Origin of the sequence: Neobacillus drentensis (assembly GCF_036965245.1) — a bacterium.
Classification (GTDB): domain Bacteria; phylum Bacillota; class Bacilli; order Bacillales; family Cytobacillaceae; genus Neobacillus; species Neobacillus drentensis_G.
The window spans coordinates 1,411-59,081 of sequence record NZ_JBALPG010000096.1 but is presented as its reverse complement, the minus strand read 5'-3'; the positions used below and the strand labels follow the sequence as shown (position 1 = coordinate 59,081).

53 protein-coding genes, 1 riboswitch and 1 other annotated feature (1 of these 55 running past the window's edge) are annotated in these 57,671 nt (G+C 39.1%); of the genes, 16 read left to right on the top strand and 37 right to left on the bottom strand.

From position 1 onward, the window contains the following. A protein-coding gene (locus V7150_RS18610; RefSeq protein WP_335521310.1) for a Dps family protein crosses the window boundary here: on the top strand, positions 1-208 show its 3' portion. Its footprint begins 227 nt before the window's first position; only the last 208 of its 435 coding nucleotides appear in the window; the start codon falls outside the window, past its left edge; it ends in the stop codon at positions 206-208. Positions 209-339: 131 nt separating this feature from the next. Further along, positions 340-1,617: a polysaccharide deacetylase family protein gene (locus V7150_RS18605; protein ID WP_335521320.1), complete on the top strand. Its 1,278-nt coding sequence runs from the start codon at positions 340-342 to the stop codon at positions 1,615-1,617. A gap of 456 nt (positions 1,618-2,073) precedes the next feature. Here the strand turns inward: V7150_RS18605 and V7150_RS18600 are convergent, their stop codons facing one another. Together V7150_RS18600 and V7150_RS18595 are read right to left on the bottom strand one after the other, a co-directional pair. Next, complete coding sequence (locus V7150_RS18600; protein WP_335521308.1) at positions 2,074-2,793, bottom strand: pseudouridine synthase; 720 nt, start codon at positions 2,791-2,793, stop codon at positions 2,074-2,076. Continuing rightward, on the bottom strand, positions 2,783-4,417 hold the full coding sequence (locus V7150_RS18595; protein WP_335521307.1) for a putative polysaccharide biosynthesis protein: 1,635 nt from the start codon (positions 4,415-4,417) through the stop codon (positions 2,783-2,785). The genes V7150_RS18600 and V7150_RS18595 overlap by 11 nt, the downstream gene beginning before the upstream one ends. A gap of 202 nt (positions 4,418-4,619) precedes the next feature. On the opposite strand from V7150_RS18595, the gene V7150_RS18590 reads away from it, so the two are divergent. Then, positions 4,620-5,894, top strand: a complete 1,275-nt coding sequence (locus tag V7150_RS18590; protein WP_335521305.1) for an NAD(P)/FAD-dependent oxidoreductase — start codon at positions 4,620-4,622, stop codon at positions 5,892-5,894. Positions 5,895-5,896: 2 nt separating this feature from the next. Here V7150_RS18590 and V7150_RS18585 read toward each other — a convergent pair whose 3' ends face one another. The 12 genes from V7150_RS18585 to V7150_RS18530 form a co-directional block, all read right to left on the bottom strand. Next, positions 5,897-6,082: a sporulation protein Cse60 gene (locus V7150_RS18585; protein ID WP_335521303.1), complete on the bottom strand. Its 186-nt coding sequence runs from the start codon at positions 6,080-6,082 to the stop codon at positions 5,897-5,899. A 140-nt stretch (positions 6,083-6,222) separates the two neighbouring features. Next, positions 6,223-6,528 (bottom strand): rhodanese-like domain-containing protein, encoded by a 306-nt coding sequence (locus tag V7150_RS18580; RefSeq protein ID WP_335521301.1) that lies wholly within the window; start codon positions 6,526-6,528, stop codon positions 6,223-6,225. A 54-nt stretch (positions 6,529-6,582) separates the two neighbouring features. Then, positions 6,583-9,000, bottom strand: coding sequence for a leucine--tRNA ligase (gene leuS / locus V7150_RS18575; protein WP_335521299.1), 2,418 nt, complete (start codon positions 8,998-9,000; stop codon positions 6,583-6,585). Between the two features lie 169 nt (positions 9,001-9,169). Next, positions 9,170-9,393 (bottom strand) — a binding site (T-box leader). 216 nt (positions 9,394-9,609) lie between these two features. Then, entirely contained in the window at positions 9,610-11,403 is a 1,794-nt protein-coding gene (gene cstA / locus V7150_RS18570) for a carbon starvation protein CstA (RefSeq protein ID WP_335521297.1), read from the bottom strand. Between the two features lie 136 nt (positions 11,404-11,539). After that, a complete protein-coding gene (locus V7150_RS18565) occupies positions 11,540-12,286 on the bottom strand; it encodes a LytR/AlgR family response regulator transcription factor (RefSeq protein WP_335521295.1) in 747 nt (248 codons plus the stop codon). 5 nt (positions 12,287-12,291) lie between these two features. Beyond that, positions 12,292-14,037: a sensor histidine kinase gene (locus V7150_RS18560; RefSeq protein ID WP_335521293.1), complete on the bottom strand. Its 1,746-nt coding sequence runs from the start codon at positions 14,035-14,037 to the stop codon at positions 12,292-12,294. Between the two features lie 182 nt (positions 14,038-14,219). Beyond that, positions 14,220-15,407, bottom strand: coding sequence for an MDR family MFS transporter (locus tag V7150_RS18555; protein WP_335521291.1), 1,188 nt, complete (start codon positions 15,405-15,407; stop codon positions 14,220-14,222). Between the two features lie 412 nt (positions 15,408-15,819). Then, positions 15,820-17,271 (bottom strand): ammonia-forming cytochrome c nitrite reductase subunit c552, encoded by a 1,452-nt coding sequence (locus V7150_RS18550; RefSeq protein ID WP_335521289.1) that lies wholly within the window; start codon positions 17,269-17,271, stop codon positions 15,820-15,822. Positions 17,272-17,274: 3 nt separating this feature from the next. Then, positions 17,275-17,787: a NapC/NirT family cytochrome c gene (locus V7150_RS18545; protein ID WP_335521287.1), complete on the bottom strand. Its 513-nt coding sequence runs from the start codon at positions 17,785-17,787 to the stop codon at positions 17,275-17,277. A 103-nt stretch (positions 17,788-17,890) separates the two neighbouring features. Beyond that, entirely contained in the window at positions 17,891-18,700 is an 810-nt protein-coding gene (locus tag V7150_RS18540) for a hypothetical protein (RefSeq protein ID WP_335521286.1), read from the bottom strand. A 550-nt stretch (positions 18,701-19,250) separates the two neighbouring features. Further along, positions 19,251-19,418, bottom strand: a complete 168-nt coding sequence (locus tag V7150_RS18535) for a glycogen biosynthesis protein GlgD (RefSeq protein ID WP_335521284.1) — start codon at positions 19,416-19,418, stop codon at positions 19,251-19,253. A 16-nt stretch (positions 19,419-19,434) separates the two neighbouring features. Continuing rightward, a complete protein-coding gene (locus V7150_RS18530) occupies positions 19,435-19,698 on the bottom strand; it encodes a YtzC family protein (protein WP_335521283.1) in 264 nt (87 codons plus the stop codon). Between the two features lie 369 nt (positions 19,699-20,067). Here V7150_RS18530 and V7150_RS18525 point away from each other — a divergent pair, with 369 nt between their 5' ends. Then, entirely contained in the window at positions 20,068-21,027 is a 960-nt protein-coding gene (locus tag V7150_RS18525; RefSeq protein ID WP_335521282.1) for a TIGR01212 family radical SAM protein, read from the top strand. Beyond that, a complete protein-coding gene (locus tag V7150_RS18520; protein ID WP_335521280.1) occupies positions 21,024-21,596 on the top strand; it encodes a class I SAM-dependent methyltransferase in 573 nt (190 codons plus the stop codon). Before V7150_RS18525 ends, V7150_RS18520 begins: the two co-directional genes overlap by 4 nt. A 21-nt stretch (positions 21,597-21,617) precedes the next feature. Here the strand turns inward: V7150_RS18520 and V7150_RS18515 are convergent, their stop codons facing one another. Together V7150_RS18515 and V7150_RS18510 are read right to left on the bottom strand one after the other, a co-directional pair. Beyond that, a complete protein-coding gene (locus V7150_RS18515) occupies positions 21,618-22,700 on the bottom strand; it encodes a tetraprenyl-beta-curcumene synthase family protein (RefSeq protein WP_335521278.1) in 1,083 nt (360 codons plus the stop codon). Positions 22,701-22,820: 120 nt separating this feature from the next. Next, positions 22,821-23,624: an alpha/beta hydrolase gene (locus V7150_RS18510; RefSeq protein ID WP_335521276.1), complete on the bottom strand. Its 804-nt coding sequence runs from the start codon at positions 23,622-23,624 to the stop codon at positions 22,821-22,823. Positions 23,625-23,741: 117 nt separating this feature from the next. On the opposite strand from V7150_RS18510, the gene V7150_RS18505 reads away from it, so the two are divergent. Then, positions 23,742-24,254: a gamma carbonic anhydrase gene (locus tag V7150_RS18505; protein WP_283919866.1), complete on the top strand. Its 513-nt coding sequence runs from the start codon at positions 23,742-23,744 to the stop codon at positions 24,252-24,254. 178 nt (positions 24,255-24,432) lie between these two features. On the opposite strand, the gene asnB is transcribed toward V7150_RS18505, so the two are convergent. After that, positions 24,433-26,337, bottom strand: a complete 1,905-nt coding sequence (gene asnB, locus V7150_RS18500) for an asparagine synthase (glutamine-hydrolyzing) (RefSeq protein WP_335521273.1) — start codon at positions 26,335-26,337, stop codon at positions 24,433-24,435. Positions 26,338-26,639: 302 nt separating this feature from the next. Further along, complete coding sequence (metK, locus tag V7150_RS18495; RefSeq protein ID WP_335521271.1) at positions 26,640-27,839, bottom strand: methionine adenosyltransferase; 1,200 nt, start codon at positions 27,837-27,839, stop codon at positions 26,640-26,642. A gap of 201 nt (positions 27,840-28,040) precedes the next feature. Continuing rightward, positions 28,041-28,177, bottom strand: a riboswitch (SAM riboswitch). A gap of 251 nt (positions 28,178-28,428) precedes the next feature. Between metK and pckA the strand changes: the two genes are divergently transcribed. Then, the gene (pckA, locus tag V7150_RS18490) at positions 28,429-30,015 is read left to right on the top strand and encodes a phosphoenolpyruvate carboxykinase (ATP) (RefSeq protein WP_335521269.1); all 1,587 of its coding nucleotides are present in this window, start codon (positions 28,429-28,431) and stop codon (positions 30,013-30,015) included. A gap of 57 nt (positions 30,016-30,072) precedes the next feature. On the opposite strand, the gene V7150_RS18485 is transcribed toward pckA, so the two are convergent. From V7150_RS18485 to V7150_RS18470, 4 genes are all read right to left on the bottom strand, one after another. Further along, a complete protein-coding gene (locus tag V7150_RS18485) occupies positions 30,073-31,035 on the bottom strand; it encodes a hypothetical protein (RefSeq protein ID WP_335521267.1) in 963 nt (320 codons plus the stop codon). Further along, positions 31,016-31,540, bottom strand: a complete 525-nt coding sequence (locus V7150_RS18480) for an RNA polymerase sigma factor (protein ID WP_335521265.1) — start codon at positions 31,538-31,540, stop codon at positions 31,016-31,018. The genes V7150_RS18485 and V7150_RS18480 overlap by 20 nt, the downstream gene beginning before the upstream one ends. Positions 31,541-31,657: 117 nt before the next feature. After that, a complete protein-coding gene (locus V7150_RS18475) occupies positions 31,658-31,900 on the bottom strand; it encodes a DUF2584 domain-containing protein (protein ID WP_335521263.1) in 243 nt (80 codons plus the stop codon). 42 nt (positions 31,901-31,942) lie between these two features. Further along, on the bottom strand, positions 31,943-32,731 hold the full coding sequence (locus V7150_RS18470) for an alpha/beta hydrolase family protein (RefSeq protein ID WP_335521262.1): 789 nt from the start codon (positions 32,729-32,731) through the stop codon (positions 31,943-31,945). 119 nt (positions 32,732-32,850) lie between these two features. Between V7150_RS18470 and V7150_RS18465 the strand changes: the two genes are divergently transcribed. The 3 genes from V7150_RS18465 to V7150_RS18455 are packed head-to-tail and all read left to right on the top strand — an operon-like array spanning position 32,851 to position 35,452. Beyond that, on the top strand, positions 32,851-33,867 hold the full coding sequence (locus tag V7150_RS18465) for an ABC transporter substrate-binding protein (protein WP_335521259.1): 1,017 nt from the start codon (positions 32,851-32,853) through the stop codon (positions 33,865-33,867). 21 nt (positions 33,868-33,888) lie between these two features. Further along, entirely contained in the window at positions 33,889-34,686 is a 798-nt protein-coding gene (locus tag V7150_RS18460) for an ABC transporter ATP-binding protein (protein ID WP_335521257.1), read from the top strand. Then, entirely contained in the window at positions 34,646-35,452 is an 807-nt protein-coding gene (locus tag V7150_RS18455) for an ABC transporter permease (RefSeq protein ID WP_335521255.1), read from the top strand. Before V7150_RS18460 ends, V7150_RS18455 begins: the two co-directional genes overlap by 41 nt. Before the next feature lie 9 nt (positions 35,453-35,461). Here V7150_RS18455 and ytkD read toward each other — a convergent pair whose 3' ends face one another. After that, the gene (gene ytkD / locus V7150_RS18450) at positions 35,462-35,941 is read right to left on the bottom strand and encodes an RNA deprotection pyrophosphohydrolase (RefSeq protein WP_335521253.1); all 480 of its coding nucleotides are present in this window, start codon (positions 35,939-35,941) and stop codon (positions 35,462-35,464) included. Between the two features lie 87 nt (positions 35,942-36,028). Next, positions 36,029-36,346, bottom strand: coding sequence for a hydrolase (locus V7150_RS18445; protein WP_283919878.1), 318 nt, complete (start codon positions 36,344-36,346; stop codon positions 36,029-36,031). Between the two features lie 217 nt (positions 36,347-36,563). On the opposite strand from V7150_RS18445, the gene V7150_RS18440 reads away from it, so the two are divergent. Together V7150_RS18440 and ytzI are read left to right on the top strand one after the other, a co-directional pair. Then, positions 36,564-36,821 (top strand): DUF6154 family protein, encoded by a 258-nt coding sequence (locus V7150_RS18440; RefSeq protein WP_335521251.1) that lies wholly within the window; start codon positions 36,564-36,566, stop codon positions 36,819-36,821. Positions 36,822-37,041: 220 nt separating this feature from the next. After that, positions 37,042-37,218 (top strand): YtzI protein, encoded by a 177-nt coding sequence (gene ytzI / locus V7150_RS18435; protein ID WP_335521249.1) that lies wholly within the window; start codon positions 37,042-37,044, stop codon positions 37,216-37,218. A gap of 53 nt (positions 37,219-37,271) precedes the next feature. Here the strand turns inward: ytzI and V7150_RS18430 are convergent, their stop codons facing one another. Continuing rightward, entirely contained in the window at positions 37,272-37,745 is a 474-nt protein-coding gene (locus V7150_RS18430) for an S-ribosylhomocysteine lyase (RefSeq protein ID WP_335521247.1), read from the bottom strand. Positions 37,746-37,877: 132 nt separating this feature from the next. On the opposite strand from V7150_RS18430, the gene yidD reads away from it, so the two are divergent. Next, positions 37,878-38,105, top strand: coding sequence for a membrane protein insertion efficiency factor YidD (yidD, locus tag V7150_RS18425; RefSeq protein ID WP_283919882.1), 228 nt, complete (start codon positions 37,878-37,880; stop codon positions 38,103-38,105). Here yidD and V7150_RS18420 read toward each other — a convergent pair. After that, positions 38,102-38,674: a beta-class carbonic anhydrase gene (locus V7150_RS18420; RefSeq protein ID WP_335521245.1), complete on the bottom strand. Its 573-nt coding sequence runs from the start codon at positions 38,672-38,674 to the stop codon at positions 38,102-38,104. The two genes, yidD and V7150_RS18420, sit on opposite strands and share 4 nt — an antisense overlap. Before the next feature lie 200 nt (positions 38,675-38,874). Here V7150_RS18420 and V7150_RS18415 point away from each other — a divergent pair, with 200 nt between their 5' ends. Beyond that, the gene (locus tag V7150_RS18415) at positions 38,875-39,813 is read left to right on the top strand and encodes a metal ABC transporter solute-binding protein, Zn/Mn family (protein ID WP_335521243.1); all 939 of its coding nucleotides are present in this window, start codon (positions 38,875-38,877) and stop codon (positions 39,811-39,813) included. Positions 39,814-39,935: 122 nt separating this feature from the next. Beyond that, the gene (locus V7150_RS18410) at positions 39,936-40,094 is read left to right on the top strand and encodes a DUF1540 domain-containing protein (protein WP_335521241.1); all 159 of its coding nucleotides are present in this window, start codon (positions 39,936-39,938) and stop codon (positions 40,092-40,094) included. A gap of 40 nt (positions 40,095-40,134) precedes the next feature. Here the strand turns inward: V7150_RS18410 and menC are convergent, their stop codons facing one another. From menC to V7150_RS18380, 6 genes are all read right to left on the bottom strand, one after another. After that, entirely contained in the window at positions 40,135-41,244 is a 1,110-nt protein-coding gene (gene menC, locus V7150_RS18405; RefSeq protein WP_335521240.1) for an o-succinylbenzoate synthase, read from the bottom strand. Further along, a complete protein-coding gene (locus tag V7150_RS18400) occupies positions 41,225-42,727 on the bottom strand; it encodes an o-succinylbenzoate--CoA ligase (RefSeq protein WP_335521238.1) in 1,503 nt (500 codons plus the stop codon). The genes menC and V7150_RS18400 overlap by 20 nt, the downstream gene beginning before the upstream one ends. Before the next feature lie 232 nt (positions 42,728-42,959). Beyond that, positions 42,960-43,778 (bottom strand): 1,4-dihydroxy-2-naphthoyl-CoA synthase, encoded by an 819-nt coding sequence (menB, locus tag V7150_RS18395; protein ID WP_335521235.1) that lies wholly within the window; start codon positions 43,776-43,778, stop codon positions 42,960-42,962. Between the two features lie 14 nt (positions 43,779-43,792). Next, on the bottom strand, positions 43,793-44,608 hold the full coding sequence (gene menH, locus V7150_RS18390; RefSeq protein ID WP_335521233.1) for a 2-succinyl-6-hydroxy-2,4-cyclohexadiene-1-carboxylate synthase: 816 nt from the start codon (positions 44,606-44,608) through the stop codon (positions 43,793-43,795). Further along, positions 44,608-46,356, bottom strand: a complete 1,749-nt coding sequence (menD, locus tag V7150_RS18385; RefSeq protein ID WP_335521231.1) for a 2-succinyl-5-enolpyruvyl-6-hydroxy-3-cyclohexene-1-carboxylic-acid synthase — start codon at positions 46,354-46,356, stop codon at positions 44,608-44,610. The genes menH and menD overlap by 1 nt, the downstream gene beginning before the upstream one ends. 1 nt (position 46,357) lies before the next feature. Next, on the bottom strand, positions 46,358-47,758 hold the full coding sequence (locus tag V7150_RS18380) for an isochorismate synthase (protein WP_335521229.1): 1,401 nt from the start codon (positions 47,756-47,758) through the stop codon (positions 46,358-46,360). Between the two features lie 424 nt (positions 47,759-48,182). Between V7150_RS18380 and V7150_RS18375 the strand changes: the two genes are divergently transcribed. Then, entirely contained in the window at positions 48,183-49,121 is a 939-nt protein-coding gene (locus V7150_RS18375) for a 1,4-dihydroxy-2-naphthoate polyprenyltransferase (RefSeq protein WP_335521227.1), read from the top strand. 95 nt (positions 49,122-49,216) lie between these two features. Here the strand turns inward: V7150_RS18375 and V7150_RS18370 are convergent, their stop codons facing one another. The 5 genes from V7150_RS18370 to glgB are packed head-to-tail and all read right to left on the bottom strand — an operon-like array spanning position 49,217 to position 57,164. Next, on the bottom strand, positions 49,217-51,613 hold the full coding sequence (locus V7150_RS18370; RefSeq protein WP_335521225.1) for a glycogen/starch/alpha-glucan phosphorylase: 2,397 nt from the start codon (positions 51,611-51,613) through the stop codon (positions 49,217-49,219). After that, positions 51,603-53,054, bottom strand: coding sequence for a glycogen synthase GlgA (gene glgA, locus V7150_RS18365; protein ID WP_335521222.1), 1,452 nt, complete (start codon positions 53,052-53,054; stop codon positions 51,603-51,605). Before glgA ends, V7150_RS18370 begins: the two co-directional genes overlap by 11 nt. Next, positions 53,051-54,082: a sugar phosphate nucleotidyltransferase gene (locus tag V7150_RS18360; RefSeq protein ID WP_335521221.1), complete on the bottom strand. Its 1,032-nt coding sequence runs from the start codon at positions 54,080-54,082 to the stop codon at positions 53,051-53,053. The genes glgA and V7150_RS18360 overlap by 4 nt, the downstream gene beginning before the upstream one ends. 42 nt (positions 54,083-54,124) lie before the next feature. Beyond that, a complete protein-coding gene (locus V7150_RS18355) occupies positions 54,125-55,273 on the bottom strand; it encodes a glucose-1-phosphate adenylyltransferase (RefSeq protein ID WP_335521219.1) in 1,149 nt (382 codons plus the stop codon). Then, positions 55,215-57,164 carry a 1,4-alpha-glucan branching protein GlgB gene (glgB, locus tag V7150_RS18350; protein ID WP_335521218.1) on the bottom strand — a complete coding sequence of 650 codons (1,950 nt, stop codon included), beginning with the start codon at positions 57,162-57,164 and terminating at the stop codon, positions 55,215-55,217. Before glgB ends, V7150_RS18355 begins: the two co-directional genes overlap by 59 nt. Positions 57,165-57,671 lie beyond the last annotated feature (507 nt).

Sequence of the window (57,671 nt, the reverse complement as noted above, 5' to 3'; positions counted from 1 at the left end):
TTCGATTGAAGAAACGAATGAAAAATTAACGGCAGAAGAAATGGTTCAGACAGTTGTTAATGACTTTTCTTTAATCATTGATGAATTAAAAGCTGGGATGGAAATAGCGGAACAAAATAATGACGAAGTGACCAGCGATATGTTCCTTGGCTTAATTGGCAAACTTACTAAACATAATTGGATGTTGAAATCCTTCTTACAGGCATAATAATTACAATTGCTCTTTAAGGGACAAGGCTACATGCTTTGTCCTTTTTTATTTTTATTTAAAAAATATTAAGATGTTAATGGTGAGTTTGCTATTATTAAGGCAAGGAAATTTGGGAGGGATGCATAGTGATGAAGCTAAATAAAACCCTGTGGGTAATTCTTTTCTCTTTTTCCACCATTTTAACAGCATGTGTTTCACAAACACCACATGAAAGCAATAATCTACCTCCAACAGAAAATGCCCTGCAGCCCAAGGAAGTAAACCACACTTCTTCAAAGCTAATAAATGAAATATTGGGTTGGGCAGGGAAAGGAATGGTTAAGGATTGTCCATTTAATGCTCTCGATAGCACCATGGAACAGGTGAAATCAGAATGGGGAGAACCGGACACGGTCGATACTGCTGGCTTTGGCTTTTATGCTGCCTATAATAAAAAAAATATTGTTTTAGGTTATAACAAGGGAGGAGAAATTTTCGATGTACGCTCTTACGCTAATGATCTAAAGGATATTTCTGACCAAATGGTTGTAAAAACATTAGGACAGCCAGCAGAGGTAAAGGATAACAACAATGAAAATATTTATGTTTATGAAGTGAAACAAGACATTCAATTAAAGATAATCATTCTGAAAAGCAGCAAGACAATCGACCACATCTCCGTTTTTCATCCAAACAGAGCAGAATCGACGAACGATTATATTCTTGATATAAAAGGAATATCTAATAAACTATCTGACTCAGCATGGACATCAATGCAAGAATGGCGGAAATCTATAGTTCTTTTTTCCAAAAATCATGAAAATGTGTTCATTAATGGTCCTAATTTTAAGAAGGTTGCCCTTACATTTGATGATGGACCAGATCAAGTCATCACCCCAGCAATTATTGATATTTTAGCTAACCATCATGTTAAGGGTAATTTCTTCTTTTTAGGCAGTAGGATAAAGGAACACCCCGATGTGGTTAAGGATGCATTTAATCAAGGAAACTTAATCCTAAGCCATAGCTATAATCATGTTGAATTAACGAAATTAGGTAAAGAAGCTGTTCGGAAAGAAATTCATGATACCGAGGAGGCCATAAAGTCAATAATCGGAAAAGAACCGGCCATTCTTCGGACACCCTTTGGAGATACAAATGCACAAGTAGCGGCGATTTCTAAGCAAGAAGGATATTCCATTGTTTTATGGTCGATTGATACATTAGATTGGTCGCAAAAGGAAGCCAAAAATATCGTTAACAATGGGATAGCAAATGTTCGAAACGGCGATATTATTTTAATGCATTCTGATTCTGATAAGGTTGAGACAAAAAAAGCATTACCTCTACTAATCGAAGAATTGCAAAAAAGGAATTTTGAAATTGTCGACTTAGAGGATTTGTTGAACATTAAAGCTTATCAATAACCATCGCGTTCTAGATCACCAACCATCCTAAAAATTAAAGTTTCCTTCTTTTGCTTGTGCGGTAACACGTCATGTTTGTCTACAATAAAAATGCAATTCATTCAAAAAAACAACCAAACTTAATATAGGGTGTGTGAGCAGTGTTGAGCTTCACTTTATTTGTAATGAAAAAAATCTTTATTGTGACTATGTGGCCCCCTTTTCCCTTACTTGAGCAAAATCTTTTGTGACCGAGCGGAAATCTTTTTTCTTATCTCGAGTACAATTATTCTTTATTCTTACCGAGGATATCCTTTTTTCTAATCTCGGGTACAAATATTCTTTTTTTCTTACCGATGAGACCCTTTTTTTCCTTTCTCGGGCACAATTATTCTTTTTTTTACGAGGAGCAAACACAAAAATGGTTCAAAAAACATAAAAAGCAGCTAAAAATAGCCGCTTTTTCAAAAAAATCCTTTATTTTACTTGATAATCTCTCAATAAATCAACTTCTTCTTCCGTTAATTCCCGGTATTCGCCAAGCTCGAGTGTTTCATCTAATGCAAGAGGTCCCATCGAAATCCGCTGAAGGTAAACTACCCTTTTCCCAACGGCTTGGAACATTCTTTTTACTTGATGAAATTTGCCTTCAGTGATGGTTAGCTCAATATCGGAACGGATACCTGATTTTAAGATTTTCAATTCGCCTGGCTTTGTTTCATAACCGTCGTCCAAGGTTACCCCTCGACTAAAGGCAACAATATCTGCTTCTGTTACTTCCCCATCAATGACAGCAAAATAGGTCTTCGGCACATGCTTTTTAGGAGAAAGCAAACGATGAGCTAATTGACCGTCATTGGTGATGAGCAGTAACCCCTCTGTATCCTTATCTAGCCTGCCAACAGGGAAAGGCTCATACACTTGGTCCTCAAGCTCCAATAAATCAATCACCGTTTCGCAAGCACTATCTTCAGTCGCAGACAGCACTCCTTGCGGCTTGTTCATCATTAGATAAATAAATTCCCTGTATTCAATCACTTCGCCATTTAAGGTAACGGATTGTTTAGCTGTATCGACGTGCTGCTTAGCATCCTTGACCACAACATCGTCAATTTTAACAGCTCCACTTTTTAGGAGCTGCTTAACTTCCTTGCGGCTGCCGTAGCCGAGATTGGCTAACATCTTATCAATTCTCAACACTTCCACCCCTTTTTGGCAGCTTTAGTTTTGTCATAAAACGCTCTAATTTATCTCCAAATAAGCGAGTGGTAAGTCCTGATTTAGAGCTAAGATAAAAATATATTCCAGCACCAACTAGAGCACATATTGAGATAATCAAAACAGATTGAATCTTTGATGCAGGTGAAAGGAATAACAATAATATTTTGTACATAATTTCTGTGCCTGCCCACATTAATCCCGCGAAAATGATAATCAGCAGGCTCCTCCTCCAAACTAGTCGGAATGGATAGCGTGAGTATGCTTTAATTACGATTAAATTGATGAGAATTGCCGCAGTATATCCAAGTGCTGTCGCTAAAACAGCCCCTCTTGTTTCCATCAGTTTAATCAACGGAATATTAAGGGACAATTTTATTAACAAGCCAACAAGTAAACTTAACACCGTAAATCGCTGTTCATTGATTCCTTGTAATATTGCTGCGGTGACAGAATATAAGGAAAAGAGAATGGCAACAGGTGCGTATGCTCTTAACACTTCAGTACCTATTAAATCATGTTGATAAAACACCGTATAAACAGGTTCTGCCAATAATGAAAGACCGATGGCAGCAGGTAAAGTTAAAAATAGCAGCACCTGAAATGTCTGATTTAACTGCCGGTTTAGGCTTGCCCCTTCTCCATCAACAAAAGCCTTGGTTATGCTTGGTACTAGTGTTAACGAAAAAGCTGTCGCAAGCGATACTGGGATAATTACAATCTTATGTGACTCAAAGTTCAAAATTGAGAAAAAAGATTGTGCAATCTTCTCACTAATACCAATCTCACCCATTGCCTGTGTAAAGGTAAATTGGTCAATCGCCTGAAATAAAGGGTTGGCAATCCCAACTAATACAAACGGAAAGGCATAAATGATGATTTCCTTATAAATTTCCTTAAGCGAAATATCAATTGTCCCTTTATCATGTATAAGCAGTTCGTCTAAATAAGGTTTTCTTTTGTACCAATACCAAAATAAAACAATTAGGCCGCCAATAGCGCCAATAAAGGCAGCAAACGTAGCCACACTAACAGCTGTTACCATCGTTCCATGAAAAATATGTAAGACGGCAAAAGCACCTAAAAGGGTAAAGGCAATCCTTACGATTTGTTCCACTACCTGTGAGAGTGCGGACGGCCCCATCGATTGGTGCCCTTGAAAGAATCCTCTAATGAGACTCATAAACGGAACAACAATCAACGCAAAGCTGACAGCCCGCATAACAGTTGTGACATTATCTAAATTTGCCTTTTTATTGCCGACACTCATTTCAGCTAATGTAGGTGCAGCGATATACATCACTAAAAAGGCCATAATCCCTGTTAGCAGCATGATCACTAAACCCGATTTAAACAGCTTCCTGCCAACTGCATATTCCTCAAGTGCATTATATTTTGAAATAAATTTTGAAACAGCAAGCGGTACACCGGCTGTTGCGATACTTATAAAAATGGTATAGGGAACATAGGAATATTGATAAAGCGTTGTCCCTTCCCTGCCGACAATTTGAAAGAATGGAATAACGTAAATTAAACCAATCACCTTTGAGAAGATGGTTCCGAATGTTAATATAAATGTTCCTCTTAAAAGCTTAGATTGCATAAAATCCCTTCCTACCCGAAGAAATACGTGCGCAGCTTAAAATAATTCGACTTTTTTTGCACACTATTAGTAGTTTACAACTTCTTTCTCTCGGACGCTACTCACAACCAATTTATTTTTATCAAGAATCCTGCAGTTTTCGTTTTATTTTCACAAGAATTGTTTATAATGAAGTGACGATTAATATAAAGTTGGTGGAAATATGGAATATGATATTATCGTAATCGGCGGCGGCCCATCAGGATTAATGGCGGCTATTGCTGCAGGTGAAAAAGGTGCAAAGGTACTGTTAATTGATAAAGGAGACAAGCTTGGGCGAAAGCTGGCGATTTCCGGCGGCGGACGCTGTAATGTCACCAATCGCCTGCCTGTTGAAGAAATAATTAAGCACTTGCCCGGGAATGGGAAGTTTTTATATAGTGCTTTTTCTATTTTTAGTAATGAAGATATTATTACGTTTTTTGAAAAACTGGGAGTCGCATTAAAGGAAGAGGATCACGGAAGGATGTTCCCGGTTTCAAATAAAGCTCAATTAGTTGTTGATGCACTTTTAGAACAATTGGAAAAGCTAAAAGTAAAGATCTTCAAAAATAGTCCTGTTGCTGATGTCATCTATGAAAATGGACATGTTTCAGCTGTTTTGTTAAAGGACGGACAAAAAATTGGCGCAAAGTCGATTGTGATTGCCGTTGGCGGAAAGTCTGTTCCCCATACAGGTTCGACGGGGGATGGCTATGCCTGGGCAGAAAATGCTGGACACACGATCACGGAGCTGTTCCCAACCGAAGTGCCCGTTACATCCAGTGAACCGTTTATTAAAAATAAAACGCTGCAAGGACTCTCATTAAGAGACATTAGTCTAACTGTATTAAATCCAAAAGGTAAGGCAATTATCTCTCATCGAATGGATATGCTGTTTACTCATTTTGGCATCAGCGGACCTGCGGTTCTTCGCTGCAGCCAGTTTGTTGTGAAAGCGATGAAGAAGTGGAATCTTAAAGAAGTAACAATGAGCCTCGATGTCCTTCCAGATCAAAAGGAAGAAGAGATTTTTCAAAGAATCGGCAAACTTGTAAAAAGTGAGCCTAAGAAAAGTATTAAAAACACCTTAAAAGGACTGGTTCCTGAACGGTATCTACTTTTTCTATTAGACCAAAATGGTATCGATCCGTCTGAACAGTGCGGCACCATTTCTAATGAAAAAATTCGCAGTTTTGCAAAAAGCTGCAAGCAATTCCCAATCAAAGTAAATGGCACTCTTCCTCTCGAAAAAGCGTTTGTGACTGGCGGAGGCGTGTCGGTAAAAGAAATCGAGCCGCAAACGATGGGTTCAAAATTAATGAATGGCTTATATTTTTGTGGCGAAATACTAGATGTTCATGGTTACACTGGCGGATATAATATCACCTCTGCCCTTGTGACGGGCAGACTTGCAGGGTCTAATGCCGCCTTGTCTGCAAAAAAAGGCCTGATGTAATATCAGGCCTTGTAAATAATCATCGCCGAAAAACAATAAATCTGTTCTTCCTCTTCCTCCTCGTTCATCGCTGCTACATTATATTTAATATCTAGCAGACTCTTTTCATCTATTCCTCTTAAAAACCGATTCATTTCCTTTTCCAAATCTTTCTCATGTTCTCTGTCAAATAGCTTAACCTGTATCATAGGAATCTCTCCCTCTCTTTTTACTACCATTATTCACAACTTTTCTGAATTTTAAAAACAGAAAAGTTAAGATTATTTTTAGATTGAACTTGTAAGCTAAACAAAGAGCAGAGAAAAACCGATTCCAAATTTGGAATCGGTTATTTCGTTTCGCCAGTCCAGTTCATCATGCCGCCAACCATGTTACGGACTTTATAACCTTGATCTTGAAGGTAGTAACAGACATTTGCACTGCGGCCTCCTGAACGGCAGATAAAAATGTATTCTTTTTCCTTGTCAAAGTAGTCAATATTAGCAGGAATGTCGCCCATTCGAATATGCTTTGCCTCTGGAATCATCCCTGATGCTACCTCTTCATCTTCCCTTACATCAACAAGCTCAAGTTTTTCCCCTTTCTCAAGCTTCTTTTGTACCTCTTCTGGTGTAATAATTTGAATCTCTTCCATCCCAATCATCCCTTCAGAAAAACATCCCCCCAAACAGGAGGATGTTCTTATATATTAATTAGCTACGATATTAACCAATTTACCCGGTACTGTGATCACTTTGCGAATCGTTTTTCCTTCGATTTGTTCCTTCACGCGGTCATCATCCATCGCGATTCCTTCCAATACCTCTTTGCTGACATCAGTCGGTACCATAAGCTTCGTTTTTACCTTGCCGTTCACTTGAATCACAATTTCAACTTCCTCATCTACTAACTTCGCTTCATCATAAGCAGGCCATGCTTCATAGGAAATCGTGCCGCTATACCCAAGCTTTTCCCAAAGCTCTTCAGCGATATGCGGACTAACAGGTGCAAGCATTTTGACGAATCCTTCAACGTAATCCTTAGGTAAGACTGTTGCTTTATAGGCTTCATTAATGAATACCATCATTTGAGATATTGCGGTATTAAATCTCAATCCTTCATAATCCTCGGTAACCTTTTTCACAGTTTGATGGTAGACCTTTTCCAAATTCGACGCTTCTTCATTTGGCTGGATTTTCGGATTTAATTCACCATTTTCCTCAACAAATAATCGCCAAATTCGATCAAGGAACCTATGGGAACCGTCCAAACCGTTTGTCGACCAAGCAATCGAGGCATCAAGAGGGCCCATAAACATTTCATATAAACGAAGCGTATCGGCACCGTGACTCTCGATGATATCATCAGGATTTACAACATTTCCTTTTGACTTACTCATTTTTTCATTGCCTTCGCCTAAAATCATCCCTTGGTTAAATAACTTTTGGAATGGCTCTTTTGTTGGAACCACACCGATATCATACAAGAACTTATGCCAGAAACGGGCATATAGCAAGTGAAGAACAGCATGCTCAGCACCGCCAATGTAAATATCAACTGGTAGCCAGTGATTTAATTTTTCAGCAGAAGCAAGTGCTTCGCTGTTTTTTGGATCAATATAACGTAAATAGTACCAGCAGCTGCCTGCCCATTGCGGCATTGTATTCGTTTCGCGGCGGCCTTTTTTTCCTGTTTCCGGGTCAACGACGTTTACCCAATCAGCAATATTAGCTAGAGGTGATTCGCCTGTTCCAGATGGTTTGATATCCTTCGTTTTTGGTAATGTCAATGGAAGCTGATCTTCGGGAACAGCAGTCATCGTACCATCTTCCCAATGGATGATTGGAATCGGCTCGCCCCAATAACGCTGACGGCTGAACAACCAATCGCGTAAACGGAACGTTACCTTCTTGGTACCAATGCCTTTTTCCTCTAACCAGGAAATCATTTTTGAAATCGCATCTTCTTTATTTAATCCATTTAAGAAATCGGAATTGATGTGTTCGCCATCACCGGTAAAGGCTTCTTTTTCCACATTGCCTCCGGCAACAACTGGCTTAATAGTCAGTCCGAATTCTTTCGCAAATTCATAATCGCGTTCATCGTGAGCAGGAACGGCCATAATCGCACCAGTTCCGTAGCTTACCAATACATAATCAGCAATCCAAATTGGCATTTTTTCGCCGTTTGCCGGATTTATGGCATACGCCCCAGTAAATACGCCTGTTTTTTCTTTTGCAAGATCTGTACGCTCAAGATCGCTTTTCGTTTTAACTTTATCTAAATAGGCATCAACGGCCGCGCGCTGTTCAGCTGTTGTAATTCTATCAACAAATGCATGTTCAGGAGCCAATACTGCATAGGTTGCTCCGAATAATGTATCAGGACGGGTTGTGAAGACGGTAAAGGTTTCATAGTGGCCATCAATTTTGAAGGTTACTTCTGCCCCTTCAGAGCGACCAATCCAGTTTCGCTGCATTTCTTTCAAGCTTTCCGGCCAGTCAAGCTCCTCTAAATCTTCAAGCAAACGGTCACCATAGGCAGTGATTTTTAACATCCATTGCTTCATCGGACGGCGCTCAACCGGATGGCCGCCGCGTTCACTTTTACCGTCAATAACTTCTTCGTTTGCCAAAACGGTTCCAAGAGCCGGGCACCAGTTTACTGCTACCTCATCAATATAGGCAAGTCCTTTTTCCCACAGCTTTAAGAAAATCCACTGCGTCCATTTATAGTATTCAGGATCTGTCGTGTTGACTTCACGATCCCAATCATACGAGAAACCTAGTGATTTAATTTGTCTGCGGAAGGTGTTAATATTTTGCTCGGTAAATTCTGCCGGGTCGTTACCCGTATCTAATGCGTACTGTTCCGCAGGCAGTCCGAATGCATCCCAGCCCATGGGGTGAAGCACGTTATATCCCTGCATCCGCTTTAAACGTGAAAGGATATCGGTTGCCGTATATCCCTCAGGGTGTCCAACGTGAAGTCCTGCACCTGATGGATATGGGAACATATCTAATGCATAGAATTTTCGTTTATCATATTCTTCACTTGTTTTGAATGTTTTTTCTGTTTCCCATTTCTTTTGCCATTTTTTTTCGATTTGTTGATGGTCAAAACTCATATCGTTTTCCTCCTATAAAAATATAAAAGCGGAAGCACCTTGTTCAGCCCCGACCAGCAAATGTTCTAACCCATTTTGAAGTCGGCACTTTGACTTCATATGGTTCAGGTTATCTGACCTCGAGGGGCTAGGCGCTGCAGCTAGATAAAATAAAAAACCTCTCATCCCAAAAAGGGACGAGAGGATTGTATGTATCTTCCCGCGGTACCACCCACATTAGTGCTGCCTGCACTCGCTTCATTCATCCTTAACGCGGAAAACGGCAAACATTACTGTATCTTTCACGCTTGCAACTCAAAGGCGAGTTCATGATGTACCCGGTTGACTTCCACCAGCCGTCAACTCTCTATGTTACGGGTATTAATCACTACTATTCCTGATCACTGTTTTTTCATTATAAAGTATTACGGTAATTGTATAAAATTTTCTACCACTATGCAAGCAAACATTTGCCTAAATCCAGGATGGACGGTTTATCCCGCTTTTAAACGCATTATCATTAACATTTTCATTCATTTATATTTTACTAGGAAAGCAATTTCGATGTCTGAATGAAAAAGCAGATGGCTCAAAAGTTTTTTTCTTCTGAAGTCACCTGCTTACATTAATTTATGCAGCTTTTGTTCCCAATTGGAAACGTGGAGAATTCCACATCGTTGTCCATTTCTTAATTGCTGCCACCAATATGATGATACCGAGTACTAACATAATAATTGATAAGACACCATTCAATACACTGTAACCGGCAGCTGCTTGATTGAGGTAAACATTCTTCACCATCCAATAGCCTGCATAGTTAACGGTAACAAATAAATAGGAAAGTGGCACTAAACAGGTTAGCATGTACCAGCGTTTGTCGGCAATTTTAAGAATAACAGTTGCACCGACGATGAGACCGATAGATGCCATCAATTGATTGGATACCCCAAAAAGTGCCCAAACAGATCCGATATCGCCTGAGAAGAGTAAATAGCCCCACATAAAACAAGCTAAAGCACTTGCAAAAATCGATCCTGGAAGCCAATCTGTCTTTTTCAATGGTTTATAGAACTCACCAAAGAAATCTTGAATCAAATAGCGGGCTACACGTGTTCCAGAATCAATCGCTGTTAAAATAAAAACCGCTTCAAACATTATTACAAACTGAAAGAAGTAAGACGATAATTTCGCAAACCAGGGAATTTCGGTGAAAACATAGGTCATCCCTACAGCTAAAGTCACAGCACCGCCTGTTCGTCCTTCAAGGTCAATCCCAATTTCCTTCGCTAGCTTTGGTAATTGATCCACATGCATTCCCAATGTTTTGAATACTTCTGGTGTTGAGTTAATCGCAAAATAGTCCGCAGGATGTAGGGCTGTTGCAGCAATTAACGCCATAATTCCTACGACACACTCTACTAACATCGCGCCAAATCCAACAACCTTGATATCTGACCAGTGATCCAACATTTTAGGTGTTGTCCCTGAACCGACAAATGCATGGAAACCAGATATGGCACCGCAAGCAATGGTAATTGAGATAAATGGCCAAACAGGTCCTCCAATAACTGGACCGCCACCTTGCGTAAATTTAGTAAAAGCCGGCATCTGAATCGTTGGATTAATAATGAAAACCCCAATGATCAGTGCAATAAATACACCAATCTTCATAAAACTGCTTAAGTAATCTCGTGGGGCAAGCAAGAGCCAGATAGGCAATGCCGCAGCAAAGAAAGCATAAATTGGTAGAATTATAGCCAATGTCTTTGTATCTAATGTAAGCCAATCACCCAAGATTGTATTCTGAATCGATGGACCAACAAACACTCCAACCATGACTAGAATAAACCCAATGGTTGATGTTAATTTTAGATTGCCTGTTTTTTTATAAAAAATTCCTACCCCCATTGCAATGGGGATCGTAATTCCTACAGAGAACGTACCCCATGGGTTGTTTTCGAGTGCATGGAGAACAACCATGGAAAGCCCGGCCATTGTAATAGTTATAATGAATAGCATGGCAAGTCCAGTACAAAAACCTGCGACGGGACCTAATTCGTCTTTTGCTACTTCAGATAAAGATTTTCCCTTTTTTCTCATAGATGCATAAAGAACAACAGCATCATGAACTGCTCCACCAATAACAGCACCAATCAATAGCCAGAGTAAACCTGGCAAATATCCGAATTGTGCTGCCAGAATTGGACCAACAAGCGGACCTGCAGCAGCGATAGCCGCAAAGTGATGTCCGAAAGTAACCCATTTATTGGTTGGAACATAGTCCTTTCCATCATTTAATTCGTGTGCAGGTGTCGGCTTTGAATCGTCTAATTTTAAGACTTTTACCGCCATAAATGTCCCATATAAACGATAGGCAATCATTAAAATACAAATGGAACCGATGACAATTGAAACCGCATTCATTTTGTTACCTCCCTTTTCATTTCTTACTTATCTCTATCATAATAGATGAAAGCGGAACCATTGAATTTTCAGACTAAAATGCAAAAATCAGGAGTTGAAAAACATGAATAATCGCTTGAAATACAAAAACAACTGCTTAAAAATTAAGCAGTTGTTTTAAATCTTTTGTATAGGTTCTACTTACTGGAACCTTTTCACCATCCTTCATAATCAAATTATAGGTTGAATTAAACCATGGCTCAATCTCAACGATAGCATCAATACTAACTAAATAAGCACGATGAACGCGAATGATTGGAGTATGGTGGAGCTTCCGTTCAAACGTTACCAATGAATCGCTTACCCAATACTTTTGTTTCTCCGTGGCAATCATCGTTTTTCCCTCCTGAGTGGCAACATAGAGGATTTCGTTTATATTCACGAGAACTATTTTTTCATCAACAGAAACAGCTAGTTTTTCAGCACGCTCGTTTGGGTAAGAATGCTGCCTTGATGGAAGCGATATTTTTTGTTTTTTATTACTAGCTAGCTTGTAAAGCTTTTCAATTGTTTGCTGCACCCGTTTTTCATCAAAAGGTTTTAAAATATAATCAGCAGCATTTAGCTCAAAAGCCTTAAGAGCATATTCATCATATGCAGTGGCAAATACGATCAATGGGGGGTATTCCAGTTGATTCATTCTATTTGCAATTTCGATCCCACTTTCATCGGCAAGCTGAATATCTAAAAAAATAACATCAATATCGAGTTCTACCATTTTTTCTAAGGCAGCTTCGACACTATCAGCCTCTCCTGCTATTTCCACCTGTTTGCTGCGTTTGAGAAGATAAGATAGCTCATCCCTCGCTAGCGGCTCGTCATCCACAGTAAATACCTTTAACACTATCTTCACCCCATTTGCCCGTTTAACGGCAGTTTAATCGTTACTCTCGTTCCGTTATCTAGTTTGCTTTCAATTTGAAACGACGCATTCTGTCCATAAATTTCTTCAATTCGCTTCTTAATATTCCATAGGGCTGTCCCTGTTCCCTCAGTTGAATCGACTGTTTGATTTCCAAGTGTTTCAAGCAGTTCCGGCGCAATTCCTTTTCCATCATCTTCAGTGTGTAACACCATTTTCTTATCTTCTTTGAAGGCACGAACCTTAACCATTCCCGTTTTTGCTTTAGGAAAAGCATAACGAATTGCATTTTCCACCAGTGGCTGCAGGGTAAACGGTGGAATCAACACTTTTTCTAAGGATGGATCAATCTCTAAATCTACTTTATAACGGTCAGGGAATCTTGCCTGCTCGATCGTCAAATAGGCTTCGACATGCTCAAGCTCTTTCTCAAGCGGAATTAACATTTGGCGTGCTCCTTGGAGATTGCTGCGAAAGAAGATACTTAACTGAATTAATAGCTTTCTCGCTTGATCGGCATCAATTCGCACTAAACTGGAAATCGTATTAATCGCATTAAACAAAAAATGAGGATGCACTTGGGCTTGCAGAGCTTTTATCTCCGCATCCTTTAATAATCTTCTTTGCATTTCCAGCTCTGCCATTTCGAGCTGGCCAGAGATTAGTTTCCTTAAGCCTTCCGCAAGTTCCTGCTCCACAGGATTTAGTTTACTAGAGTCGGTAAAATAGAGTTTTAATGTACCGACCGTTTTATCATGAACTTTGAGAGGTAAAACTATGGCAGCTTCTAACGGGCATTTTGGATTAACACATTGTATTTCGTTTGCTGTTTTTGCAATAATATTACGTCCTTGCTCCAATACTTTTTTCGTTAATTCTGTTGCCATGATTCCGGATGGAAGATGATGATCCGCTCCTGCGCCAACATGCGCTAATACTTGATGTTGATTCGTGATAGAAATGGCATCAGCATTTGTCCATGTTAGAATTATTTCTGCTGCCTTTGCACACGAATCAATATTCAAGCCTTGCCGAAAAAATGGCAGCGTCTGATTGGCGATGGACAACGCTTTATGCGTTTGCAACGCCAGGGTTCGTTCTTGCTGCTGAAAAATATCCTGAATGATTAACAAAAATAGCAATGTTCCAAATCCATTAATCGCAATCATTGGGAAGGCGATAATTTTAACGAGATGGAGTGCTTCATCAAAAGGTTTCGCCAGTAATAGGATAATTCCCATCTGAAAGCATTCCATCAAGATTCCTATTACGACAGCCTTCAACGGCGCGCTGCTTTCTTGAATCTTAAAGCGCTTACCTAAAAAGCCCGTAACGATTCCAGCAGAAATAGTTGATACGGAACAGGCTACTGCAGTAAAACCGCCTAGAGACAGCCTGTGTAATCCAGCAATGAGCCCAACTCCAATTCCTACAAATGGTCCGCCAAGCAAGCCGCCAATCACTACACCCATAATTCTTGTATTAGCAATGGCACCCGTATTATCAACATTTGTCAGCCAATCCTTAGACGTTATCATTCCATGACCAATTTCCACACCTGTATAATTACTAATAACGCCAAAGGCTCCAAAAATAACAATAATTGTAGCTTTGACAGCGATACCATGTTCATGATGAATAACCTGACGAAATGATTTCATCCTCGAAAGAATAAATGCAACGATAAGTAGGATACCGACACGCTCAAGCATAAGAGATAATAAAGCAAGCATGGTTTTCCTTCTTTCCTTTTCTACGATACAAATTACCATTTGTGAAAATATTTTTTTTTATATTGTTACTATATCAAAAAAAAGAGACAACCGGTCGAATGAAAGGATAAATAACAAAAATAAACAAAAGACAGTTCACGTGTGAACTGTCTCTTTAGAACTAGCTTTCTAGATATCCTAAGTTACGATGTTTTTGCTTCAAACTGTTTTTCAGTTTTTAAGTGACGGTCATATACTAGAGTCGTTACAATCGCAATAAGGAACAGTGAAATTAAAACAAGAAATAACGCCGACATGCTATAGAGATCAACAAGTATCCCGCCAAGTAGAGGGCCAACCATTCTACCGCCCGTTGCAGTGCTATTGACAATTCCTTGATAAAAGCCTTCTCTCCCCTTTGGAGCTAAATCGAAAGCTATTGTAGGAACCGCAGGCCAGATGAACATTTCACCGATTGTTAGGATAATCATGGCTACGAGGAATCCTGAAAAAGCAGTTGCTTTTCCCGCCACTAAAAATGAAACGATAAAGATCCCAATTCCAATTAGGATTTGCAGCTTTAATGAAGCCGATAAATACTTCAGCACACCAATTAATAGCGGCTGCCCAAGGACGATGATGGCACCGTTTATGGTCCACAATAAGCTGTATTGCGTCAATGAAATATTGATTTCCTGTGTGTAAGAAGCAATTGTTGTTGTCCATTGACTATAGGCAACCCAACAAAGCAAATAGCCCGAACATATTATGAATAAAGCCTGTAAATTTACTTTACTTTCTACTGGAGTCAATGCTTTTTCATTATGGTCGTGTTTTACAGGCTCTACCGTGATCCTCTTATATCCAAATACAGCTATTAGTAAAAAGAAAACATACATGATGGTATTTGCTAAGAAGATTAATTGGAATGAGTAATCTGCAACGATCCCGCCAAGAGAAGCACCTACGGCAACCCCGAGGTTTTGTGCGACATAAAGGGCATTAAACGATTTACGTCCGCCTTCTTTCCAAACTGAACCTGCCATCGCATACATCGATGGAAAAATAATACCTGTACCAAAGCCGGCAATGGTAAGAAAAACGACGTATTGTGGCCAATCATGCCAAAGTGATAAACCGACCAGTGCTAAAAGGGAAATACCAATTCCCAGTATTATAGATTTATAGCCGCCAATTTTATCAAATAAATGGCCGCCATAAAGATTTCCAATTACGTTTGCTCCCGAGTTGAACATTAGGACAATCCCGGCAACGGAAAGGGACTTTCCTAAATGATCGTGAATATAGATTGTATTTAAAGGCCATAAAAAAGAAGAGCCTATTACATTCACTGCCATCCCGATGATTAAAAGCCATAAGGCACGTGGCATGAAAAACCCTCCTTTATTGTAAATTATTTCGATTCCCTAGGTAATTTTAGCTTTTTTTCTATCTGGGTGCAATCGTTTTGTTTTTCTAGCTATTGTTGGGATTTAAATCCGCGCGTTATGACTGGAATTCCGCGGATTTCGGGATTGATTCCGCCATACTTTGAATTGATTCCGCCAAGTTTCTATTTTATTCCGCCAAACCTAAATTGGATTCCGCCAAGTTCACCATTTTTTCCGCTAAACCCATAATTGAAGCCTACAAAATTGACACATCACCTCATTTCCAGCAAAATAATTACAAGAAAACACTGTCTCCTTATAGGAAACAGTGTTTTTCAAAACATATTTTAGGGCTCTTTCCCAATATCTTATTCCTTCTTGGCGGGACGAATAAGAATTTAGTGGAAAGGGTCTATTTTTTTGGAGGTGCCGGTACAACTGGTGCTTGGGCTGGGAAATAGCTGTTAACAGCATGATCTTTTTTCTTCTCATTCACTTTCTCATCCGCAACAGCCTTCTTCACTTTTTCAATTTCCTGATCAAGCTCTTCCATATTAACGCCTTTTTTCACAAGCTCTTCTGTTGCAAGACGAATTGCTTTATTAGACTGCTCAATGGAAATCCTTAAAGAATCCATTGATCCTTGTGGGTTATGGAAGCCTGAAGAATTTTCAGCGGCAATGATATCCCAGTACCATTGGCCTTTACGAACAAGCTCCTGTGCTTCTTTGATCTTCTCTTCACTTACACCAGAAGTTATCATTTTGTTCACATAATAATGGGCTGAAGTAGAAATATCTTGTGCATCATGTAATCCGCTTACGTTAGCTTCTTGAATTTCAAGCACGCGGTCTTTCAATTTGTCTAAATCACGGTCACCATGGCACTGTCCGCAAGAAGTTTGCATGGTCTTAAGCGGAGAAGTCCACCAGTGTGACGAGATCTTCCTTTTTCCATCGACACGTTCATATGGCATATGGCAATCCGCACAAGATACATTTGCTTTACCATGTGTGCCTGATGAATGAGTTTCAAATTCAGGATGTTGTGCCTTTAACATTGGCGTTCCGGAAATATTGCTGATCCAGTCTTTTTCAAAACCGTTTTCTTTTGCAATCGTGCTATAGTATTCATACATTTCTTCAGGTTTGAAGCCCTTTGTCCAAGGGTAGGTAACTTCACTATTTTTTGCAGCAAAGTAATATTCATCGTGACACTGACCGCAAACATAGCTGCGCATATCATTTTTGGTTGGTTTTGACGTATCTACACCCTTAGCCTCTAATGCTTTATAAAAACTTGGGCGGGTTACGCGTAAATCCATTGTTTTTGGATCATGGCAGTCAGAACAGCCGATTGGAGAATGACCCATTGCTTCCCCTTTTGGCCAAATATCTTTGTTAAAATTAGCGCCCCAGTAGCTGTCGCCCATTTCTTCAATCATTTTTGGAACAGCGGTTGATTTACATGTATAACAAGAACCAACTGATTTATCTGTAATACGTTTGACATTACGAATATCTTCAAACGCATAAGTATGTCCGCGATCTTCGTTATATTCGAGCGCAAATCCATAGCCATTGAATAGAATCGGCAGTAATGGCTCTTTATCAGCATCAAATTTGCTTCGTTTTACTGAACCATTATATTTAGTATCTTCCATCTTATCATTTTTCTTATAACTGTTATATTGAAGCGGAAATAAGTCCTTGAATGCTTCATTGCTTATTTCATCTGCTGAAAGGCCTGTCGTCTTCTTGTCTGTTGCTGAAGCTGTTTTGTCACCGGAATCATTGCCGCAGCCAGTGATTATCAAAACAAGTGCTAGCAGCAGAAGATATGCCCCATATCGGAACCTTCCCATTTTTTAAAACCCTCCCTTATTTTCTAATAACTCTCCTGACACTGGTGGCTTATTATAGTGATCATCTTTAAAGCCTTTACCGTGTGGTACCGTTTTGTGGCAAGTGACACAGCTGTCCTTGGCATCATGCGACACATTGTTCAGAGTACTCTTGTGGCAGGAAATACAGTTATCGTCCATAATACTTTTCGTGCGGTCCGTCGCTTGTATCACATCTGGGATATCTTCAGTTCCAAATGTGTTAAAATAAATATGCGTCATTCCGGCGCGCCCTTTGAAAAATAATTTGCCTACCTCACTCTTATGTGGCAGATGGCAGTCATTACACTGCAAATCTGAATGTGTAGAATCCACGAATGATGTATAAACAGATTTCATCGTATGACAGTTTTGACAAAAACCAGGTGAATCCAGGTAGGCCATTGTTTTGACTGCGGAAAACGATAAAAATACTCCAACAAGAAGTGCCAATACAAGTAAAAACTTTTTGTCCATCTTCATAAGCTTTTTGAACATTTCATCACCTCCCATAAAAAACTGTAAATCTCTCTATATATTTATTAAAGTACCGTTGAGGTACCTTAATCCCCAGTGAATCACGCTATTAAAAGCGTTTTTGCTATTTCTTTCGATTTCTAATTAAAATGGTCAATGCACCTAAAGAAAGAACACTGACCCCACAAAATGCTCCAAGCGCGAGACTTGTGGATATCTTATTCTCCTTTTTTTCCTGTTTCTCTGAGTTTTTATTATTCGTGAGTTCTGTAGTTGGTTTTGTTTCACTGCGTTCATATGTTAAAGTGAAGTTTTTTTCTTCACCTGCTTTTACATTTTGAAATAAATAGGAGAAGGTGTTATCTCCGTCAGCATGATTTTGTTTTTCCTCCGGTGCCGGTGTGAGCTTCATTTTTTTTGCCTTAGACGGCTGTGTAAAAGTAACATTGACGAGTCCAATGTCTGTAAAGCTTTTAAACTGATATGATAATGTTTTCTTTTCCTTATTAACCTTTAAGCTGTCTGTATAAAACTCAATAACAAATTTATATCGTTCTTTAGGTGCAATCTCTTCACTTGTTGTCCAAGAAATCGTTCCTTTATCACGGTCAATGATATATTCGATTTCATAAGCCTTCTGTAAATCAGCTGAGTAATCGGCCACATAGCCAATCCGAAAATTCTTTTCCCCCATTGGAAGCGGGATTTCAATTTGTCCCTTCTGCGGCTGATCGGAATTGTTTACCATTGACCCCTGATAACCAATTAACAGTGGTGCATGGTCTTTTTTTTGATCACTTGGATGATAAGCAAACTCCGGCATAACTTGAATCGTCAACTCTTCCATGCTTAAAATGGTGTTATTTTCAGCAAAGCTAATCGAAGGACACATTAAGGCCAAGACAATGCTAAAAATGAATAAGTGCTTTTTCATATTTTTACTTCCTTTGCAAGGCAAATTTGTGGATAAAATGTGAACATGTTCACATAAAATTCTAAAAAAAATGCTCAGTAAACTTGATTAGTTATCCAAAACGAAATGGTGTTAACGCTGTCATCTTTTTTAGAATTAGAATTCCTTCAAAGAACCAACCTAAAATAATAATAAAGACGGTGTAAGCAAAGCTCATAAATACCTATTTCGTTGTGAAAAATAAATATCTTTCACATGTTTAGATTGCCTGATTCACTTAAGCTACACTCCACCCTTTTTCCACCCAAAAAGTGGTGTATTTGGAATGAAAATTGCTAATCTATATCTTATTTAAACCATGTATAAAAAACCCATTCTGTGACCTACATCACAAAATAAATCTAAGTTGTTGCCAAAGTGTGAACGCGATTTTTTCTATTTTGATGTTGTTTTTATTAAGAATTTGATATTTAGGGTTTGGAGCGATCGTATTTTGATGAAACATTGCCGTTTTTTTGGTAAAAAATTTAATAAAAAAATCCCGCAACAATAATGTTGAGGGATTTTTTTTTTATTTTTCTTGATGCATTTTAGATTTAACCGGCTGACCACCTGATTTTTCATATTTCTTTTTCGCTTGTTTTACAAGATCGACATCCTGCCCAAGTTCGAGATCTTGATTATTGATGCCATTTCGTGTTGTTTGTTCAGGATTTTGATGCTTTGACCGTTTTTTCAATAAGGTTCTCCTCCTCTTAATGCTCTTCTAAAATCATGGAGTTTTGTAACTGCTGAAGCTGAAGTCTCATTCTATGGAGTTGTTCCTTCTGCTGCGAATTCGCACTATGGGCCATTTTTGCAATATCTTGATAGGTCTCCTCTAGCTGTTGCAGCGCATCTGTATAATTATCGTCATTATAATGCTCCTGAAGGCTGCTTTGTTTATATTGTTCCTCTGCATAGCGAATTGTATCCTCAACTTGCTGCATTAAATTGTCCATTGATTCGCGAGTAGCCATCTAAGAACCTCCTTAATGTTATGGCACAATCCAATTATGAAGCACACACTGCTTCATTTCTTATTGTGTTCTCCATGCTTTTTCCTATTACACAAACAGTTAGATAAAGTGAAACTTCCATCTTTGGAGGTTTTTTCCATCCCCCAACAATGATTAATTGAACCAATCGGGCTTTTACGGGCTGTTAATCCCCAACTTATCCTTTTTTACATCAAAGTCTTAGATTGTGGGGCTTACTGCATGCTGCACGTTAATGCGGGATAAATAATGCTAATTCCACTTGAAACAATTACAATTGGATAAGGCTTTCGCTTCATGTTAAAATTGTCCTTATGTAAACTTTACTTTTAAAAAAGGAGGTTTTCTGACATGCTTCAGACAAAACCTTTTCCATATGCATCAGATGATAAACGGTACCATACATGGAATTATCACCTTCGTCAGCATTTTGGCCATAAAGTGTTTAAAGTAGCACTAGATGGCGGCTTTGATTGTCCGAACCGTGACGGTACTGTGGCACATGGGGGCTGTACTTTTTGCAGTGCTGCCGGCTCAGGTGATTTTGCCGGAAATCGTGTTGAGACCCTGGAGACGCAATTCAACGAAATTAAAGAAAAAATGCATACGAAATGGAAAGACGGCAAATACATGGCCTATTTTCAAGCATTCACAAATACCCATGCACCCATTGATGTCCTTCGTGAAAAATATGAAACCGTCCTTAAGCAAGAAGGTGTCGTAGGTTTATCAATTGCAACCCGCCCGGATTGTCTACCGGATGATGTCGTTGAGTATTTAGCGGAATTAAATGAACGAACCTACTTATGGGTTGAGCTTGGGCTGCAGACGGTGCATGAACGTACTGCATCACTCATCAACCGTGCCCATGATTTTCAATGTTATGTTGAAGGAGTTAACAAGTTAAGAAAGCATGGAATTCGCATTTGCTCTCATATTATAAATGGGTTGCCGCTTGAATCATATGACATGATGATGGAAACGGCCCATGAAGTTGCAAAATTAGATGTGCAAGGAATAAAAATACACCTGCTTCACCTTCTAAAAGGCACGCCAATGGTCAAGCAATATGAAAAAGGAATGCTTGAATTCCTCTCACAAGAAGACTATGTAAACTTAGTATGCGATCAATTGGAAATTTTACCGCCAGAAATGATTGTTCATCGCATTACGGGTGACGGCCCAATTGACTTGATGGTCGGCCCAATGTGGAGTGTAAATAAATGGGAAGTGTTGAATGCCATTGATGCAGAACTAAAGCGAAGAGACAGCTGGCAGGGCAAATACTATCAAGGGGCTTTAAACCGATGAAAATGGAGCGTATTCTTCCCTTTGCAAAAAATTTACTCGAAAAAGCAGTAAAACCTGGTGATTTTGTGGTTGATGCAACAGTAGGAAATGGACATGACACCGTTTTTTTAGCTGGACTTGTAGGAGCAAACGGGATGGTCTATGGCTTTGATATCCAGGCAGAAGCGATTGCAGCAACTAGAGAGCGATTATCGCAGCTGGGTCTGTTAAAGCATGTTACCATTTTTCATGGAGGCCATGAGCAGCTTTCTGCTAAGATCCCAACTGATGTTCATGGAAAACTTACCGGCGCTATTTTTAACCTTGGCTATCTGCCTGGCAGCGATAAAACGATAGTAACCCGGCCAGAGACAACAATTGCCGCAATTGAGCAGTTGTTGGATATAATGGCACCAGAAGGAACAATTGTACTTGTTATTTATCACGGGCACGAACAAGGTGCTGTGGAAAGGGATATTCTTCTTCAATATTGTCAACAGTTAGATCAAAGAACAGCCCATGTACTGCAATATCAATTTATTAATCAACAAAATAACCCGCCGTTTATAGTTGCGATTGAAAAAAGGTAAAACCAGGCCTCGCCTGGTTTTTTATTTTGCCATTAATCTCGTCACAAACGCAGGTACTGATTTTTGTATTGACCTGTAGGCCAGTCCATTGAAATAAAAGAAATAACTAATCCAGCCACCTGATTTTATGATTCCTTTTGCCAGTTTACGGACATTTTTTTGTTTACGGACCTTTGCATCTGATAGATAGATCCCTAACAAGCCACGATTAATGAGCTGATGAAATTTTTTGTGTGGAAGGTACTCGGTATGCCTGTCAGCCTCCATCACAAAATGCTTTAAGCGATTGAAAAGTGTTTCCTCACTTTTATAGTAGGAGCAAAAATTCAAGTCGCCTCCCGCAATGTCCTCCTCCTGGTCAATAAAATAATCCAAAAGAATATGTAACCCCTGTATATAAGGAAAATATCCCTTACGAATATTTTCAGCATCTTTCGCCTGAAAGTCCTCACGCATCGCATACGAGATTAAGCAAAAAATCCCAAGTGTGGAACCGGAGCAGGCCGAGAATTCATACCATTCCATATCAGGCAGATCATCCTGATAATAACGAAACCATTTTTCCAGCCTTGGTACACGCTCCTCCTTCACCACATGCTTGTTTATTTGCAAGTCACAATAGTACTGACATAACTCGAGGAGATAATCTTTAATGACATCATAATGCTCCAACTCCCTTAAAACAGAACGACATGTTGCCGACAAATCATACAAATACTGATTGTCATCCTGATCCAAGCGAAGGCGGTAATAATTTTTCTCTTCAGTATGTAGAACAAGTGCATCTGACATCGATTCGTGCAAGGCAGCAAAATCATCAGGATCAAGGGACGTACTCCGGTCGCACAGATTATCTAAATAGTCACTGATTGTTTGATAAGCGACGATAAACTTGACTGCTTTTTTATAATGCTTACCGGCTGTGAGTGCAAGAATAGCTCCCCCCTCACAGTGGAAGGTTTTGTGCTCAATACTGGCAAGAGCTTGATTTCTAAGCTCAGGGTTCGGAATTTTTTCAGCACGCCTTTTCCAATAAGCCAATTCTTGATGGACTGCTGGAAGGATTTTTCGATAGACCCTTGACATGAGGGTGATTGGCATCATGGATTACAACAACCTTTCTTAATGATAAGAATTGATTTATTTAACTTTGATAACTGGCCAGCCTCAACTCCCAGCAAACGATAAGTGGCCAAACGTCGCTATACGGTCGCATCCGCTTTTCTATACGATATAACCAATTGCTTTTAATTGACTGTTAACAAAATCCTTTGCATATTCAAAAACCTCTTCCCGCTCTGGTTCATTAAATATTTCATGATAGCAGTTAGGCCATTCCTTATACCTTTTTTCCGATAAAGGCACATGATTGAACCATTCTTTAACAGTTTTTTTATTTACAATCTTATCATCGCCGCCCTGCATCACGAGCATGGGAATATCCTGTATTTTTTCGAGGTTTAAGAATGCCTGTTTTATGGCATCCGCAAGTTCACGATACCATCTGACAGAAACCTTTGTCACGTAAAGCGTATCATTGGTATCAGCTTCCCTTACATCTTCGTTCCTTGTCGCCATTGAGACAGTTAATCCTGAATTCATCCTTAAGGAAGGATAAACAACATTAAAAAGATGTGACATTGTATCTAATAATTTTGATGGAGTATGAATGAGTCCTAAACATGGGGATGAAAGAATCACTCCTGCAATATTTAATCGTTCTTCCTGTAATAAGCGGATGGAAATCAAGCCCCCCATACTATGTCCTATTAAAAACACTGGCAGTTCATAGCGGTAAGCTGCTTGAACCCAATCCTTTACCTCAATGATATATTCATCAAAGGAATCAATATGGCCTCGGCTGGCTCTAGTTGTCATGCCTTGCCCTGGAAGGTCGCCCATAATGACATGAAATCCCGATAACCGCCACATTTCGATCAGCCAGCCGTATCTCCTATGGTGTTCCATTGCACCATGAACGATTACGATTACCGCTTTTGCTTCTCCTTCAGCTTCCCACTTCCACATATTTTTTCCCCCTTGAAAAAAGTAATAAGCAATTGTTTAAGTAAATAAGGTGAATTTTTTGAAAATCACTTTAAGCATCGATAAAATAGAATCATCATTTAAAAAGGAGCGAAACAAATGATTTACCCTTATAAAGATAAATACCCGTTAATTGCTGACACCGCATTTATTGCTGATTATGTAACAATAACTGGTGATGTCGAAATAGGCGAACAGTCCAGTGTCTGGTTTAATTCGAGTATTAGAGGTGATGTCGCACCAACGAGGATTGGCAATAAAGTGAATATCCAAGATAACTCTATCTTACACCAAAGTCCTAATAACCCGCTAATTTTAGAAGATGAAGTAACAATTGGGCATCAGGTGATCCTTCACAGCTGCATCGTAAGAAAAGGAGCATTAATCGGTATGGGATCCATTATTCTTGATAACGCTGAAATCGGTGAAGGTGCATTTATTGGCGCCGGCAGTCTTGTTCCACAAGGGAAGAAAATTCCCCCTAATACTTTAGCATTCGGCAGACCTGCTAAAGTTATTAGAGAATTAACCCCGGAGGATAAAAATGAAATGAAACGCATTTATACAGAATATGCGGAAAAGGGCCAATATTATAAGTCACTTCAATCATAATTTAATGGAAATAAAAGCTTCAGAAATCAATTGGCTCATTTCCTTGAAAGATTGGCACATATTTTTGGTTTTTCAGCTGATTATTTGAACAAAAGACTTCATTAATGGCTTTTTATACAAATAATGAAAAAAATCAAGACAAAAAAGCACCCAACTAAAACAATTGGGTGCTTTCCTATTAATGTTTCATTAATTGTAATTCTTTTTGTAAGGCATAATCACGTTGAAAAGAATAAACATTCTCAACATATACTTGATGCCAAACCATAAACATGAGAACCGTCCAGATTTTTCGGCTGTTGTCGGCTTTCCCTTGGCAATGGTCTTCAAGTAAACTCAAAACGTACGTTTTATTGATTAAATGATCCGTGTTACTTTCACGGATGATTTTTTTCGCCCAATCGTTCATTTCATTTTTTAACCAGTGGCGAATTGGCACTGGGAAACCAAGTTTCTTCCGGTCAAGTACATGTGCTGGCACAATTCCTTCTGCTGCTTTTCGCAAAATATACTTGGTTGTTCCATTAGCTGTTTTCAAGCTTGTAGGAATTTTCGATGCTACCTCAAACACAGCTTTATCAAGGAATGGCACACGCAACTCCAATGAATGAGCCATTGTCATTTTATCTGCCTTCAGTAAAATGTCACCGCGCATCCAGGTATGAATATCAATATATTGCATTCGGTCAACCGGGTCGTAACCTCTGGACTCTTCGTAAAGAGGTCTCGTTATGTCTGTATAGTTCAACCCATCACGATACACATTTAAAAGATCACGCTTTTCTTCTTCCGTGAACATTTTCGCATTCCCAATATAACGATCTTCCATTGGGGTTACGCCTCGCTCAATAAAGCTTTTACCTTTCATCCCTTCAGGCATAATGCCTGCTATCCCTTTTAACAACACTTTTCCGACTCTTGGGATTTTATTAAATACCTCTAGCGATTGCGGTTCACGATAAATATTGTAGCCACCGAATAATTCATCCGCACCTTCACCTGAAAGAACGACCGTTACGTGCTTACGTGCTTCACGAGCAACGAAATATAGCGGCACGCAGGCTGGATCAGCAAGCGGGTCATCCATATGCCACATGATTTTTGGAACTTCATTCATATATTCTTCAGGTGAAATGACATAGCTGATGTTTTCAACACCAAGCTTTTCTGCCGTTTCTTTAGCGACATCAATTTCACTGAAGCCGTTGTGATCGAATCCTACAGAGAATGTCTTGATGGCAGGATGAAATTCCTTCGCAATCGATGCAATAATCGAAGAATCGATTCCGCCGGAAAGGAAAGAACCAACCGGAACATCACTACGCATATGCTTTTCTACTGAATCAAATAGAACATCTTTTATCTCTTTAATAAAATCATCTTCTGATTTATGGACTGGCTTAAATTTTGCCTTCCAATACTTTTTGATTTCCATGGCAGAGCCGATTTTTTTCGTAAAATAATGGCCTGGCTCTAATTTTTTTATTCCCTCTGATAATGTATTTGGTTCAGGAACAAATTGATAGGTTAAATAGTGCTGTAAGGAATCATAATTTAAAACATCATTTTCTATTGCAAGCAGCATGCTCTTTTTTTCAGAAGCAAAGAATGTTCTTTCCCCATCTTCTAAATAGAAGAACGGTTTGATCCCAAATGGATCCCGTGCCCCGTAAAGCGTCTGCTCTTGTTTATCCCAAATAACAAAAGCAAACATCCCACGCAGCTTTTCAACCGCCTTTTCCTTTAAATGGCTATAAAGAGCGATGATGACTTCCGTATCAGAATTCGTTGCAAACGCTAAGCCTTCCTTTAGCAACTCTTCACGAAGCTCAACATAGTTATAAATCTCACCGTTAAAAATAATCCAGTACCGCTCATTTTCATACGTAAGCGGCTGGTGACCACTCTCAATATCAATAATACTCAAGCGGCGAAAGCCAAATTGAATATGGTCATCATAATAAAAACCATCATCATCTGGCCCTCGGTGAGTAATTATATCATTCATATTTTTGAATTGTTGTTTCTGTTCGTCACTATAGTTTTGTGTTTTGTCGTGTACACAACCAATAAAACCACACATTATGTACCTCACCTACTCCATTCTAAATATCCTTCCAAAGGACGTTTTTGCAAATAAACATACTCTCTAATACTACCACTTTTTTTGAAAAATGGAACTGTGAACAATAGGAAAATCAGTTACAAACATTTTTCACTTCTTTTGACCTAATTAAACATTTTATTCTATTCGCCAGAATGACTATACAGAAATTTAGACGGAATAATAAAAACGGGAGTTACATAAAAATGCAACTCCCACTTCTTCTATTTGTCTAGCTCGGGGACATAAGCCCCTGGTCAAGGCACTTCCGTTTTTTCTGTTTATGAATTTGCTTGTTCGCGTAATGCTTCAGCTTTATCAGTGCGCTCCCATGGAAGGTCAACATCTGTACGACCAAAATGTCCGTAAGCTGCTGTTTGCTTGTAAATTGGGCGGCGCAGGTTCAACATATTAATGATTCCAGCTGGGCGAAGGTCAAAGTTGTTGCTAACAAGATCAACTAAAATATCTTCGCTTACTTTACCAGTACCAAAAGTATCAACAGCAATGGATACAGGTCTTGCTACACCAATTGCATAGGCTAACTGAACTTCACACTTCTCAGCAAGTCCAGCTGCCACAATATTTTTTGCCACATAACGAGCTGCATATGCTGCAGAGCGGTCAACCTTTGTAGGATCCTTTCCAGAGAATGCACCGCCGCCATGACGAGCATAACCGCCGTAAGTATCAACAATGATTTTACGACCAGTAAGACCAGCATCCCCTTGAGGTCCGCCGATAACGAAACGACCTGTTGGGTTAATAAAATATTTAGTATTTTCATCGATTAGTTCTTGTGGAACAACCGGATTAATGACATATTCTTTTAAATTACGTTGAATTTGCTCTAATGCAACTTCTGGATGGTGCTGAGTAGAAATAACAATCGTATCAATGCGGACAGGCTTGTCATTTTCATCGTATTCAACCGTTACTTGCGTTTTTCCATCTGGACGAAGGTAAGGAAGTAACTCTTCTTTACGAACCTCTGTTAAACGGCGGGCAAGCTTATGTGCAAGTGAAATCGGAAGCGGCATAAGCTCTTTCGTTTCGTTACATGCAAAGCCAAACATTAAACCTTGGTCGCCTGCGCCAATTGCTTCAATTTGTTCATCAGACATTTGACCTTCACGTGCTTCTAATGCTTGGTCAACACCCATGGCGATATCTGGTGATTGTTCATCAATGGAGGTTAACACTGCACAAGTCTCGGAGTCAAAGCCATACTTAGCACGATTGTATCCAATTCCTTTTATTGTTTCACGAACAATTTTTGGAATGTCTACATAAGTAGAAGTTGTGATTTCGCCAGCAACTAAAACTAGTCCTGTTGTTACTGAAGTTTCAGCGGCAACACGGGCATTAGCATCCTTTGCTAAAATAGCATCTAAAATGGAATCAGAAATTTGGTCACAGATCTTGTCAGGATGACCTTCAGTTACTGATTCAGAAGTGAACAAACGACGTTTTGTTGACATCTGAATTCCTCCTATATTATGAGATAATCGAGGTTTTATGAAGGTTACAGGAATACTTCTTGGACCTCGTGATTTGATACGGTACTCATTCCCTTAGTATGAAATAAACAAAGGATTATTATTAAAAACTCTTTTCACAAAAGGACTTATACAAAACAAAAAACCTTACCAATTTGAGGAAAGGTTGTTCCGGGCCTTTCACTCTTATCGTTCAAGACATGAGCCTTGCGTCAGATTAGCACCTTTGCACTTGAAAAGGACCATTAGCGGTCATTCTTCTCATATTGCAGGTTGCTGGGTTTCATTGGGCCTGTCCCTCCACCAGCTCGGGATAAGAGAGTATCCGTTCAAATCAGAATAATACTCTACAATAGCGAACATTGTCAATGCATTTTTTAGCAAATTTTTTGCCCTTCCAAATAAGGGAAAAATAAAACTGTTATAATAAAAAAATAGCATGACTTTTTTAGTATTTTAGGAATAAAGTATAAAATATTACTCATTTTCATTGATTAGTGTAGATTAATTCGTCAAATGTGCTATACTATTTATTATTACAATAATGAATATAAAGGAAGGGTTTCATTCAATGAATTCTGTTCATATTCCAAATGATTTAATGCAATTATTAAATGAAAGTAATGTCCAAATGCAATTATCAGTACCCCAATTGGTTGAAAAAATCTTAAACCGCAATGAAGGAACTCTAACTTTAACGGGGGCCGTTCGTGTTTCTACCGGTAAATACACTGGGCGGTCACCACAGGATAAATTTATAGTGATGGAAGAATCCTCCAAGGATAAAATTGCCTGGGGCCCCTCCAATCAATCAATTTCTGAAGAGGTTTTCACAAATCTTTATCATAAGGTCCTTGAGTACTTGAAAAACCAAAATGAAATTTATGTATTTAAAGGCTTTGCCGGCGCTGATAAAAAATCTCGCTTACCCATCCAAGTGATCAATGAAATGGCTTGGCATAATTTATTTGCTCATCAATTATTCATACGTCCATCTGAAGATGAATTACTTGAACATGATGCTGGATTTACAGTAATATCTGCTCCTAATTTCAAGGCAGACCCGGCTATTGATGGTACCAACTCAGAAACCTTTATTATCATCTCTTTTGAACGTCGTATCGTATTAATCGGTGGAACCGAGTATGCAGGTGAAATGAAAAAATCCATTTTTTCTGTAATGAATTATTTGCTGCCAGAAAACAATATTTTTTCCATGCACTGTTCAGCCAATGTCGGGTTAGAAGGTGATGTTGCGCTCTTCTTCGGGCTGTCCGGTACAGGTAAAACAACTTTATCTGCTGATCCAAACCGCCGATTAATTGGTGATGATGAACATGGTTGGTCATCAAATGGCGTCTTTAATATTGAAGGCGGCTGCTATGCAAAGTGTATTAATCTTTCTCGTGATAAAGAGCCGCAAATTTTTGATGCCATCCGTTTTGGCACTGTACTTGAAAACGTTATCATAAATCAAGAGTCGAGAATCCCTGATTATGATGATGGAACTTTAACAGAAAATACACGTGCTGCTTATCCAATTGAAGCGATTGATAATATTGTACAGCCAAGCATTGCCGGTCATCCAAATACAATCGTCTTTTTAACAGCAGATGCATTTGGAGTATTACCTCCAATCGCAAAATTAACAAAAGAGCAGGCAATGTATCACTTCTTAAGTGGGTACACTTCCAAACTTGCCGGAACTGAGCGTGGTGTCACATCACCTGAAGCTACTTTCTCCACCTGCTTTGGTGCACCATTCCTGCCGCTTCCTGCGACTCGTTACGCAGAAATGCTTGGTGAAAAAATACTTGAGCACAATGCAAATGTGTTTCTCGTCAATACAGGCTGGACTGGCGGCGAATATGGTGTCGGCAATCGTATGAAGCTTTCCTACACACGTGCAATGGTTCAAGCCGCCTTGGAAGGCGAACTGAACAATGTGGAAACGGTTAAAGATGAAATTTTCGGATTGAATATTCCGCTTCATATTGCCGGTGTTCCGGATGAAGTACTTCAGCCGAATAAAACATGGGCAGACCCAGTGGCATATGAAAAGAAGGCAAAGGAACTTGCTGCTAAATTCCGTGAAAACTTTAAAAAGTTTACAAATGTTGCTGTGGAAATTGAAGAAAAAGGCGGCCCTATTGCATAACTTATTTGGTACCATTGAAAAAGCGATTCCTTTGGAGAATCGCTTTTTTTAATTTTATTAATCTGTAGGCTTTCCTATTATGACTATATTGGATTCTCCCATCACACTAAAACTATATATACCACTCTTCTTAATGTGGAAATCTCCTTTATACATCGAAATCCTGTCTCCATCTGTTGTCGTGTTATCTGTCTTCTCTTTAAAAATAAACTTGGAAATGTCGGTAGGATCCTCTTCATTAATTATTTCTAATTCGATTTCCTCAGGCAGGTTTTCTCCCTTAACCTCGATATAAGCATCCTCATAAAAACCGGCAAACAAATCTTCTTGTGAAATTAATAAGGTGCTGTGACCAAGTAAGACATAATGATCTTTCACATAAATAGAAAATTCGCCGATTTTTTTCTTCTCTCCCAAACTGTTGTATACAGTGAATTCAAGATTCCATTTCCCTCTTTTATCAAAAGTTAAAAAGTCTACAACAGCATGGGCATCTGCCCCATACATACCAGCTGATAAGCTGGTATTATTAAGATGCTCTTTTATTCCTGTTTCTACATGTGTGGCATCAATATTCAGCGTTTGATCTAAAGCTAAATCTTTCCCCCATAAAAAAACCATAATTTTGCTCGTCGCTCTAGTATCCCATACTACCCATTCCTTTGGAGCCAGCAAGCTGACTTTATTGGGAATACCAAAATTACTATCTCCATACAGCGGTTTACCATTTTCATCTTGTAAAGCAAAATAATCCCCTTCCTGTGCCTGTTTAATAACAGACCCACTTCTTGGTGTTTCGTCCTCTGTTTTATTTGTCAAATAAAGGATTGGGGCAATAAGAATGAGGATAAACACTGCAGATAATGCTGCGAATCTTTGGAATCGAAAATTCCTCTTTGGCTTAAACGATTCCGCCTCACTAATCGTCTTTAACATTTCCGTTCTCTGAATCGTAGTTAATTCATGCCTCGGAAAATCGGCTAACACGTCAAGCAATTCTTTATCCGATAAATGACTCAAAATACTCCCCCTCCCTTAAACGCTCATTTAGTTTCTTTACGGCTCGAAAAAAGGTCACATTCACTTTATTTTCTGACCAGCCTAGGACCTGTCCCACCTCTAATGAGGAAAGCTCGGCGATGCCTCTTAATAAAATTACGTCCCGGTAATTTGGTTTTAGTTCATTAATCGCCTCGTACAGTTGGTTATACTCTATTTTCCTTATTAGTCTCTCTTCTGTTTGCGGCTCGTGAAGCTTTGGTGACTCTTGGTCCAGGCGCTCCTTTAATCGCTGCCAGACGGATTTTTTTCGATAAAAATCAATTGCGGTATTTCTGGCAATTGAAATCAGCCATGTTTTCGGATTCGATTCGTTTTTAAACCGGCTGAAGGCGCGAAAAGCCCGTAAAAAGGTTTCCTGAACCAAATCTTCAACATCTGTGGTCCCCGTATAATAAACAAGATAATTGGTGACATCCTTCTCAAATTGAATAAACCATTTCTCTATCTGATGACCCCGTTCCAACAAAATCCCCCCTTCCTAAATCGTTCAAAACTTTTTAATCTACTAATAAGACGATTGGGTTAATTGTTTATTACACTTTTTACGCCAAAAGAAAAAGCAGGAGGAAAGCTAGCCTGCTCAGTTCGTCGAATTCAATGAAATTAATTGATAGGTTATCGTGGTACCGCTGTTTTCCCATTCCACTTTTTTGATCACTGCGGTTCCACTTGAATCACTGTCCATTGTTTTTCTTACAGCAATAGGAATCTCGATCGGATAAAGTCTGTATCCTTCCTTCTCAAGCACAAAAAGATTTTCCTCTACTCTCTTCTCCCTGCCTTTTGTCACGATCATCGAATTTAACTCAAGGGGCATTCCCATAAAAAAATCCGCTCCTCTGCTTGTATTAACTATATATTACCATCATCTGCTCTGATTTTTCATCCACTTTGACAAATCCTCTACAACTTTTCTATTCTCTGCTGGTGGAAAATAATGTGTAAACTCGGAAAAATACCAACCATCAACTGGTTTTTCAAGTGACCTTAGTCTTCTTTCAAGGCGATATGCATGCTCCACTGACACATTATGATCCTTTACACCATGAATAATTAGGACCGGGGCTGCAAGCCTCTCCAATTGATAAAGGGGTGTGCGCTCCTGATACCGCTCTGGAAACTTATCAGGAGTACCGCCAATGACCCTTTTCATCATTCTCCGCAAATCTTTCCGCTCTTTATACGTTAGGGCCATGTCACTCACCCCGCCCCAAGTAACAACAGATGCTGCTTCAGGGAAATGAATACCAGTCAGCAGTGCCATTACACCACCGCGTGAAAAGCCGAAGATATGGATATCTCGAACCCTAGAAAGAGATTTTAACAGCAAAAAAGCAGCAAACGCATCATCCCTGTCCTCCCCGGCAAAATCCTCATTCCCCTCCCCGCCTTGATTACCACGATAGTGTGGCGCAAAAACAATAAAGCCCTCGGCAGCAAACTGGGCAATCCGGGCAGGACGTACTTTTCCAACATTCTTAATGCCGCCGCGTAAATATAGGAATCCATCCATGGGTTCATCACCGATTGGAGCTGCAAGCATCCCTTTCACCCTTAATCCATTTGAAAGGTATGTAATAACCGTTAATTCAACATTAGGATTGGGCGAAGGAAAACGTGTTTGTTCAAGGATTTTTCCATTATTTATGTACATCTGCATTCCATCCTTAAAAAAATTTATTATAATTGGGCATTCACACATTCTTCTCCTTTTCATACGATATCTTAGGCAATTAGCCCAGATTTCTTAACGGTATTAAGGAGGTTCATTTGATGAAAAAATCGTTAAAGTTCAGTTTCTCCTTTCTTCTCATTGCTATCCTCATGTTTTCTTTAGTTGCTTGTAATAATGATTCCAAAACGGAGCCTAAGAAATTGGAAAAGGTAAGAATTGCGGAAGTTACCCGTTCCATTTTCTATGCCCCGCAATATGTTGCCTTAGCAAAAGGTTTTTTTAAAGCTGAAGGGTTAGATATTACCCTAACAACTACTCCCGGCGGCGACAAAACGATGACAGCCCTTATTTCAGGGGGGGCAGACGTAGCCTTGGTTGGTTCGGAAACATCGATTTATGTTTACGCCCAAGGGGCTAATGACCCTGTTATCAATTTTGCGCAGCTGACACAAACTGACGGCACATTCCTTGTTGCCCGGGAAAAAATCGATAATTTTACATGGGATTTATTAAAAGGAAAAACCTTTTTAGGCCAGCGTAAAGGCGGCATGCCGCAAATGGTGGGTGAATTTGTCTTAAGGAAGCATGGCATTGACCCACATCAAGATTTAAATTTAATCCAAAATATTGACTTCGCAAATATAGCAAATGCTTTTGCCTCAGGAACAGGAGAATTCGTTCAATTATTTGAACCCACGGCAAGTATTTTTGAAAAAGAAGGGAAAGGCCATATCGTTGCTTCCTTTGGAAAAGAATCCGGCCATGTACCATATACAACTTTTATGGCGAAAGAAAGCTATATGAAAAAGAATAAAGAAACGATAGAAAAATTCACAAGAGCCATTTATAAGGCACAAAAGTGGGTGGCATCCCATAGTGCCAAAGAAATTGCCAAAGCGGTTGAACCATACTTTCCCGATACAGATCCTGAGATCATGACAACCGTTGTCGAGCGCTATAAGAGCCAAGGCTCGTATGCAGAAGACCCAATCTTAGACACAATTGAATGGGCAAATCTGCAGAACATCATGGAAAAAGCCGGCGAACTGCCGAAAAAAGTAGATCATAAAACGCTTGTGAATACTGAAATTGCAAAAAAAGTCATTAACAAATAATAGGAAAGGGAGGCCGTATAAATGAGCTTTTTACAAGTTCAAGATATCCATCATATCTATTTCACCAAAGCCTCTGCCACCACGGCCCTCTCCGATATCACACTAACGGTTGAGGAAGGAGAATTTGTCTCCCTCCTCGGTCCAAGTGGCTGTGGAAAGACAACCCTGCTTTCAATCATTTCAAGTTTGCTTAAACCAACCCAAGGAACAGTCTTGCTAGAAAATAATCCCGTATCAACATCGAAAAATCAAATCGGTTATATGCTCCAACAGGATTATTTGTTTCCTTGGAAAACGATAGAAGAAAATATCCTGATGGGATTGAAGCTATCACGGCAGCTTAACGAAAAAAACAAATCGGCCGTATTAAACCTTTTATATCAAATCGGATTAAGCGGAGTGGAGAAACAACTGCCAAAGCAGTTATCTGGCGGTATGAGACAGCGGGCAGCCCTTGTAAGGACACTTGCCACTGAACCTAAATTACTCATGCTTGATGAACCCTTTTCTGCCTTAGATTATCAAACAAAGCTTAAACTCGAAGATCTAATCTCGCAAACATTAGATGAATTTGGTAAGACAGCCATTCTCGTTACCCATGATATCGGTGAAGCCATTGCCATGAGTGATCGCGTCTTTTTGCTTTCACCCAGTCCGGGCAGAATTTATAAAACCTTTACCATGCCGGAGGAATTAAGATTGGTTTCCCCGTTTGAAGCAAGAAACCATGAAGTATTCCCAAGTATCTTTCAAGCAATATGGAAGGAGTTGGAGTCTCTTGAACAAGGAAAAGAAAAAAGTAGAACTCCTTCATTCTAACTACATTTATTCGTTAAAAATCGAACAAAGATGGATTCGTTTTTATCAAGCCGTCATCATTATCGTTTTTTTCTCCAGCTGGGAACTATCAAGTCAAAAGCAATGGATTGACCCGCTGATTTTCAGTTCGCCCTCTAAAATCTGGCATTTATTTTTGGATAAAATGCAAGATGGGTCATTATTATCACATACTGGAGTGACCCTAACGGAAACCATTTTTGGCTTTATTCTTGGTACCTTACTTGGTACGATATTAGCTGCCATTCTCTGGTGGTCACCGCTGGTTCAAAAAATTCTTGACCCCTATCTCGTTGTCCTAAATGCGATGCCGAAAGTAGCCCTTGGCCCGATTTTGATTGTGGCACTAGGTCCAGGGTATCCATCGATTATTGCCATGGGTGCGATTATTTCAATCATCATTACCACCATTGTCGTTTATACCTCATTTAAAGAGGTGGATCCAAATTATTTAAAAGTGCTGCAAACCTTTGGAGCTACGCGTTTTCAATGCTTTAAAGAAGCCATTCTCCCTGCGAGTTTTCCTACTATTATCTCGACCTTGAAGGTAAATGTCGGCTTATCATGGGTGGGCGTCATTGTGGGAGAATTCCTGGTATCGTCCCGCGGCCTTGGATATATGATTATCTACGGTTTCCAAGTATTTAATTTTACCCTCGTTTTCTTATCACTTTTGGTGATCGCTATAATTGCCACGATTATGTATCAGCTTGTGGAACTTTTAGAAAAAAAACTCATTAAGGAATAGTGATTACGGCTATTCCTTTTTGATTTGAAGCTGATTTATACGATTTACACATTTTTCGATGACTTCATCCTGCATGATAAAGCTGTATTCATCCCCAAACCGCAGCTGCAAAATATCCCCCTTCACTGCAACAGGTCCATTTGTTTCAAAGTAGGTATTGGTTTTCTCCACCCTTTTAACCGTTCCCCAGAAGACTGCCTTTACAAATGACCCATTGTGATCAGAAACCCTATACTCAGCAATAAATTCTAAGCCGTCAAGAATTGCCCCGGTCTCCTCATATGTCTCTCTTCGTGCTGCCTCTTCAAGTGTCTCCCCTATTTCCACTTTTCCACCGGGAAATTCAAGCCCCCGTTGTTTATGATTCGTTAAAAACCAACTATCCTTATATTGACAAATAACCAGCACATGCTTTACTTCCTCTTCGAAGGTACCATGTGAAAAAGAAAGTTCAACCTTGTTCCTGTTACGATCAAAAAAATGTTTCATCAATTAACCCGCCCCATTTTTTTCATTATGCTATAATTATAAACAACAAAAAGGAAATCCTAAAGTTTTGGATTTCCCTCAAAAGTATTATTTCGGTAGTATATTCATGCTCTCGATATGTCTTTTTGCTTCATCATCACCAAGTTCATGGAGGATGCCATACACTTGTTGAATCGTATTGTCGTAGGCATCGTTTTCCCGATCATAATGATATTGAACATATGGAACATGAGCCCGAAAAAAGTTTATCCACTCTGTTGAATAGTTTTGGTCAAACAACTCGCGTAATTGAGTAATTTCTCCATCATTTGCTTGAATTTTATAGCTCCAAGTGGAACTTGTGGCATTTCTTGTTATATGGCCTGTTCCAACATCAATATAATAGGTTTTCTTCTGTTCATCCATTGCATCATCCCCTTTTACTTTTTAGTAATGTACAGATAGATAAAATTTATTCTTTTTCAAATTTCGACTCATTTTTTAGAAATGAATACGATATAATAAACATACAATCAAGAAAACAGATTTTTCAGTCAATTCAAGAATAAGGTGGCAGGGATGATTTCATTCTTTTAGGGGAAATCAATAAGAGTATATATTTTTAAATAATGGAGGTGTAGTAATGAAATTAGTCGATGAATTATATGAGATGTACCGAAACAAGTTAACAGGGGATGAAGAGGATATTGACATGCTGACATTTGCCTTTTTAGAAGAGATGTCACATGAAGATCTTCTTTCGTTAATCCAAGACATGGATAAACAAGAACTATACGATTTAATGGGTCTTTATCTCATCGAAAGCTTAAAAGGTAAATTTGCCCAAGAAGAGTACGGACAGCATCGTTCACATACTTATTATCCTAGAAATATTCATTGATGTTACATACCAACATTCCAAGGAAGCCGCAATGCTTCCTTTTTTGGCAAATACCAGGAAAGTATAAATTTTTCAAATTAATACTTTCCTAACGCATAAGTGCAACTACTCCTCTGTCTTCGCCCTTAGAGGCTCGCCAATCGGCGAGTTTTCTTTTATGCACTTTTGTCATTAATCAAACAAAATTCATGATACAATGTGAGGTAAAGGGGGAAGAGACATGTATACAGTATTAGTGGTTTGTATTATTATTGTCATCGTCGTTTTGCTTCTAGCGGTCATTACTACTTCAAAAGCATACACCTATAAACATACTGTGGATTCATTAGATGATAATCCTTATATGAACCAAGAGGATAACCAGAAAGAACTTAACCAGGAACAAAAGAAGGCATAAGAAAAATTCCTATTCGTATTGAATAGGAATTTTTTACATCAATTTAAGAAACATTAAGCAAAAACCTGTTTTAGATCCTCTTTGCTTTGCTCAAGCCAGAAACGCATCAAGCGCTTGGCACCTTCTAAATCATGCAGTTTTGCTTGGCCGCATTGTCTTTCATTGGCAGCAGGAATATCGACAATCTCAACTGCATCCTTCATTGTATCCTCGAGAAGATCAATGATTTCCTCAACAGTAGGTTCGCCGCTGACAACAAGGTAATAGCCAGTTTGGCAGCCCATTGGAGAAATATCAATAATATCGAAGTGATCATATTTTTCCGAATGCTTGCGAATGTTGAATGCTAGCAAATGCTCGAGTGTATGAATGGCATCAGGCTTCATTGCCTGTTTATTTGGCTGGCAAAAACGGATATCATATTTATTAACAACACCGTCACTCCCTACCTTATGGACACCACAATGTCTCACATAAGGTGCTTTTACGGCATTATGATCTAAATCAAAGCTTTCAACTGATGGCATGAATATCACTCCTTTTCATATCTACCTATTTATCATACAATAAAACCCGACCTTTTTCATCCACTTAGTTATAATTAACAATTTAGACGAATTTATGGTATCTTGTAAGTAATTAAAAAAAGGAGACAACTCATGTTGAAAAAATTTTTTCTTTCGATTATTCGTTTTTATCAAGTTGCCATCTCGCCATTAAAACCGCCAACATGTCGATTTTATCCTACATGTTCGCATTATGGATTAGAAGCGGTTCAACGTTTTGGTGCTTTAAAAGGCGGCTGGCTGACGATTAAGCGAATTTTAAAATGTCATCCCTTTCATCCTGGAGGATTTGATCCTGTCCCTGAAAAAAAGGAGGATTAATTTTGATAACCATCCACAACTAAGTCAAGCTTTCCTGTCTTTGGGTCGATGACCAATCCATGAACAGGAACACCCTTTGGCATTAACGGATGATTTTTAATGATTCCTACACTGTGCTCGACACTCTCATTCACATTATCAAATCCGTGAAGCCACTGTTTAATATCTATTCCGGAATAGGAAAGTGTATTAATGGTTTCTTCGGATATTCCCCGTTCTTTCATGGTCTCAATCACAGGTTCCCCTTTTAAGCCGCTCATACCGCAATCATGGTGACCGATCACCAATACCTCCTGTGACTGTAATTGGTATACCGCAATTAGTATACTTCTCATCACACTTCCAAAAGGATGTGAAACGAGAGCACCAGCATCTTTAATAATCTTAGCATCACCATTTCCCAAGTTTAAGGCTTTTGGCAGTAATTCTAACAAACGTGTATCCATGCAAGTGAGGATCACCATTTGCTTATTTGGAAATTTCGTTGTTTCATATTTCTCATATTCGTGACTTTCTACAAATTTCTTATTGTGGTCTAGAATCTCGTTCAATACTGTTAAGTTATTCATTTTTACTCCCCTTTCTATTTAAGCATACATAATCTGTCATGTTTGAAACAAATTTTATACTTGCATTTAGGCTTTTTTTTTTGTAAGATACTTATGGAAATCGGAATCGTTCCGTATTATGCACTTATTTCTCTACTGAGTAAAATTTTTTCGATTATAAATCGTAATTAATCCGATTTAATTAACTGTAAGGAGTCAATATGAAAAAAATAATCATTTTACTTTCTTTTCTATTACCATTGAGCCTTATTTTATCCGCTTGTACGAATGATAAAGGGCAGTCACAAAAAAAGAAGAATCAATTAACCATTTATACAACAGTATATCCACTTCAATATTTTACAGAACGAATCGGCGGTAAATATGTTGATGTAAAAACCATCTATCCTCCAGGTGCTGATGAACATTCATTTGAACCATCGCAAAAAGATATGATGAATTTGGCCGATTCAGACTTATTTTTCTACATTGGGCTGGGACTTGAAGGCTTTGTGGAAAACGCAAAAGGGACATTAAAAAACGAAGATGTTACGTTAGTGCCTACGGCCGATAAATTGCAATTACCAAAGGATCATCATACAGCTGAGGAAGAGCATGACGACCATGACCATGGAGATGTAAATCCACATGTATGGCTTGATCCGATTTATTCAAAAGAAATGGCTGCGGTAATCCGTGATTCCTTAGCAAAAAAGATGCCGCAAAATAAAGACCTTTTCAATGAAAATTATCAAAAGCTTGCAGCAGAGTTAGATGAATTGAATAGCGAATACGAGCAAACCATTTCAAATGCGAAGCATAAAAAAATAATTGTAACGCATGCTGCGTTTGGTTATTGGGAACAACGTTATGGTATTGAACAAATTAGTATTTCTGGGCTTTCGACAACGAATGAACCAACACAAAAAGAACTTGAGAAAATAGTCTCTATCGCTGACCATGATGGTTTACACTATATTCTTTTTGAACAAAATGTCCAATCAAAACTAGGCAAAGTCGTCCAAAAAGAAATCGGTGCAAAAGCATTACCAATTCATAATTTAGCTATTTTATCCAAGGACAACATCAAGGACAAAGAAACATATTTTTCATTGATGGAGGCAAATCTTGAAACATTAAAAACGGCCTTAAATAATTAATTGTGAAAGTATTTAGTATATTGTCCATTTCTCGTATCATTTTCCTATCACCTTCTGGAATGCAGCATTGATTAACTTCAAATGCTATTACTGTATTACCGATACTTTAAGGAGTGATACGAATGGCAAAGGATGTTTTGTGTGAAGTAAATAACTGCACGTTTTGGGCTAATGGCAATAAATGTAGTGCCGATCAAATATATGTTATCAGCCATACAGGTAATACCGCTGATTCGACGAAAGAAACCGATTGTCATACCTTCAAACCAAGTGATTTATAGAAGTAAAAACCAGGCCAACCATGTAGCCTGGTTCTTTTTCTTATGAAAAAGTAAATGATCTTTTTGTTAATAATACTTCCTGCAGCCTTTTTTCATTCAATTCGTACCCAATACCGGAGTTCAATGGAACATGAATATATCCATTATCAACGGCTACTTCCGGTGAAATAATATCTTCCTCCCAGAAACGGCTCGATGCGGAAATATCACCTGGAATTGAAAACCCTGGGAGGGAAGCAAGCGCAATATTATGTGCGCGAGAAATTCCGAATTCAATCATTCCTCCACACCAGACCGGAATCCCCTTTTCAAAACAATAATCATGAATTCGTATGGCTTCATACAGCCCGCCAATCCGGCCCACTTTAATATTAATTACTTTACAGCTTCCGAACTCTAATGCTTTCCTTGCATCATCAAACGTGACGATGCTTTCATCTAAACAAATAGGTGTTCGAATCTCCTTTTGTAATAGAGCATGTTCGATGATATCGTCGTGAGCCAACGGCTGCTCAATCATGATCAGGTTAAATTCATCTAAAGCTTTTAAGCGATCTATGTCTTTTAAGGAATAAGCTGAATTGGCATCTGCCATGATTGGCAGCTCAGGATAATGGCTGCGAATTTCTGCGAGAAAAGAGTAATCCTGATTTGGATTAATTTTCACTTTAATACGCTGATAACCCTCTATAAGATATTGTTCAATTTGGCGCAATGCGTTTGCCGTGGAATCTGTCGCTACCACCACACCTGAAGCAATAACTGGGCGAGTACCTCCAAGTATTTTTGAAAGGGGCTTTGTATTGACCTTCGCATACAAATCCCATAATGCCGTTTCTAAGGCTGCCTTCGCCATATTGTTTCTTCTTATCGAGCTGAAAAGGTGTGATGCCTCCTCAGGATGGTCAATTGGATGTTTTTGCAGCAATGGAATCAAAATATCCGTTAACATATGTAAACTGGTTGCCACCGTTTCTTCCGTATACCACGGCGTTGAAAAGGCCACCCCTTCCCCATACCCTGAAAGACCATCTGAATCCGTTACCTTTACGATGATCCCCTCACGATTATTCACAGCGCCTAAATGCGTCAGAAATGGGGACTTCAAGGGCATTTGAATAACAAAGAGCTCAATCGATGCTATCTTCATGATCGGCCACCCACTCTCGCAGTGTTCTTCGCAGCAGTTTTTTAGCAGCATTTCTTGGCAGTTTTTCAGGAAAATAAAAGGCCTTTGGTACTTTGTATTTGGCAAGCCTAGCTAAGCAAAATTGTTGAAGCTCTTCCGCGGATACTTTATAGCTTTCCCTTTTTACAATAAAGGCAATTGGCACATGCCCCCAATTCGCATCATCAATACCAGTCACCCCTGCTTCAGCAACAGCAGGATGGGCTAATAAAACTGCTTCGATTTCAGCAGGGTAGATATTTTCTCCACCTGAAATAATCAAATCAGAACGCCGATCGATGACGTACAAAAATCCTTCCTCATCTAAGTAGCCGATATCTCCCGTATAAAACCAGCCATCACGGAATTTTTCAGTTGTTACTTCCGGACGATATAAATATCCTGGTGTAACATTTGGTCCTTTTACCACAATTTCACCAGCTTCACCTGATTCAGCCGGGCTTCCATTTACATTTTCAATCATGAGCTGTGACGGGAATAGAGGCTTTCCTGCTGATCCAAGCTTTGTTAAGCTGTATTCCGGAGATAGCGTCACAATTTGTGAGGAGGATTCTGTCATACCATACGTTTGAAAAACAGGGATTTCTTTTTCCACACATGCTTGAAGTAATGGCAGTGGTGCAGGACCTCCTCCTAAAAGCATGCAGCGGAAATAATCCGGAAGCCGTCTGCCCTTTAACGATTCTACAATTCGAGTCAGCATGGTTCCTACCACTGACATAATTGTAACCTTTTTTGCTTGTATATCCTCTATCGTTTGTTCCACATTAAAGTTTTCATGAAGGACAAGCGGCATACCGTAGATGACACTGCGCATGAGAATGGAGAATCCGCTAATGTGGAAAAGCGGAACGGTACAAAGCCAGCAATCGCTCTCCATAAAACCCAAATTTAATGCTGAGCCAACAGAGCTCCACCAATGGTTTCCATATGTCTGCATGACACCTTTTGGGTTTCCAGTTGTGCCTGAGGTATACATGACTGTACAGATTTCAGAAAGGCTGATTTCGTCTACAATGGCTGGCACTACTGGTTCTATTTGAAATAAACGAGTTTTAGTGACAGTGTTTAAAGATGAAATTTGTTGGTTAATTTCCAAATGGGTTTCCGTAACAGAGTCTTCAAGAATGAGAAGCGACACTTTCGAATCCTTCAATTGCCAAATTAGTTCTGCTGCGGTTAAACGATTATTCAATATAACCGCTTTCACCCCTATTATCTGGAGGGCAAATAAAATCACTACTGTATCTAGGTGATTTTTCAATAATACCCCTACATATTGGTCTTTTTGTACCCCAAAAGCCTGGAGCCGACCTGCTGCTTCAAGAGAACGATGGTAAAGCTCTTCGAATGTTAAAGTCTTTTCCTGAAAATAAACAGCTGTCCTTTCAGGAGTTAGAAATGCTCGCTTCTTTAAAAAATTTGGCATTGTTTCGTTTGGCATTTTAACACCTTCTTTATATGTACCTATTGCGCTTCCTTTTATCCGACCAACTTTTTGTCGTAGGACTTTCTTGAAGAATTTCAACAATAAAGCCCATGTAGAAACTCTCTACATCGACTTATCTGCGATTTTTCTCCCACAACACCCACTTAGAACCTCTCTACTTTGGCTTTTAGCCTTATATAAAAACAGCCTGATGGATACCATCAAGCTGCTTCCCAAAAACATTTGATCAAGGAAAACGCGGGAATTGTCCGAAATCTGGCTTGCGCTTTTCTTTAAAGGCGTCGCGGCCTTCTTTCGCTTCATCTGTTGTATAGTAAAGCAATGTTGCATCACCGGCAAATTGCTGAATGCCAGCTAAACCGTCTGTATCTGCATTAAATGCTGCTTTTAAGAAACGAAGAGCCGTTGGACTTTTCTCAAGCATTTCTTCACACCATTTAATCGTTTCTTCTTCTACTTGCTCAAGAGGAACAACGGTGTTGACTAAGCCCATATCAAGCGCCTCTTGGGCATTGTATTGGCGGCATAAATACCAAATTTCACGGGCTTTTTTATGGCCGACAATTCTTGCTAAATAGCCTGAGCCATAACCGGCATCAAAGCTGCCAACTTTCGGACCAGTTTGTCCAAAAACGGCATTATCAGCAGCAATCGTTAAATCACAAACAATGTGTAGAACATGACCGCCGCCAATGGCATACCCTTTTACCATTGCAACAACTGGTTTAGGAATTACACGGATTAAACGCTGCAAATCAAGAACATTTAAGCGTGGAATTTGATCCTCGCCAACATAGCCGCCATGTCCTCTTACCTTTTGATCTCCACCGGAGCAAAACGCCTTATCGCCGGCACCAGTTAACACAATTACTCCAACATTCGAATCATCTCGTGCATAGGCAAAAGCGTTAATCAATTCCATTACCGTTTTCGGTGTAAATGCGTTATGTACATGTGGTCGATTTATTGTGATTTTTGCAATTCCATTATAGGTCTCATATAAAATTTCTTCATATTTACGTCCTGCAACCCATTCTACTGTCACAATGAAATCCTCCTTTATATTTTTTTAGACAAAAAGTCACTTACTATTGTACCAAACTTTTCCCGTTCTTCCACATGAATTGTATGTCCGCTGTTTTCAACGACAAGCCAATCGCCCTTTTTAAGAGCCTTCATCATTCCTTCAGCAATACCACAAAACTTTTTATCTTGCCCGCCTGTAAGCAGCAAAACTTCACAGGCAAGCTGGTATAATTGTCCCCACCAGGAAGGCTGTGATCCCGTCCCCATTCCAAGTAAGCTATTTGAGAGCCCAATAGTATTATTACTTAGCCTCTGAGACCTTATGGAATCATTAGTTGATGTTGGGAGTCGCTTCATCGAAGAAAAAAGGGGAATCTCTTCCCAGTATTCAACAAACGACTTGATCCCATGTTCTTTTATAAATTGAGCAAGTTCTGCATCTTTCATTCGGCGAAGTTCTCTTTCTTCGTCTGTTGCAAGACCTGGAGATGCACTTTCAAGGATTAACTTTCGAACCCTGTTTGGAAAAAGGAGGGCAAAAGTGAGCGCTAGTCTCCCCCCCATTGAATAACCCAGCAAGTCTATTTCATTAACACCCAATTCATCAAGGATACCTTCTAAGTCATGGGCAACTGATTCTATTTGATAATGTGGCAGACCTTTGGGAGACTCCGTTTTACCATGCCCAATGATATCTGGGGCAATTAACGTGGTGTGCTTTCCCCAAGCGTCATAAAACGGCTTCCATGTAGAAGCATCGCCCGTAAATCCATGCAATAAGACAAGCGGTGGGGCCCCTTCACCGCAAACCTCCACATGATAGCGGATTCCGTCGATGGTCACATCCATTACTGCTCTCCTATGACAAAATTTGATATTTCCTGGGAAACAGAACGCCAAAATTCACGATGCTCATCGAGATTTTTCTCCCTTTTTGTCGCAATCTCGTAAACATGAATTCCTGTTTGATCTACGCTCTTCTTCATTTCCAATTCTAAGTGATTCCAATCTTTTATTTTAGTAAATTGTCCGTTAAACATTCTTACAGCATGTTCAAATTCTAGATTTAGAGGTGTACCAAAAAGAAGTTCAAAATTTTTAGGATGCTCCGATTGCGGCAGGAAGGAAAAAATCCCGCCGCCATTATTGTTTACAAGAATAATATGAATATCTATATCATAAAGCTTTGCAGCAATTAGACCATTTAAGTCATGGAAGAAGGTTAAATCCCCTAGAACCAGGTATAAGGACTCAGAGTAAACGGCTGCACCCAATGCAGTCGAAACAGTACCATCAATGCCATTAGCTCCTCTGTTCGCCATTATTTTAATGGATTTATTATTGTTTAAGAAAAAGCTATCTACGTCACGAATTGGCATGCTATTTCCGACAAAAAGAGTAGCTCCTTCAGGGAGCATCTCAGCTAATTGATAAAACAGCCTTCCTTCACTTAATTCAGTTAAATCACGAATTGACGTCATATTTTCTTTTGTAAGAGCATTAACCTTCTTCCAGCTCTCTAAATATCCGGATGAAGATTTGCTGTCCAAAAAGTTTAACAGTTCCTGGCAAAAAATTGTTTCATTGCAAAAAACCATGTTCGTTGATAATGCTGACGGATCACGCCAGCCACCGCCGCCATCGACGACAAATTGATCTGCAGTATGATTTTCTTTTAAAAATATCGTTAACGCTTTAGAAATAGGCATTGCCCCAAACCGTAACACAACATCCGGTTTAAGGAAGGTTTTGGCGTCTTCATTTCTTAAAAAAGTATCATATGATTCAATAATATTTTCAAGGTTGTGATTACCACTTCTTAATTGTGATAACGGGTCAGCTAATACAGGATAGTTTAATGCCTTTGAAAGGCGTGTCACAGCTTCGGCAAATTGTTCGTCAACAATGTTCCCGCAAACAATAATTCCTTTTTCTTTCCCGATTATTTTTTCAGCAATCACTTTAAATTGCTCATGATCAACCGTAAAATCTCCATTATGAACCCTTACATACCCCTTTGGTCGTTCTGATTGACGAAATAGCTCATCATCCAATTTCGGAATGAGCGGTTCCCGGAACGGAAAATTCAAATGAACCGGACCAGACGGAGCCGCAGCAGCAATTGCTGCAGCACGGGCACAAACTGTCCGAGCATAACGGATCATTTCATCGTTTTTCTCTGGCAAAGCCATTTCTGCAAACCATTTTACATGATGGCCATATAAATGGATTTGATCAATTGCCTGAGGGGCTCCCACTTCTCTTAGCTCGTGCGGCCTGTCAGCCGTAAGGACAATTAAGGGAACTCGTGAATATTTCGCCTCAACTATCGCTGGAAAGTAGTTGGCCGCAGCAGTACCCGATGTACATAGAATGGCAACAGGTTTGTTGATTGCCTTAGCGATTCCTAATGCAAAAAAAGCAGCAGAACGTTCATCTACATGAACATGAACGTTTAACTCAGGATGTTCTGCCATTACCATCGCCATCGGAGTAGATCTTGAACCGGGGCTTACGACAACTTCGGTTACTCCTGTTGAAACTAGTTCTGAAACAAAGGCTGCAATATAAGCGGTTAATGATCCCTGATGATTCATATTATTTTCCCCCAAGAGCTCGAAGCATTGGTGTAAACTTCAAACCTGTTTCTAAATATTCACTTTCTGAATTCGAATCTGCTACAACACCACAACCGGCAAACAACGATGCCTCATTGCCCTGCAAGAGTCCGCAGCGAATGGAGACAGCAAATTCACCATTCTGTTTATAATCGACCCATCCAAGCGGCGCGCCATAAAAGCCGCGGTCAAGCTCTTCAACCTGTCTAATTTTTTCAACTGCCGCTTTCTTAGGCAGCCCTCCAAGTGCTGGTGTCGGATGAAGTCTTTCAACTAGTAAAAGTAATGAAGCATCCTTATTACATTTTCCAATAACAGGTGTATAAAGATGCTGAATATCCCTATTTTTCATTAGCTGCGGTTTGTCTGGCAGGATTATCTCTTCGCATGATTCTTCTAAAGCTTCCTTAATCATTTCAACCACAAACCCGTGCTCAATCAGGTTTTTCTGATCATTTAATAAGGTTTGACCTAGAATCCGATCTTTCTCTTCTGTGCCTCCGCGTGAAATAGAGCCTGCAAGGCAGGTAGAATAGACTTCAGATCCATGTTTTTTTACTAGTCTTTCCGGCGATGCACCAATAAAACAATCGCCATTCGATTCAAATGCAAAAATAAAGCTTGCAGGCTGCTGTGTGTACAAATGATCAAGTACTGTGTCTGCCACTACCTGATCGCTAAAAACTAGCCTAAGTTCTCGGGCAAGGACGACTTTCTTTAATGGTCCGTTTGTTAACTCCTTCACAACACCATCAACAGCCTGTTTCCACTTTTCTGGCGAAATTTCTTTTGTTTCCAATAATGCAGCACACTTTCCACGATCATTCCGTTTTAGTGATAAAAGCAGCTGATTTCTTTCTTCCACAATCTTACTGAATAGTGATAGATCATCATTGGGTGTAAAAACGATATTCGTTGTTAAATATGTCTCACCGTCTATGATACTCAATAAATATTTTGGTAAATGGAATAAAGAATCAGCATACTTGGACCAAAGATCCGTTTTTTCTTTATATGGATCAAAGGAAAATCCCCCGAACATTAGGGGCCCAACACCTATTTTTGTATATGGATTAAAAATTAAGCTATCCTCTAAGAAGCTTTTCCATTCTCTTTCAACATGAAAAAAGCGGTCAGTAGCCTGATCCGACTGAATTTGTTTTGAAATTCCAAGCCCAATAAGCACAATCTCGTCTGATGGGTCTTTCCAAAAAAAACGTTCTCCACTATAGCGGTCTTTTCCCACGTTAAAAAAAGATAAAGGGTTAATCATATCCATTTTATGGACTTCACTTATTAATATAGGCCGGCCCAGTTCTTTCGCTCGATTAACAGCCAATAGACCCCTTTCCTTTATTTCCGTTTCTTGAATGGTAACCAAACAAATCCCTCCAAAACAGCCGAAATGACTGTTATCCATTCATTTTGATACAAATTTTAAGTTACTACTCCCATTGTAAAGAAGTCAATAATACTTGTCACTACCAATCCCGTTTCATTCCTTATTATATATCAAAATTGTTACAATTAGGCTGAAAACAGCTTTTTCCCTATATAAGAATGATAAAATTTGGGCTTTGTGAATTTTTCAGATCCAGCTGCTAGTATCTTTGCGCTTTTCTTATTTTCCCACTAACCATTCAATTATAATCAAATAGGGATTATCTTCTAGATATGAAAGCAAAAATCAATTGACACAAATACGGGAATTACATACACTTATGGTTGGGCAAGAAAGACACAATAACTAAGCAAATAGTTAATTTATATATATAAGAGAAAATTTTTAAAAGGGAGAGAACATAATGCAGCCAAATTTACAGCATCATCCGAAACCTGCAGTTGGATCAAACCGTGGTTTTCAAGTTTGGTGGCAAATGACCCGTCCTCATACGCTAACAGCATCGTTTGTACCCGTCTTACTTGGTTCGGCTCTTGCTCTTAGAAACGAGAAATTTCATTTCGGACTCTTTGCTGCGATGCTTGTTGCCAGTATGTTAATTCAAGCCGCAACCAATATGTTTAATGAATACTTCGATTACAAACGCGGACTTGATACCGTAGATTCTGTTGGGATTGGAGGTACGATTGTCCGTGATGGGATCAAATCAAAGACCGTCATTAATCTTGCTTTTGGATTTTACGGGATTGCCTTATTATTAGGGGTATATATTTGTGCGAATAGCAGCTGGTGGTTAGCGGTTGTTGGGCTTATTTGTATGGCTGTTGGCTATTTTTATACAGGCGGTCCGTTCCCGATTGCTTATACACCACTGGGCGAAATTTTTTCCGGTTTTTTTATGGGAATGCTAATTATTTTAATCTCCTTCTTTATTCAAACTGGAACAGTTACTAGCACAAGTATTCTCGTCTCTGTTCCAAGTATGGTATTAGTAGGAATGATTATGTTATCCAATAACATACGCGATCTTGATGGAGATAAAGAAAATGGCCGAAAAACAGTAGCTATTCTCTTAGGAAAAAAGAAAGCCATTTATTTATTAGCCACGATGTTTACTTTTTCGTATCTATGGGTTTTGGGGCTTATCATTAGCGGTATTGCACCATATTGGACGGCTATCGTCATTCTAAGTGCTCCAAAGGCGATAAAAGCGACAAAAGGATTCATCAAAAATAATATTCCGATCAAAATGGCACCAGCGATGATTGCGACAGCCCAGACAAATACGATTTTTGGATTTTTACTTTCAGTCGGCATTTTTATTGGACACATATTTTCCTAAGTAAAAAGGTTTCTGCCAAATTGGCAGGAACCTTTTTTAAGAGATAATAAAGTATAAATTTCGTTTTTGAGAATTGTCTAGCTCTCGTGCATTTCTTATTGAAGAGACTTAATCCCCCATATTTCATCTGCATATTCACTGATCGTCCGGTCACTGGAAAAATAACCTGCATGAGCAATATTTGTTAAGCTCATTTTTTGCCATTTTTCCTTATTCATAAATGTTTCTCCAATCGACCGTTGGATATCGGCATACGAGGCAAAATCCTTTAAGACAAAATATTGATCATTTTCCGTTAATAACGAGTCAAATATTGGCTCAAATTCGTTATGAACACCTGAGAAAAATCCATTTACAAGCTGATCGACAGCCTGTCTAATTCGGTAATCATGATGATAATACACTAACGATTGATACCCGCCGTGCTGATAATATTGAAGAACTTCCTCTGCCGTTAATCCAAAGGTAAAAATATTTTCATTTCCTACCAATTCCTGAATCTCAATATTAGCACCGTCTAAGGTTCCTACTGTTAAGGCACCGTTAATCATAAATTTCATATTTCCGGTACCGGAAGCTTCTTTACTGGCAGTAGAGATTTGTTCACTCACATCTGAGGCAGGGAAGATTTTTTCGGCTAAGGAAACGCGGTAATTATCCAGGAAGATTACCTTAATTTTATCGCCTATTTTTGGGTCATTGTTTATTTTTTCTGCAACCGTGTTGATTAATTTGATAATTTTTTTTGCATAGTAATAACCCGGTGATGCTTTTGCTCCAAAAATAAACACCCTTGGAACGATTGAAAAGCTTGAATCTTCTTTAATTCGATTATAAAGATGCATGATATGTAAAACATTTAAAAGCTGCCGCTTATAAGCATGAAGTCGTTTGACCTGAACATCAAATATCGCCCCAGTATCAACAGCTACTCCCGTTTTATCCAAGATAATCCTAGCAAGCCTCTGTTTATTTTCATCTTTAATTTTTAACAACTGTTCTAAAAAAGCAAAATCGTTTTGATAGTTAAGTAAATGGGTTAGTTTCTCAGCTGAATATGTCCAAGAAGGCCCTATCGAGTCTGTAATAAGGGAAGATAATTTCGGGTTCGCTTTTAACAGCCAGCGCCGGTATGAGATTCCGTTTGTCTTATTGTTAAATTTATCTGGAAACAATTGATAAAATTGATTCATCTCTCGTTTCTTTAATATTTCCGTATGGAGCTTTGCCACACCATTGACACTAAAGCTTCCGACAATCGCTAAATGTGCCATTTTCACATACTCATCAGCTATGATGGCGAGTCCTCCAATTCTCTGCCAATCACCAGGCGTTTGTTCCCATAGTTCTTGGCAAAACCGCTCATTTATTTCTTCCACAATCATATAAATCCTTGGCAGTAACGGACGAAAAATATGTATCGGCCATTTCTCCAACGCTTCTGATAATGTCGTATGATTGGTATATGAAATGGTATGTTTCGTTATATGCCATGCCTGTTCCCAATCAAATCCTTCCTCGTCAATCAGGATCCTCATTAGTTCTGGAATGGCCAGTACAGGGTGAGTATCATTAATGTGAATACAAACATGCTCATGGAGTTGATTCAAGTTAGCATGTTGTTTCCGATAGGTTCTTAAAATGGATTGAATGCTAGCCGACACTAAAAAGTATTGCTGCTTCAGCCGTAAAATCTTCCCCTCATCATGGGTATCATCAGGGTATAAAAACTCGGAAATCGATTCGGTCTCCCGTTTATATTTTAAAATATCCTTATGAAAAGGAAATTGGGAAGGCTCAGCATTCCAAAGACTTAGTGTATTAACGGTTTTGGTTTTATACCCAATCACAGGCATATCATGAGGGACAGCCGTAACGGTTTCGGTATTCAAATGATGAAAAACGAGGCGCCCATTTTCCATCTTCGCTTCCACCTTGCCCCAAAATGGGATTTTTACAGCGCTATCTGCCTTGCGAATTTCCCAAACATTTCCGCTCCTTAGCCATTGCTCCGGCAATTCCACTTGATAGCCATCAACAATTTTCTGTTCAAACAAGCCATGCTTGTACCGTATGCCGTGGCCATGACCGGGTAGATTCAGTGTTGCAAGGGAATCTAAAAAGCAGGCGGCTAACCTTCCCAAGCCTCCATTTCCTAAACCTGCATCTGCTTCTAATTCCTCCAGTTCCCCCAAGTCAATTCCTAGTTCCTGAAGTCCTGCCTGAACCGTTTCCTCTATCCCTAGATTAATTAAATTCTGCCTTAACAGTTTTCCTAATAAATATTCAATCGAGAGATAATAAACCTGCTTTCCCTTTGCAGCAAGATATCGTTCATTTGTGGCAATCCAATCATTACTTACAAAATCACGAATCATACTGCCGAGGGTTTGATAATGATCCCTTGATGAACTTTCAGAAATTCTCTTCTCAACTAACATCTCTAGCCTTTTAATAAAGGTTTTCTTAAAATCTTCCGTACTAGAAAACATGCGTTTCACTCCTTGAAACGAGCTCAGCATATAACTGGTTATAACTAAATGCTGATTGGGCCCAGCTATAATCCATTTCCATTGCCTGCTTGACAATCGATTCCCACGTCTCTTTATCATGATAAAAGCGTAGCGCTCTCTGGATCGTATAGAGCATGTCATGGGCATTAAAGTTTCGGAAGGAGAAACCATTTCCCTCGCCGTTGAATTCGTTCCATGCCTTTACAGTATCGTTTAACCCCCCAGTTTCACGGACAATCGGAATAGCACCATATTTCATCGCTATCAGCTGTCCCAAGCCGCATGGCTCAAATTGAGACGGCATTAAAAATAAATCTGCGGCCGCGTAAAGTTTATGGGCCAGTTCCTCATTAAATCCGGTATAAACCTTTAATTTTTCAGGATAGATCCGAGCAACCTGCCTTAGATGTTCCTCGTTTTCAAAATCACCGGTTCCAAGAATAATGACATGTACATCCTCCTGCAAAATTTCACGAAGGACACACTTCACTAGATCAAGTCCCTTTTGCCTGGTGAGCCTTGAAATTATGACAAGTAATGGTGTACCCCCACTTTGCGGTATTCCAAATCTTTTTTGTATCTCCCGTTTGTTGATTTTCTTTTTTTGATAGGAATCCACTTTATAGGTTTGATAAACGAATGGGTCAGTTGCCGGATTATAAAAGTCCTCATCAATCCCATTTAAAATCCCGATAAGGTCCTCGCTTCTTTCCCGCAAAAGGCCATCCAGCTTTTCTCCAAATACTGCCGTCTGAATTTCTTCTTTATAAGTCGGGCTCACAGTTGTTATTTTGTCAGAAGCAACAAGCGCACCCTTCATAAAATTAGTATTCCCAAAAAACTCCAAATGACCAATATGAAAGGATTTATAATCCATTCCAAGCAATTCACCAAGTACCTCTTTTGGAAAAATCCCTTGAAATTGCAAATTATGAATTGTAAACACTGTTCGGATTTTCCCGTAACCATTTCGCTTGTAATATTCTGTTCTTAAGAGAAATGGAATCATCGCTGTATGCCAATCATGACAATGCAGTACATCTGGAAAAAAATTAAGCTGTACTACTGTCTCGAGAACTGCCCGATTAAAATAGGCAAATCTTTCACCGTCATCAAAATAGCCATAAAGATTTCCCCGCTTAAAATAGTATTCATTGTCTACGAAATAAAAGGTAACCCCTTGATGAGTGAGCTCCTCAATTCCGCAATATTGATTTCGCCAACCGACAGGTACAGTAAATTCTTTAATTTTTTTCATTTCTTCCTTGTATTCTTCAGGAATAGATCCATATTTAGGAAGAATCACCCTAACATCTGTTCCTAAACTTTTTAGTTCTTTTGGAAGAGAACCTGCAACATCAGCAAGTCCTCCCGATTTAGCAAATGGACCACATTCCGAAACAGCAAATAATACTTTCATGAGTTCATCAACGCTCCTTGTTTCGACCCTTTACGAATAACATATGGGGAACGATTTGTTCCGGTTAGATGGGCTCCAGCTTCCACTTTTACATCCTTATCTAAAATAACTGAATCTAAATAACAATTCTCCTCGATATGACACTTTTGCATGATGATACAGTTTTTAATGACTGCACCTTTACCAATTTTCACTCCACGAGAGACAATACTGTTTTCCACTGTTCCACCAATAAAGCAGCCGTTCGCAATCATTGCATTTTTCACACATGACCCTTTTACATATTTGGTTGGCGGCTCATCCTTTACTTTCGTCAAGATCGGCTGGTCTTTTAAGAATAATTGCTTCCAAACATCAGACTCAAGCAGCTTCATGCTAGTAGAAAAATAGCTTTCAATCGAATCTATCATTACAGAATATCCATCATATTCATAGTGACAAATAGAATACCCATTATGAATTGCAGTAACGACATCCTTCATACATGTATATCCTGTTTCATGTCTTGTTTCAATCAATTTAATAAGGAAGGAGGTTTTGATTAAATACATTTCCATCGAAGTTCCATCCTGGTGATGGATTTCGGTTATATCGCATTTAGCATGTCTATGCCAATCTAGTATTGGTCTAAAGTTCATATTAAAAATCGTATAACAGTTGGTGATAATTGCATACTCTTGTGTACTGCGATAAAAGTAGTCCATATTAGCAGCAAAGAGTTCAAACGAACCAATTTTATTCCCATCGCTATCCACAATCGGTGATGGGAAAAAGAATAGACCATCCCGCTTGCGATTTAAATCCCAATTTTTCCCTGATCCCAAGTGATCCATTAACGAGCGATACTGCATTTTTGGAAAAATTGCCACACTGCGAATGCCTGAATTCACCATGTTTGATAGAACAAAATCAATAATACGGTAACGCCCCCCAAAAGGTAGTGCGGCTAGTGAGCGATGTGTTAAAAGATCTTCTAAATCATCATGATAAGTAGTGGCGTCAATAACGCCTAACAGTTTTCTCTTCACTCAAAATTCCCTCCTGGTTTCTACTAAAGACAATAATGCCAGCTATTTAACAAGTTGGATAAAGCCCACCAACATTTCTTCCGTAACAAGAATAATTTCATCATCAAATGAACGAATCACTGTCCCGTCTGGAATCTTTACATCATATGGTACAATTGCTTTTTCAATTAAGCAGTTATTTCCGATAGTGGCATCAGGCATTATGACCGACTCTTTGATCATGCTGCCTTTTCCGACGGTGACTCCTTGAAACAGAACAGATTTATCGATTTCCCCTTCGATGGTACACCCCTCATTTATCAGTGACTCTTTTACTATCGCATCCGAGGAAATATATTGCGGCGGCTGGTTCGGATTGACCGAATAAATTCTCCAGTCTTGGGCAAATAAATCTAACTCACAGTGTTCACCTAACAAATCCATATTTGCTTCCCATAGGCTTTGGACCGTACCAACATCCTTCCAATACCCCTTAAAAGGATAGGCAAACAACTTCTTATTTTCCTCTAATAGCAGAGGGATCACATCTTTCCCAAAGTCATGGCTGGAATCTGGATTTCGATCATCCATTTCCAGATATTCCTTCAGTATATTCCAGCTAAAAATATAAATGCCCATGGACGCAAGGTTATTTTTCGGATTGCTAGGTTTTTCTTCAAACTCTACTATTCTCATATCATCATTTGTATTCATGATCCCAAACCGACTCGCTTCAACCCAAGGAACCTCTATCAAGGAAATCGTCACATCTGCTCTTTTCTCAATATGATATTCGAGCATGCTCTCATAATTCATTTTGTAAATATGGTCACCAGATAGGATTAATACATAATCCGGTTGATATTGTTTAAGATAATTTAAATTTTGGTAAATCGCGCTTGCTGTTCCGGTATACCACTTTACTTCTGAAGACTCACTATATGGTGGTAAGACAGTTACCCCGCCATCCTTGCGGTCAAGATCCCACGCACTGCCAATCCCAATATAGGAATTTAACAACAGTGGTTGATACTGTGTTAATACTCCGACAGTATCAATCCCTGAATTAGCACAATTGCTTAATGTAAAGTCAATGATTCGGTATTTTCCGCCAAAAGGTACAGCTGGTTTCGCCAGATCTTTCGTCAGCGAATTAAGTCTGCTTCCTTTCCCTCCTGCTAACAGCATGGCTACGCATTTTTTCTTTGCCATTTCCTTTTCTCTCCTTTCGTTTTTTAACCGGTCTTATGATTTGAAAACCAAACGGGGGAATCGTTAATTCTATTGAAAATGGCTGCCCATGGAAGGGCTCTTCTACCGAAAAAATGGTTTTTTTATTCGTTAATCCCGCCCCGCCGTATTCTTGTTGATCGCTATTAAAAATCACTCTATACTCACCTGCTTTAGGGACACCGATTTTATATATTGTGTAGCTCACACCCGTAAAGTTGCAGATAATGATTAAATAATCCTCAACCTTTTTCCCTTTTCGAATGAAGGAGAATATCGATTGTTGACTGTTATTGGCATCAATCCATTCAAATCCATCCTGCAAATGATCCAATTCATACAGCGCCTTCGACCGTTTATAAAGTTTTGTTAATACTTTTACATATGAATTTAAATTTCGGTGCATGTCATATTTCATTAAGTGCCAATCTAGCTCTTCTTTGTCTTTCCATTCAGCAAACTGGCCAATTTCAAAGCCCATAAAGAGTAATTTCTTTCCTGGGTGGGCAAACATATAGCCTAATAAAAGTCTCAGCTGAGCAAATTTCTCCCAATAATCCCCCGGCATTTTATCTAGCAGTGACTTTTTCCCATGGACTACCTCATCGTGCGACAACGGCAGCATAAAGTTTTCTAAAAAGGCATATAAAAGTGAAAAAGTTACTTTAGAATGGGCTTGTGAGCGTGAATACGGAGGTGTTTCCATATATTCAAGCATGTCATTCATCCAGCCCATATTCCATTTATAGTCGAAACCAAGGCCTCCGTGGCTGACAGGAACTGTCACATGTGGGAACTCAGTAGAATCCTCACCAATCATTAAGAAGTGTGGATCATATTCATGGACTTCTTTGTTTAACTTTTTTAAAAAACGAATACCAAACGGATTTTCACTCTTCCCATGAGCAGCATTAGGCCAATAGATGATGTTAGCAACAGCATCCATCCGAAAGCCATCAATATGAAAATATTCGATCCAATATAGAGCGTTAGAAATAAGGAAGCTTTGCACCTCACCTTTTCCTAAATCAAAATTGGCGGTGCCCCATACAGCATTTTCTCTGTCATGAACTTGGCTATAAGAATAAATGTGTGTTCCATCAAAGCGGTATAGTCCGTGTGCATCCTTACAAAAATGACCTGGAACCCAATCTAGAATGACACCTATACCATGCTGATGACACTGGTCAACAAAATATCTAAAGTCATCTGGTGTACCATACCTGGATGTTACTGAAAAGTAACCAGTTCCTTGATATCCCCATGAGTCGTCGAGCGGGTGCTCGACAAGTGGTAATAATTCTATATGAGTAAAACCATGTTCCATTACATAAGGAATAAGCTCCGAGACCAATTCCCTATATGCTATGTAGTCTCCATTGGCATTCTTTCTCCATGAACCCAAATGTACCTCATAAATAATGGCTGGCTCTGACAAAAGATTCTTTTTTCCCCTGCGATTTACCCAATGATCGTCTTGCCACTTATAATTGTTTAAGGAATACACAATGGACGCTGTCTGGGGTCTTATTTCCGAATAAAAGGCAAAGGGATCTGCCTTTAGTAGCTCTTCTCCTGTTTGTGAGATAATTTCATACTTATAAATGCTTCCTTCCAGATCATGTTTTACAACAATAATCCATACTCCCTCATCATTAACCTTCTGCAGTTCATATCCTTCACCATTCCAGTTATTAAAATCGCCCAAGAGCCTCACTTGATAGGCATTTGGGGCCCATACGCAAAATCGTGTATAAACTCGATCGGAATTCTTTAAGATATGAGCGCCAAAAAGCTGATGACTTTTGCATAAACTGCCTTCATGAAATAAATGCAGCTGATAATCAGTTGGAAATATCGTGTTCACTGTCATGGCTCTCCTCATCCTCAATGAAAATATGTATTTCAATGACCAATTATAAGTGCAAATGAACCATATTCCTCGAAATACTTTTTTATCTTTTCTGACAACAAATGATGTTAGTTGCTACAAAGAATCTTTAAACAACGACATTTGACACAAAACGACGAAATATATATCAGAAAATGACAAGAATCTATTAAGTTTTTTAAAAAATTTACAGAAAAAAATTATTTAAAATTCAATAAATATATGGGATAAATTTAGAGTGGATAAGGGAAAATGTAAGCGGTATCAACATTTTGTGAAAAGGGAACTAACAAAGAAATATTATATTAACATAATGTATTTATGCAAAAAACGATTCTTTTTGAAAAGAACCTAATGGTAAGTGAGTAAGAAGAGTCTTTCCTTACTATATTTAGCATTAGTGACCGGCAGCGGCTTTTTCTCAAACTGTGGGCACTATCACCTTTTGGAGAAAATAAATCGTGTGGAAAATACAAAAAAACTGATAAC

Coding starts and splice junctions, on each gene's coding strand:
- V7150_RS18550 (WP_335521289.1), bottom strand. CDS start 17,271: ATGGGAAGGTTCCGATATGGGGCATATCTTCTGCTGCTAGCACTTGTT.
- menD (WP_335521231.1), bottom strand. CDS start 46,356: ATGAATCATCAGGGATCATTAACCGCTTATATTGCAGCCTTTGTTTCA.
- V7150_RS18515 (WP_335521278.1), bottom strand. CDS start 22,700: ATGATGCCAATCACCCTCATGTCAAGGGTCTATCGAAAAATCCTTCCA.
- menH (WP_335521233.1), bottom strand. CDS start 44,608: ATGGATGTGACCATCGACGGAATCCGCTATCATGTGGAGGTTTGCGGT.
- V7150_RS18370 (WP_335521225.1), bottom strand. CDS start 51,613: ATGTTTTCTAGTACGGAAGATTTTAAGAAAACCTTTATTAAAAGGCTA.
- V7150_RS18410 (WP_335521241.1), top strand. CDS start 39,936: ATGGCAAAGGATGTTTTGTGTGAAGTAAATAACTGCACGTTTTGGGCT.
- V7150_RS18415 (WP_335521243.1), top strand. CDS start 38,875: ATGAAAAAAATAATCATTTTACTTTCTTTTCTATTACCATTGAGCCTT.
- cstA (WP_335521297.1), bottom strand. CDS start 11,403: ATGAATGCGGTTTCAATTGTCATCGGTTCCATTTGTATTTTAATGATT.
- V7150_RS18430 (WP_335521247.1), bottom strand. CDS start 37,745: ATGCCATCAGTTGAAAGCTTTGATTTAGATCATAATGCCGTAAAAGCA.
- V7150_RS18525 (WP_335521282.1), top strand. CDS start 20,068: ATGCTTCAGACAAAACCTTTTCCATATGCATCAGATGATAAACGGTAC.
- V7150_RS18440 (WP_335521251.1), top strand. CDS start 36,564: ATGAAATTAGTCGATGAATTATATGAGATGTACCGAAACAAGTTAACA.
- V7150_RS18585 (WP_335521303.1), bottom strand. CDS start 6,082: ATGATACAGGTTAAGCTATTTGACAGAGAACATGAGAAAGATTTGGAA.
- V7150_RS18590 (WP_335521305.1), top strand. CDS start 4,620: ATGGAATATGATATTATCGTAATCGGCGGCGGCCCATCAGGATTAATG.
- yidD (WP_283919882.1), top strand. CDS start 37,878: ATGTTGAAAAAATTTTTTCTTTCGATTATTCGTTTTTATCAAGTTGCC.
- V7150_RS18470 (WP_335521262.1), bottom strand. CDS start 32,731: ATGTACATAAATAATGGAAAAATCCTTGAACAAACACGTTTTCCTTCG.
- V7150_RS18605 (WP_335521320.1), top strand. CDS start 340: ATGAAGCTAAATAAAACCCTGTGGGTAATTCTTTTCTCTTTTTCCACC.
- V7150_RS18465 (WP_335521259.1), top strand. CDS start 32,851: ATGAAAAAATCGTTAAAGTTCAGTTTCTCCTTTCTTCTCATTGCTATC.
- V7150_RS18595 (WP_335521307.1), bottom strand. CDS start 4,417: ATGCAATCTAAGCTTTTAAGAGGAACATTTATATTAACATTCGGAACC.
- asnB (WP_335521273.1), bottom strand. CDS start 26,337: ATGTGTGGTTTTATTGGTTGTGTACACGACAAAACACAAAACTATAGT.
- V7150_RS18580 (WP_335521301.1), bottom strand. CDS start 6,528: ATGGAAGAGATTCAAATTATTACACCAGAAGAGGTACAAAAGAAGCTT.
- V7150_RS18420 (WP_335521245.1), bottom strand. CDS start 38,674: ATGAATAACTTAACAGTATTGAACGAGATTCTAGACCACAATAAGAAA.
- glgA (WP_335521222.1), bottom strand. CDS start 53,054: ATGAAAGTATTATTTGCTGTTTCGGAATGTGGTCCATTTGCTAAATCG.
- V7150_RS18555 (WP_335521291.1), bottom strand. CDS start 15,407: ATGCCACGTGCCTTATGGCTTTTAATCATCGGGATGGCAGTGAATGTA.
- V7150_RS18355 (WP_335521219.1), bottom strand. CDS start 55,273: ATGGCAAAGAAAAAATGCGTAGCCATGCTGTTAGCAGGAGGGAAAGGA.
- V7150_RS18505 (WP_283919866.1), top strand. CDS start 23,742: ATGATTTACCCTTATAAAGATAAATACCCGTTAATTGCTGACACCGCA.
- metK (WP_335521271.1), bottom strand. CDS start 27,839: ATGTCAACAAAACGTCGTTTGTTCACTTCTGAATCAGTAACTGAAGGT.
- glgB (WP_335521218.1), bottom strand. CDS start 57,164: ATGACAGTGAACACGATATTTCCAACTGATTATCAGCTGCATTTATTT.
- V7150_RS18445 (WP_283919878.1), bottom strand. CDS start 36,346: ATGGATGAACAGAAGAAAACCTATTATATTGATGTTGGAACAGGCCAT.
- V7150_RS18375 (WP_335521227.1), top strand. CDS start 48,183: ATGCAGCCAAATTTACAGCATCATCCGAAACCTGCAGTTGGATCAAAC.
- V7150_RS18460 (WP_335521257.1), top strand. CDS start 33,889: ATGAGCTTTTTACAAGTTCAAGATATCCATCATATCTATTTCACCAAA.
- pckA (WP_335521269.1), top strand. CDS start 28,429: ATGAATTCTGTTCATATTCCAAATGATTTAATGCAATTATTAAATGAA.
- leuS (WP_335521299.1), bottom strand. CDS start 9,000: ATGAGTTTTGACCATCAACAAATCGAAAAAAAATGGCAAAAGAAATGG.
- V7150_RS18400 (WP_335521238.1), bottom strand. CDS start 42,727: ATGCCAAACGAAACAATGCCAAATTTTTTAAAGAAGCGAGCATTTCTA.
- ytzI (WP_335521249.1), top strand. CDS start 37,042: ATGTATACAGTATTAGTGGTTTGTATTATTATTGTCATCGTCGTTTTG.
- menC (WP_335521240.1), bottom strand. CDS start 41,244: ATGAAGATAGCATCGATTGAGCTCTTTGTTATTCAAATGCCCTTGAAG.
- V7150_RS18530 (WP_335521283.1), bottom strand. CDS start 19,698: ATGGCTACTCGCGAATCAATGGACAATTTAATGCAGCAAGTTGAGGAT.
- V7150_RS18475 (WP_335521263.1), bottom strand. CDS start 31,900: ATGGGAATGCCCCTTGAGTTAAATTCGATGATCGTGACAAAAGGCAGG.
- V7150_RS18540 (WP_335521286.1), bottom strand. CDS start 18,700: ATGAAAAAGCACTTATTCATTTTTAGCATTGTCTTGGCCTTAATGTGT.
- V7150_RS18560 (WP_335521293.1), bottom strand. CDS start 14,037: ATGCTTGCTTTATTATCTCTTATGCTTGAGCGTGTCGGTATCCTACTT.
- ytkD (WP_335521253.1), bottom strand. CDS start 35,941: ATGAAACATTTTTTTGATCGTAACAGGAACAAGGTTGAACTTTCTTTT.
- V7150_RS18510 (WP_335521276.1), bottom strand. CDS start 23,624: ATGTGGAAGTGGGAAGCTGAAGGAGAAGCAAAAGCGGTAATCGTAATC.
- V7150_RS18545 (WP_335521287.1), bottom strand. CDS start 17,787: ATGTTCAAAAAGCTTATGAAGATGGACAAAAAGTTTTTACTTGTATTG.
- V7150_RS18520 (WP_335521280.1), top strand. CDS start 21,024: ATGAAAATGGAGCGTATTCTTCCCTTTGCAAAAAATTTACTCGAAAAA.